Origin of the sequence: Micromonospora sp. WMMD1219, assembly GCF_049315215.1 — a bacterium.
GTDB classification, from domain to species: domain Bacteria; phylum Actinomycetota; class Actinomycetes; order Mycobacteriales; family Micromonosporaceae; genus Micromonospora; species Micromonospora tulbaghiae.
The window spans coordinates 3,234,510-3,289,914 of record NZ_CP186057.1 but is presented as its reverse complement, the minus strand read 5'-3'; the positions used below and the strand labels follow the sequence as shown (position 1 = coordinate 3,289,914).

Below are 55,405 nucleotides of genomic sequence, written 5' to 3'. Positions count from 1 at the left end.
GCGAGCACCTCGCCCAGGTCCTCCGGCGCCTCACCGGAGTAGGCGGCGGCCACGTCGGCGCAGAGGGCCCGCCGCTCGTCCGCGTCGGCCAGCAGCGGGCGCAGGTCGACGTACCCGCCCTGGATGCCGTCCTCGACGTCGTGCACCGAGTACGCCACGTCGTCGGCCCAGTCCATCACCTGGGCCTCCAGGCAGCGCCGGGCGCCGGGCGGGGCGCCCTCGCGCAGCCAGTCGAAGACCGGGCGGTCGTCTGCGTACACGCCGAACTTGCGCTCGCCCGGGCGACGCGGCCACGGGTACTTGCTGACCGCGTCCAGCGCGGCCCGGGTCAGGTTCAGCCCGGCCGAGCGCCCGTCCGGGGTGAACACCTTCGCCTCCAGCCGGGTGAGCACCCGCAGCGTCTGCGCGTTGCCCTCGAATCCGCCGCAGGCGGCGGCCAGCTCGTCCAGGGCGTACTCGCCGTTGTGCCCGAACGGCGGGTGACCCAGGTCGTGCGCCAGCCCGGCGGTGTCCACCACGTCCGGGTCGCAGCCCAGCCGGGCGCCCATCTCGCGGGCGATCTGCGCGACCTCCAGCGAGTGGGTCAGCCGGGTACGCAGGAAGTCGTTCGTCCCGGCGGTGTGCACCTGCGTCTTCGCGGCGAGCCGGCGGAACGCCGCCGAGTGCAGCACGCGGGCGCGGTCCCGCTCGAACGGCGACCGGCCGTACCCGGTGTCCTTGGGCGCCTCGTCGACCAGCCGCGCCGCGTCGCTCATTTCTCCCGGATACGCAGATGGTCGCGACTGCGGGGCTCGCAAGACCGGCTCACTCCTCGCGCTCCCGGACCGCCAAGGTCGCGACTGCGGGGCTCGCAAGACCGGCTCACTCCTCGCGCTCCCGGACCGCCAAGGTCGCGACTGCGGGGCTCGCAAGACCGGCTCACTCCTCGCGCTCCCGGACCGCCAAGGTCGCGACTGCGGGGCTCGCAAGACCGGCTCACTCCTCGCGCTCCCGGAGCACGCAGAACTCGTTGCCCTCCGGATCGGCGAGCACCGTCCACTCCACGTCTCCCTGGCCGATGTCGACGTGCCGGGCGCCCATGTCGACCAGGCGCTCCACCTCGGCCTCCATGTCGGCCGGGCGCAGGTCGATGTGCAGCCGGTTCTTCCCCTCCTTCGGCCCGGCGACCGGGACGAAGACGAGACCGGGCAGCGTGTCGGGAGTCCGGCGGATCTCCACCTCGTCCGGCTTGTCGGTGATCACCTGATAGCCGAGTGCCTCCGCCCACCAACTGGCGAGCCGGGACGGATCCCGGGCGTCGACTACCAGGTTCTCCCAGACGGCGGTCATGTGGACACCCCTCCTGATCGACACGCGGCGGAAGCTCAGGTTACGCCGAGGAGACCGGAAAGGCGCGCCGGGCGGTACGCGGGGCCGCCGGCGGGCACCGGCGACCCCGCGTCCTCCTCAGCGGGAGTCCGAACCCGTGGTGGTGATGGCCGCGCGGCCCGCCTCCAGCCGGGCCACCGGCACCCGGAACGGCGAGCAGGAGACGTAGTCCAGCCCGACGGAGTGGAAGAAGTGCACCGAGTCCGGGTCACCGCCGTGCTCGCCGCAGACGCCGAGCTTCAGCCCCGGACGGGCCGCCCGGCCCTCCTCGGCGGCGATGCGGACCAGCCGGCCGACGCCGTCGGTGTCGATCGACTCGAACGGCGAGATGCCGAAGATGCCCAGCTCCAGGTAACGCCAGAAGAACGCGCCCTCCACGTCGTCGCGGGAGAAGCCCCAGCCCATCTGGGTCAGGTCGTTGGTGCCGAAGGAGAAGAACTCGGCCGCCTCGGCGATCTGCCCGGCGGTCAGCGCCGCCCGGGGCACCTCGATCATCGTGCCGATCAGCACCTCGACGCCGCTGTCCCCGACCACCTCGGCGATGATCCGCTCGGCCTCGGCGCGTACCGTCTCCAGCTCCTGCACGGCCCCGACCAGCGGCACCATGATCTCCGGGCAGGCCGTGCCGCCGTCGCGGACGACCGCGACGGCGGCCTCCGCGATCGCGCGGACCTGCATGGCGAACAGGCCCGGGATGACCAGGCCGAGCCGGACGCCGCGCAGGCCCAGCATCGGGTTCTCCTCGTGCATCCGCCGCACGGCGGCGAGCAGCGCCTCCTCCTTGGCGACGTCCTCGCCGCGCTCCTGGGCGACCGCGACGTTCACCGCGAGCTGCTCCAGCGGGGGCAGGAACTCGTGCAGCGGCGGGTCGATCAGCCGCACGGTGACCGGCAGGCCGTCCATCTCGCGGAAGATCTCGATGAAGTCGGCCCGCTGCAACGGCAGCAGCGCGGCGAGCGCGTCCTCCCGCTCCCGTTCCCCGGAGGCCAGGATGAGCCGCTCGACCAGCTCGCGCCGGTCGCCGAGGAACATGTGCTCGGTGCGGCACAGGCCGATGCCCTCGGCACCGAAGCGCCGCGCCCGGGCCGCGTCCGCGCCGGTGTCGGCGTTCGTGCGGACCCGCAGCCGCCGCGCGGCGTCGGCGTGCGTCATGATCCGGTGTACGGAGCGGACCAGCGCGTCGTCGGTGTTCTCCGGGTCGAGTTCGCCCTCGAAGTACTGCACCACCTCGGACGGCATGACCGGCACCTCGCCGAGGTAGACCTTGCCGGTGGTGCCGTCGATCGAGACCACGTCGCCCTCGTTCACCACGTGGTCGCCCACTGTGAACTTCTTCGCCGGTACGTTCACTTCCAGCTCGTCGGCGCCGGAGACGCAGGTCTTGCCCATGCCGCGGGCCACCACCGCGGCGTGGCTGGTCTTGCCGCCCCGGGAGGTCAGGATGCCCTTGGCGGCGATCATGCCGTTGAGGTCGTCCGGGTTGGTCTCCCGGCGGACCAGGATCACCGACTCCCCCTCGGCGGCCAGCTCGACCGCGCGCGCCGAGGTGAAGACCACCTTGCCGGACGCCGCGCCCGGGGAGGCGCCGATGCCCTTGGCGACCGGCTCGAACTCGTGGTCGAGCTGGAAGCGCGGGAACATGAGCTGGGCGAGCTGCGCGCCGTTGACCCGGTGCAGCGCCTCGTCCAGGTCGATCAGGCCCTCGTCGACGAGCTGCCCGGCGATGACGAACGCGGCGGCGGCGGTGCGCTTGCCGACCCGGGTCTGGAGCATCCAGAGCTTGCCGCGCTCGATGGTGAACTCGATGTCGCAGAGGTCCTTGTAGTGCTCCTCCAGCCGGGCCATGATGCCGAGCAGCTGGTCGTAGGACGTCTTGTCGAGCTGCTCCAGCTCCTGCAACGGCACCGTGTTGCGGATGCCGGCCACCACGTCCTCGCCCTGGGCGTTGGCGAGGTAGTCGCCGTAGATGCCCTGCGCCCCGCTGCCCGGGTCGCGGGTGAACGCGACGCCGGTGCCGGAGTCGGGGCCGAGGTTGCCGAAGACCATCGTCACCACGTTGACGGCGGTGCCCAGGTCGGCCGGGATGCGCTCCTGCCGGCGGTAGAGGATCGCCCGCTCCGCGTTCCACGAGTCGAAGACCGCGCGGATGGCGAGGTCGAGTTGCTCGCGCGGCTCCTGCGGGAACTCGCGGCCGGTGTGCTTGGCGAAGATCTGCTTGTACGCGTCGACCAGCCCGCGCAGGTCGTCGGCGTCCAGATCGAGGTCGTTGTGCGTGCCCTTGGCGCGCTTGATCTCGTCCAGCGCGTGCTCGAACTCCTCGCCCGGCACCTCGCAGACGGTCTTGCCGAACATCTGGATCAGCCGCCGGTAGGAGTCCCAGGCGAACCTGTCGTTCCCACCCGCTTGGTTGCTCAGGCCGACCACGCTTCGGTCGTTGAGTCCCACGTTGAGGACGGTCTCCATCATGCCCGGCATGGAGAACTTGGCGCCGGAGCGTACCGAGACCAGCAGCGGGTCGTCCGGGTCGCCGAGGCGCCGGCCCATCTCGCGCTCCAGCGACTCCAGGTGCGCCTCGATCTGCGCGGCCAGGCCGTCCGGCTCGCGCCCGGTCGTCAGGTACGCCTTGCAGGCCTCTGTGGTGATCGTGAAGCCGGGCGGAACCGGCAGGCCGAGATTCGTCATCTCGGCCAGGTTGGCCCCCTTGCCGCCGAGCAGATCCTTGAGATCCTTGTTGCCCTCGGCGAAGTCGTAGACGTACTTCTGCTCGACCGGATCGTGCGCTGCCACCAGAGCCTCCCACGCGCGCCATTGACACTTAACGAAGGTTCAGTTCGGACATACCCCGGTAGTGACCACCGGTAATCCCGGCTCGTCAGCGTCGGTGGGGCGAAGGCTAGGCGAGTTTCGAGAAACCTGGGAGCGTTCGGTGACTTTCGGCACAACGGTCACCACAATCCGCGTTCGTACGGGTTTTTGGGAACGCTTCCACGAGCACGATCACGCAATTCCGAGTCCTCTCGTACTCTTGACGTCACTGCATCTCGCGGAACCTGACCTTTGCCATATCCCGCGCGAATACACCCTCGGAGTCGTCGCCGTGCAGACCAACCCCGCCGCCCCGGAGACCGGGCCGGAGCCGACCGACACCCGCCCCACCAGCCCGTCCTCCGGCGCAGTTCCGCCGTCCACGGCTTCGGCGCCGTCCGCGGCTTCGTTGCCGACCCCTGGTGAAGGGCTGCCCGGTGTGCCGGCGCCCGCGGCCGAGCTGGCCCGGGTCGCCGCGGGCCGGGCCGCCGGGGCGCTCGCCGGACCGGCGGCGGTCCGGCTGGGCGACGTGGTGCCGGCACCCGGGCAGGTGCTCCCGGACCCGGCCGGCGACTTCACGCTGAGCGCGGACGCGGTGCTGCGGGTCAGCCCCGCCGCGCGGGACGTCGCCGAACAGCTCGCCGGCTGGCTGCGCCCGGCCACCGGCTTCCCGCTCCCGGTCGCCGACACCACCGAGGGCGGCCCGCTGACGCTCACGCTGTCCCCGGCGGACACCGCCGTGCCGAGCGGCGCGGTCGCGTCCGGGCCGGCGTCCACGGGCCGGGAGGCGGCTGATGTGGCGGGCGGCGAGCCGTCCGGCGCGACGGCCCGCACCGCCGGGCCGGACGACGCCGGGCTCGGGGACGAGGGCTACCGCCTCGACGTGACCGTCGGCGGCGTCCGGATCACCGCCGGCACCCCGGCCGGGCTGTTCCACGGCGCGCAGACGCTGCGGCAGCTGCTACCCGCGCCGATCGAGAGCCCGGCCCCTGTCGCCGTGCGCTGGGCGGTGCCCGGCGGCACGATCGTCGACCGGCCGCGCTTCCCCTACCGGGGCGCCATGCTCGACGTCGCCCGCCACTTCTTCCCGGTCGAGGACGTGCTGCGGGTGGTCGACCACCTGGCCCGCTACAAGCTCAACCACCTGCACCTGCACCTCACCGACGACCAGGGCTGGCGGATCGCCGTCGACTCCTGGCCCCGGCTCACCGAGGTCGGCGGCGCGACCGCTGTCGGGGACGGCCCGGGCGGCTGGTACACCCGGGACGACTACCGCCGCATCGTCGCGTACGCCGCCCGACGCCACGTCACAGTGGTGCCCGAGATCGACCTGCCGGGCCACACCAACGCGGCGCTGGTCGCGTACCCCGAACTGGCGCCCGGCAAGGTCGCGCCGCCGCCGTACACCGGCACCGAGGTCGGGTTCAGCTTCGTCGACCCCGCCGACGAACGGACGTACGCCTTCGTCGCGGACGTGGTCGGCGAGGTGGCCGCGCTGACGCCCGGGCCGTGGCTGCACCTCGGCGGCGACGAGGCGTTCAAGGTGCCCGCCGACAGCTACCGCGCGTTCGTGGCGCGGGCGCAGCGGCTGGTCGCCGCCACCGGCAAGACAGTCGTCGGCTGGCACCAGCTCGCCCCGGCCGAACACGTCGACGGGCGCGTCCTGCAGTGGTGGGGCACGAACGGTGACGACCCGGAGACCGCCGACGCGGTACGCCGGGGCGCCCGGCTGATCCTGTCCCCCGGCAACCACGCGTACCTGGACATGAAGTACGCCCCGGATACCCCGATCGGACACGACTGGGCCGGTCTGATCGACGTGCGCCGCGCGTACGAGTGGGATCCGGCCAGGCACGTGCGGGGCGTGCCGGCCGAGGCGGTGCTGGGTGTGGAGGCGCCGCTGTGGACCGAGTCGGTCACGACGATCGCCGAGGTCGAGTTCATGCTCTTCCCGCGCCTGCCCGCGGTCGCCGAACTCGGCTGGTCACCCCGCGAGACGCACGACTGGTCCCGGTTCCGCAGCCGGCTGGCCGCCCAGGGCCCGCGCTGGACCACAGCCGGCATCACCTTCCACCCCTCCCCCGAACTCCCCTGGCCCCCCACCACCCCAGGCATCCCCACCCAACCCACCCCCCACACCACCCCCACCACCCCCTGACCCCGCACCAGCCCTCGCCCTCGCTGGGTCGATCATGAAGTTGACGGCGACAAACCGGACACGAACTGCCGCCAACCTCATGATCGACGCAGCGATCCAGGGCGGGTGCGCGGACGGCGCGTGACGGCGCGTGCCGCACGCCCGATTCGCGAGATCTTGGTACGAAACGGCCCTCGGAGGGGCGCGGACGTACCAAGATCTCGAAGCCCGACCCGGGCCAGCCCTCGTAACTCGGGCGCCGAGTGGGGATCCGGGGACCCACTCCTCCTCTCATCGCAGCGGTGATCAAGGAGTTTGTGCCGGCCGCGAGGCCCCAGACGGACACAAACTCCTTGATCAACGAAGTGGTGAGGTCTGGCCCGAGGGCCGGGCGGACCCGGAGCGGCCCGGGGTCTGGTGTCGGGGCAGCCCCGATGGGGTCGGTGTCCGGGTTCGGGGTGGTCGGGGTCACCGGTGGGATGGAATCGGGGGTGGGTGCGGGGCGTTGTACATGGCAGACCGCGCCGCACCCGCCGACCGCCCGCCCGACGGGCCGGGAATCAGGCCGGGACGCCGGAGCAGGCCAACCCCCTGGCCGCCCGGACGAGCCACCGGCCCGAGGCACGTACCGGGCCACCTGATCTTTCTTCGCGGCATCCCCCATCGCCGCGTACCCCCGACAGAGAGGCAACTGATCATGGCTACCACTCTGCTGCGCAAGACCGCTCTGACCGTCGCCGGTATCGCCGCCACCGCTGGTGGCATCGCCGGCCCCGCCATCGCCGCCCAGGCCACCCCGGCCGAGCGCGCCGCCCAGGTCGTCACCAACGACCGCAAGCACGGCGAGCGTGAGCTGGGCGTGCGCTACGAGGCGCAGCCGAACTTCTACTTCTGTGGCCCGGCCGCGGCCCGTAACGCGCTGAGCGTGCAGGGCAAGAACATCGACGTGCACGCCATGGCCGAGGAGATGGGCACCACCGAGGACGGCACCAACTCCATCAACGACATCACCCCGGTGCTGAACAAGGAGACCGGCAAGGACGTCTACAAGTCGACCGAGATCCCGGTGGACAAGGCCGGTGAGAAGGTGGAGAAGCTGCGCGCCGACGTGGTGCGCACGGTGGACGACGGCCGGGCCGTGGTGGCGAACATCGCCGGCACCGCGACCGACACCGACGGCAACACCCACTCGTTCGAGGGTGGCCACTACATCAGCGTGGTCGGCTACCGCGACGGCGGCAAGGTCGTGACGATCGCCGACTCGGCGAACCCGGACCAGGCCTCGTACCGGATGGACGTGGACGCCCTGGCGCACTGGATCGCCAGCCGCGGCTACAGCTCCTGACACATCGGCACAGCGAAGGGCCCGACCCCGAACGGGGTCGGGCCCTTCGGCGTCTCTCAGCCGCCGGAGTCGTCCAGCTCCGCGCCGTCCGGCGGGGTGTCGTCGTCGCGGCTGGCCAGCCAGCCGTCGGGCAGGAAGACCTTGCCCGGGGAGTTGGTGCGGCCACGTGGCTGGCCGAGGTTCTCCACCGGGAACGGTACGGCCGGGTCGAGCTTGCCGAGCAGGTCGTCGAGCTGGGCCAGGCTCTCGATCATGGCGAGCGAGCGGCGCAGCTCGCTGCCGATCGGGAAGCCCTTCAGGTACCAGGCGACGTGCTTGCGGAAGTCGGTGCAGCCGTCCCGCTCACCCCGGGCCGGGTTGCGCGCGCCGGCCACGAACTGCTCCACCAGCAGCTCGGCGTGCCGGCGCATGGTCATCGCGACCTCGCCGAGGCTGGGCAGCCGCCGCGCGGGGCTCCCGTTGAACGCGGCCTCCAGGTCGGCGAACAGCCACGGCCGGCCCAGGCAGCCGCGCCCGATCACCACGCCGTCGACGCCGGTGTGCGCGACCATCCGCAGCGCGTCGTCGGCCTCCCAGATGTCGCCGTTGCCGAGCACCGGCACGTCGAGCGCCGCCTTGAGCGTGGCGATCGCGTCCCAGTCGGCGGTGCCGGAGTAGCGCTGCGCGGCCGTACGCCCGTGCAGGGCGACCGCCGCGACGCCCGCGTCCTGTGCCGCCAGCCCCGCCTCGACGTACGTCAGGTGGTCGTCGTCGATGCCCTTGCGCATCTTGACCGTGACCGGCACCCCGGCGGGTGACGCGGCATCCACGGCGGCCTTGACCAGCCGGGCGAACAGCCGGCGGCGCCACGGCAGGGCCGAGCCGCCGCCCTTGCGGGTCACCTTGGGCACCGGGCAGCCGAAGTTGAGGTCGATGTGGTCGGCCAGGTCGCGCTCGACCACGATCCGTACGGCGGCGGCGGTGATCTCCGGGTCGGTGCCGTAGAGCTGGAGGCTGCGGGGCTGCTCCTCGGCGCCGAAGGCGATCATGCGCAGCGTCTTCGGGTTCCGCTCGACGAGCGCCCGGGTGGTGATCATCTCGCAGACGTAGATGCCGCCGCCCTGCTCGCGGCAGAGCCGGCGGAAGCCGACGTTGGTGATCCCGGCCATCGGCGCGAGCACCACCGGCGGCCACACCCGGTGCGGGCCGATGGTCAACGCGGGCAGGGTCGGGGCAGTCACCTGACCAGTGTAGGGAGGCGTTCTCGGGTATCGACGCCTACCGGGCGTCCACCCGCTGCGGCGCGGGCTTCGGCGCGGTCCCGGGCTCTCCCGCCGGCATGATCAGCAGCAGCGCGAGGACGCCCAGCCCGCCCGCGACGGCGCCGACGAACTGCACGACGCCGTAGCCGACCCCGGCGGCGAGCAACGTGAGGAAGACCGCCACGGAGATGGCCCCGGCCACGTGGGTGGTCGACTCGAACACCGCCGAGGCCGTTCCCTGGTCGCCCGGCGGCGCGTCACCGACACAGACCCGGGTCAGCCCGACGTAGATCGGACCGGCGCTGAGCCCCCAGGCGACCAGGATCGTCGTCACGAGGATCAGTGGGCCGCCCGCGCTGACCGCCACCAGCGCGAGCGTGACCGCGCACAGGGCCAGCGCCACCGCGACGACCCGCCGCGCGCCGAACCGGCGGATCAGCGCGCCCGCCGGAGCGGCGCTGACCAGCGCGCCGAGCAGCACCGGGGCCAGCACCAGCCCGGCGCCCGCCGGGGACAGGCCGTGGACCTCCTGGAGGTAGAGACTGCCCACGACCACCACCACCGCGTACGCGGCCGAGTGGGCGGCGAAGGCGAGGCAACCGGCGACCAGCGGGCGCGACCGGAGCAGGGCCGGCCGGACCAGCGGATCGGCCACCCGCCGCTCGACGCGCACCAGCAGGAACAGCAGCACTCCGGAGGCGGCGACCGCGCCGAGCGCGACCGGGTCCGGACCCGACTCGGCGATCCGGTTCGCGCCGAAGATCAGCGCGAGCAGCATGCCGGTGGCGAGGACCGCCCCGGCGAGGTCCAGCCGCTGCCGGCCGCCCGGTTCAGGCCGGCTCACCGGCAGCAGCACCCGGGCCGCCACCATCGCCACCAGTCCGACCGGCACGGTGGCCAGGAAGACCCAGCGCCAGCCCAGGTGCGAGGTGATCAGGCCGCCGACGATCGCCCCGGCCAGACCGGCCGTGTTCGCGGCGGCGGCGACCACCGCGAACACCCGGCTGCGCCACGGCTCGTCCGGGAAGAACGTGGCCGCCGACGCCAGTGTCGCCGGGATGGCGAGGGCCGCGCCGACGCCCTGGAGCACCCGGCCGAGCAGCAGCGGGAGCAGCGCGGTCGCCAGCCCGGCCAGGGCCGAGCCGAGAGTGGCCAGCGCGAGGCTGACGACGATCAGCCGGCGTCGCCCCCACAGGTCGCAGAGCCGGCCCCCGAGCAGCAGCAGGCCACCGATGCTCAGCGAGTACAGCGTCACGACCCACTGGAGGCGGTCCGGGCCGAGGCGGAACTCGGCACCGATGCGCGGCAGCGCCGTGGCCACCGCCAGGCTGTCGAACAGCACCAGGAACATGGCGCTGGCCAGGACCAGCGCGGTCGGCCATCGATGCGCCACCACCGCGGGCGCCGGGGTGGCGGACGGTCCGGTGGTCGCCTGCCGCATCTCGCCCCCCTCCGCTGCCGGTGAGGGATCTGCTACCCGGCGCTCCCGCCGGCTAACGACAACGGGCTCGCGGGATTCAGACACGTCGACCTGTCGTCCGGTCCGGGAGACGCGAAGAAGGGCGCCGTCGGCGACGGCGCCCTTCTTCGTTAGACGTCAGCAGCCGGGCAGGCGCTCGATCAGGTAGCGCTCGACCTGGTCCAGGGAGACGCGCTCCTGGGCCATGGTGTCCCGGTTCCGGACCGTGACCGCGTTGTCGTCGAGCGTGTCGAAGTCGACCGTGACGCAGAACGGCGTGCCGATCTCGTCCTGCCGGCGGTAGCGGCGGCCGATCGCCTGCGAGTCGTCGAACTCGACCACCCAGCGCTTGCGCAGGTCGGCGGCGAGCTGCTTGGCCTTCGGCGACAGCGCCTCGTTGCGCGACAGCGGCAGCACCGCGACCTTGACCGGGGCCAGCCGCGGGTCGAAGCGCATGACGGTGCGCTTGTCCACGCCGCCCTTGGTGTTCGGCGCCTCGTCCTCGTCGTACGCCTCGAGCAGGAACGCCAGCACCGCGCGGGTGAGGCCGGCGGCCGGCTCGATCACGTACGGGATCCAGCGCTCGCCCTTGCCCTGGTCGAAGTACGACAGGTCGACGCCGGAGTGCTTGCTGTGCGTGGACAGGTCGAAGTCGGTGCGGTTGGCGATGCCCTCCAGCTCGGCGAAGTCGGTGCCGCCGAACTGGAACCGGTACTCGATGTCGACGGTGCGCTTCGAGTAGTGGGAGAGCTTCTCCTTGGGGTGCTCGTAGAAGCGCAGGTTCTCCTCGGACAGGCCCAGGTCGAGGTACCAGTTCCAGCGCTCGGAGAGCCAGTACTCGTGCCACTGCTCGTCCGTGCCCGGCTCGACGAAGAACTCCATCTCCATCTGCTCGAACTCACGGGTCCGGAAGATGAAGTTGCCCGGGGTGATCTCGTTGCGGAACGACTTGCCGGTCTGCGCGATGCCGAACGGCGGCTTCTTGCGGGCGACCGTCTCCACGTTCTTGTAGTTGACGAAGATGCCCTGGGCGGTCTCCGGGCGCAGGTAGTGCATGCCCTCGTCGCTCTCCACCGGGCCCAGGTAGGTCTTCATCAGGCCGTTGAACATCTTCGGCTCGGTGAAGGTGCCCTTGTTGCCGCAGTTGGGGCAGTTCAGCTCCGTCAGCGAGGTCAGCGGCTTGCCGTGCTTGGCCTCGTACGCCTCTTCCAGGTGGTCGGCCCGGAACCGCTTGTGGCAGGACTGGCACTCGGTCAGCGGGTCGACGAACTCGGCGATGTGGCCGCTGGCCTCCCAGACCTTGCGGGCCAGGATGACCGCCGAGTCGAGGCCGACGACGTCGTCGCGCTGCTGCACCATGGTCCGCCACCACTGCCGGCGGACGTTCTCCTTCAGCTCGACGCCGAGCGGACCGTAGTCCCACGCCGACCGGGTGCCCCCGTAGATCTCGCTTGAGGGAAAGACGAAACCCCGGCGCTTGGCGAGGCTGGTGACGGCGTCGATACGGTCGGCTGGCATGTTTCCTCCTACGCCGGCTGGCGGTCGGCGCGGTTGAGATGGATGGAACCGGGCTGTTCGGGACAACGGTACGACCGTGTCCGTCCCGAGCCCAGCAGAATACCGGGGGCCGGTCAGCTCACCCCGCAGACCTCCACGCCGCCCGTCTGCTGGTCCGCCGCCAGCGTCACGGTCTGCGCCTCCCGCCGGCCGCCGGCCAGCGTGACGTCCACCGGCACGGTGAGCGTGGTGAGGTCGACCTCGCCCACCCGGTAGCCGGAGATCTGCGGCTCGGTGGCCACCCGCCGCTCGAACTCCCGCCGGGGCTCGCGTCGGCGGATGTCGTCGCAGAGCGTGTCGTACGCCTTGGACCACTCCCGCGCCACGAGCGCCTGGTAGTAGTCGTTCGTGACCGCCCGGCCCTGCTCGCCGATCGCCTGGGCGTTGCTCACCGCCAGACCCACCACCGCCGTGCCGCCCCCGCCGCAGCAGATCAGCACGGCGAGCGCGCCCGCGCCGAGGCCGAGCCACAGCCGGGTCCGCCCGCCCTCGGTGGGCGGGGCGGCGAACGGCGGCGCGGCGCCGGGCCCCTGCGGCGGCGCGGGCACCCCGGGGTCCGCCGGCTGCGCGGGCGGAACGGATGGCGGGGGTGGCGCGGCCGGTCCGGGAGCGGTCATACGCGCCAGGGTAGTGCCCCGGCACTCAGCGATACGGACGTGCGGCACGATCGCTGGCGACGACGACGATCTCCCCCTCGGGGGCGGCGCCGGCGAGCGTCTCGTACGCGGACGGCTCGTCCACCGATCGGGCGAGCAGCGGCACGGCGGTGACCTTGACGTCGAATCCGCCGAGCGCCCGCCGGTACGCGCCGACCGACTCCCACTCGGTGACCAGGAGCCAGTGGTCCGGATCGTCGAGCGCCCGCAGCAGTTCACCGCGCAGGTAGCCGGGGCGGGCGGCGAGCGCGGTCAGCGCGGCGTGCGCCGCACGGGTGAACTCGTCCACCGTTTCGGCTTCCACCACGAACCGGTTGGTGACCAGCACGGCGTTCCTCCTCGTAGAGTTTGTGGCATGCAGCGTACGCAGAGTCCCGTGCTGTCCCGGTTGGCACGGCTCAACCCGACGGCGGTGTTCCTGGCCGCGCTGGCCCTGGTGCTTGTCGGCCTGTTCGCGCCCGGCCCGGCGGGCGGCGTCCTGCTGCTCGTGCTGGCCGGCGGGCTGGTCTGGCTGATGTCGGTCACCTGGCCGGTGCAGGCCCCGGCGACCCGGATGCTCCGGCTGGTGATGTTGACCTTGTTGATCGCGGTGGCGCTGGCGAAGCTCATGGTCGGCTGACCTGACGAAGCCGAGCTGACCTGCGCTGACATGCAATCATGCGTTTTTGACAATAGTTTTCGTTGTCGCGGACAGTTGAGCCCATGACCGTTCGTGCACCGCGCCGCATCCTGACCGCCGCAGCCACCGCCCTGCTCGCCACCGCCGGCCTGACCGCCTGCGCGGACGGCACAGGCGGCGCGAGCGAGCCAGGCAGGGTCGACGTGGTGGCCGCGTTCTACCCGCTCCAGTTCCTGGCCGAGCGGATCGGCGGCGACACGGTCGCGGTCAGCAACCTCACCAAGCCGGGCGCCGAGCCGCACGACCTGGAACTCAACCCGCGGCAGGTCGGCCAGGTCGTCGACGCCGACGTGGTCGTCTACCTCAGCGGCTTCCAGCCGGCGGTGGACGAGGCGGTGGAGCAGAACGGCGGTGACCGCGCGTTCGACGTGGCGGGCGTGACGCCGCTGCTGGACGCCGCCGCCGGTGGCCACGACCACGACCACGAGGGCGAGGCCGGGCACGCCGAGGAGGGCGGCGGCAAGGACCCGCACGTCTGGCTCGACCCGACCCGGCTGGCCACCATCGGCGACAAGCTCGCCGAGCGGCTCGGCAAGGCCGACCCGGACCACGCCGCCGACTACACCGCCCGCGCCGGCGCGCTGCGCTCCGAGCTGACGAAGCTCGACACCGAGTACGCCGACGGCCTGCGCACCTGCCAGCGCCGGGAGATCGTGACCAGCCACACCGCGTTCGGCTACCTGACCGAGCGCTACCGGCTGGAGCAGATCGGCATCAGCGGGCTCACCCCGGAGTCCGAGCCGTCCCCGAAGCGCCTCGCCGAGGTCGCCGAGGAGGCCCGGGAGCACCAGGCCGGCACGATCTTCTTCGAGACGCTGGTCAGCCCGAAGGTCGCCGAGACGATCGCGCGTGAGGTCGGGGCGAAGACGGCGGTCCTGGACCCGCTGGAGGGCCCGCCCGCCGACGGCGACTACCTCTCCGCGATGCGCACCAACCTGCAGACCCTGCGAACCGCTCTGGACTGTTCATGACCCCACCCGTGATCGAGATCGCGCACGCCACGGTCGGCTACGACGGCCGCCCGGTGCTGCGTGACGTCTCGTTGACAGTGACCGCCTCAGAGGTGGTCGCCGTGCTCGGCGCCAACGGCTCCGGCAAGTCGACGCTCGTGCGCGCCGCGCTCGGCCTGGTGCCGGTCGGCGCCGGGTCGGTCGCCCTGTTCGGCACGCCGCAGCGCCGCTTCCGGCAGTGGCACCGCATCGGGTACGTGCCGCAGCGGCTCGGCGCGGGCAGCGGAGTGCCCGCCACCGTGCGCGAGGTGGTGGCGTCCGGGCGGCTGGCCCGCCGGGGCGTGCTGCGGCCCGCGGGGCGGGCGGACCGGGAGGCGGTGGCGGCGGCGCTGGACGCGGTCGGGCTCGCCGACCGGGCCGGTGACCCGGTGTCCACGCTCTCCGGCGGCCAGCAGCAGCGCACCCTGATCGCCCGCGCGCTCGCCGGCGGGCCGGAGCTGCTGGTGCTCGACGAGCCGACCGCCGGGGTGGACGCTGCGAGCCAGGAGGCGTTCGCCGGGGCGCTGCGCACGTTCCGCGACGGCGGGGGCACCGTGCTGCTCGTCGCGCACGAGCTGGGCCCGCTGCGCCCGCTGATCAGCCGGGCCGTGGTGGTGCACCAGGGCGGGATCGCCCACGACGGCGCGGTGCCCGAACCGGCCGGCCACCACGCCGACCCGGACCACGAGCACGTGCACCCGCACTGCGACGAGGAGCCCGCCCGGCTCTGGACAGGCATCTGAGATGGATCTCTTCCAGTACGACTTCATGCTCCGCGCCCTGGTCGGCGCGCTGATCATCGGGCTGGCCGCCCCGGCGCTCGGCATCTACCTGGTGCAGCGCCGGCTGGCGCTGATCGGCGACGGGCTCGGGCACGTGGCGCTCACCGGCGTCGGCGCGGGACTGCTGCTCAACCGCTCCCCCGTGCTGGTGGCGGTGATCGCCGCGACGCTCGGCGCGGTGGTGATCGAGCTGGTCCGCGCGTACGGGCGCACCTCCGGTGACCTGGCGCTGGCGTTGCTGTTCTACGGCGGCATCGCCGGTGGCGTGATGCTGGTCGGGCTCTCCGACGCCAGCAGCGGGTCGCTCAACGCGTACCTGTTCGGGTCGCTGACCACCACCTCCCGGACCGACCTGATCACCATCGGGGTGCTCGGCGTGGTGCTGCTGGTGACCATGCTGGTGCTGCGCCCGGCGCTGTTCGCGGTGTGCCACGACGAGGAGTACGCCAGGGTGTCCGGCCTGCCGGTACGGGCGCTGAACCTGCTCATCGCGGTCGGCACCGCGGTCACCGTGACCATCGCCATGCGGGCGGTCGGGGTGCTGCTGATCAGCGCGCTGATGGTGGTGCCGGTTGCCACCGCGCAGCAGGTGACGAGGGGCTTCCGGTCGACCATGGCGGCGGCCATGGCGCTGGGCCTGTTCGCCGCCGGCGCCGGGGTGTGGGTGGCGGCCACCGCCGACACCGCACCCGGCGCGTCGGTGGTGCTCGTGGCGATCGGCTCGTTCCTGCTGGTCGCGCTGGCGGCAGCCGGTGTGCGGGCGCTGCGGCGGCGGGTACGGGCCGACCGGGTCGCGCCGCCGTCCGAGCCGGCCGAGCACGAGGTGCTGCTGCGGTGAGGCCCTACCCGCCGCCGCAGCTGGGATTGGTTACCGTTACAGGGTGACCGGCACGAACGGGTACGACGCCTTCGAGGGTGCGGGTGACCTGCTGCGCGCGCTCTCGGCCCCGATCCGGCTCGCGATCGTGAGCGAGCTGGCCGAGGGCGAACGCTGCGTGCACGAGCTGGTCGAGAAGCTCGGCGCGCCGCAGCCGCTGGTCTCCCAGCACCTGCGGGTGCTGCGGGGCGCCGGCGTGGTGCGCGGGTCGCGGCGCGGCCGGGAGATCGCGTACGCCCTGGTCGACGACCACGTCGCGCACATCGTGGCGGACGCCGTCAGTCACGCCGGCGAAGGGTCGCACTGAGCGGGAAATCGGCCAGGTGCCGACGTGCCCGCGCCGTGGGACGCTGTCCGGCGTGAAGATCTACGCCGACCGTTTTCCCACCGCCGTCCGCCAGTTCCTCACCGACCTGCTCGTGGTCGTCTGGGTGTACGCCGCGATCCGCTTCGCGCTGTGGCTGCACGACCTGGTCGAGAAGCTCGCCGTACCCGGGCAGAAGCTGGAGGGGGCCGGTGGTGGACTCGCCGACAACCTGGCCGACGCCGGCGGCAAGGTCGGCCGGGTGCCGATCGTCGGCGACGAGCTGACCGCGCCGTTCACCCGCGCCGCCGAGGCCGCCCGCTCGGTCGCCGAGGCGGGCCGCGACCAGCAGGAGCTGGTCGGGCAGCTCGCGCTCGCGCTGACCGTCGCGGTGCTGGTGTTCCCGCTCGGCCTGGTGCTGTTCGGCTGGCTGCCGCTGCGCCTGCGCTGGATGCGCCGGGCGGGCGCGGCGAAGGCCCTGGCCGGCGCACCGGCCGGGCGGGACCTGCTGGCGCTGCGCGCGCTGGCCGGTCAGCCGCTGTCGAAGCTGACCCGGATCGCGCCCGACGTCGCCGAGGCGTGGCGGCGCGGCGACGACGCGACAGTCGACGCGCTCGCCGCGCTGGAGCTGCGCGAACTGGGGCTGCGCGGCGGCCGGTAAGGTGTGCCGGTGCTGTACTTCCTGATCGTCGTCGCCGTGCTGCTGCTGGCGTACGCGGGCGTGCTGGTGAGTTTCGTCCGCAAGGGCCGCAAGATCCCGCCGTCGGCGTACCTGGTGCTGGCCGGGCTCAACGGCCTGATCCTGGCCGGCATCCTGGCCTGGGCGATCGCGCGCTGACCGCCGCGGCGGCCGTCCGGGCGGGACGGCCGCCGGGGCGCTCCGGTCAGCCGGCGGGCGGGATGCGACGACGGACGTCCTGCTCGGTGGACGGCCCCGGTTCCCAGCGGGCCACCCACGGCAGGTCGGCGGGCGGGGTGACGACGCCGTCCTCCACCGAGGCGTACCGGCCGGCGACGATCCGCTTGGCGGCGGCCACGTCGACCGAGTCGGTGTTCGACCACAGGCCGGTGAACAGCTCGTCGACACGCAGCCGCGCCTGCCGGCAGAACAGGTCGGCCAGCTCGACGTTCTCCGGGTGCGCGTCCCGCTCGGCGTAGGCCCGGACGCAGACCGCGCTCATCGCGAACAGCTCCGCGCCGATGTCCACCACCCGGCCGAGGAACGCCTGCTTGCGTTCCATCTTCCCCTGCCACCGGGACATCGCGTAGAACGTCGACCGGGCCAGCTTGCGGGAGGTCCGCTCGACGTGGCGCAGGTGCCCGGCCAGCGGTCCGAACTCCTGGTACGCCCCGGGCGTCTGCCCCTTGCCGACGGCGAGCGTGGGCAGCCATTTCGCGTAGAAGGCGCCGGCCCGCGCGCCCGCCCTGGCCTTGCGGCCCAGCCCGGCGTCGGGGTCGATGATGTCGCCCGCCACGGACAGGTGCGCGTCGACCGCCTCGCGGGCGATCAGCAGGTGCATGATCTCGGTGGAGCCCTCGAAGATCCGGTTGATCCGCAGGTCGCGCAGGAGCTGCTCGACGGCGGCCGGCCGTTCCCCCCGGGCGGCCAGCGAGTCGGCCGTCTCGTAGCCGCGGCCACCGCGGATCTGGATCAGCTCGTCGGCGATCCGCCAGGCCATCTCGCTGGCGTAGAGCTTGACCAGTGCCGCCTCGATCCGGATGTCGTTGCGGTCGTCGTCGGCGAGCATGCAGGACAGGTCGAGCATCGACTCCATTCCGTACGTGGTGGCGGCGATGAAGGACAGCTTCTTCGCCACCGCCTCGTGCTCGCCCACCGGGCGGCCCCACTGGACCCGGTCCGCCGCCCATTCCCGGGCCACGTTCAGCGCCCACTTGCCGGCGCCGACGCACATGGCCGGCAGCGAGAGCCGGCCGGTGTTCAACGTGGTCAGCGCGATCTTCAGGCCCTTGCCCTCGCCGCCGATCACGTTCTCCTTCGGCACGAACACGTCGTGGAACCGGGTGAGGCTGTTCTCCAGGCCGCGCAGCCCGACGAAGGAGTTGCGCCGCTCCACGGTGATGCCGTCGCTGTCGCCCTCCACCACGAACGCGGTGATGCCGCCGCGCCGCCCTTCACCGGCCGGCACCCGGGCCATCACCACCAGCAGCGTGGCGAGCGTGCCGTTGGTGGCCCAGAGCTTCACCCCGTTGAGCCGGTAGCCGGTGCCGTCCGCCGTCGGCTCGGCGGTGGTGGCGAGCCGGGCCGGGTCGGAGCCGACGTCCGGCTCGGTGAGCAGGAACGCGGAGACCTCACCGGCGGCTAGCCGGGGCAGGAACCGTTCCTTCTGCTCGGGCGTGCCGAACATCTTCAGCGGCTGCGGCACGCCGATCGACTGGTGCGCGGAGAGCAGCGCGCTGACCGCCGGGTTCACCGAGCCGACGAGCATCAACGCCCGGCAGTAGTGCAGGTTGCTCAGCCCGAGCCCGCCGTACTTCCGGTCGATCTTCATGCCGAACGTGCCGAGCCCGGCCAGGCCGTGGAACACCTCGTCGGGGATGCGCGCGTCCCGCTCGATCGCCTCGCCGTCCACGTCGGACGCCAGGTACGCGCGCAGCGCGCCGAGGAACTCGTCCGCGCGGGCCACCTCGGCCGGGTCGGGGCGGGGCCACGGGTCGATCAGGTCGAGCCGGAACCGGCCGAGGAACAACTCCTTGCCGAAGCTGGGCCGGTCCCAGGCCGACTCGCGGGCCGCCTCGGCGACCTGGCGGGCCTCCTTCTCGGAGACCTGGCCCGCCTCGGTGGGCAGGGGTCCCGCGCCGTCGGGTGACTCGGGCCGGCTGTTCTGTGTCGTGGTCACGGCTGCCTCCTCGCGGTCCGGCTGCGTCGACGCGTGCGACGAAAACGACGCTACCCCCGGGTGTTACCCAGGGGTAGCGCCGCGTGCACGCCCGATTTGGCGAACCGTCAGTCGGTGAGCGACTGAGGGTTGTCGTCCTCGTCGTCGATGTCGTCCTCACCCCAGTTGCGCCGGCTGAACGGCAGGATCGCCCAGAAGATCAGGAACCACAGGCCGGTGAGCGCGCTGAGCAGGAACGCGATCGGCCGGTCCAGCACGAAGTCGGTGACCAGCAGGACCGAGCTGACCATCGCGATCAGCATGAAGAACAGGCCGCCGGTGGCCATCCGGTGGGCGAACCGGACCAGTTCGGGCTTGCGGCCCTGCCGGAACAACGCCCGGTGGAACGCGACCGGAGAGATGATCATCGCGGCGGACGCGGCGGCGGTCAGCAGCGCCAGGATGTAGACGTCGCGCTGGAACTCCGTGGTCCGGCCGAACCCGTTGCTGAACGGCAGCGTCAGCAGGAAGGCGAAGAGGATCTGCACGCCGGTCTGCGCGACCCGCAGCTCCTGCAACAGATCGGCGAAGTTGCGCTGCCAGCGCTGCTTCTCGGATTCCTTGGACACTCGCGGACCTCCCCGGGAGACGGCACGGCCGGCGGGTGAACGCCCACCGGCAGGACCGCCTGTGCCCCGTACGGCTGATCACGAAACCGGTTCAGGATCCCCGGCGGATGCGGCCCGCGTACCGTGCCTCCAGCTCGGCGTTGTGCTCGTCGCCGCCGGTGATGTTCGCGGACAGGTAGACCGGCGGGCGCTGCCCCACCGCGACCAGCCGGGCCACCACCTCGGCGACGATCTGCTGGGCGAGCAGCGCCGCCGTGATCGAGGAGACCGCGCCGACCGCGCCGCCGCCGGGCAGCGGCAGCGTGGCGTCGCCGTACGGGGCGCCGTTGTCCAGCACCACGTCGGCGAAGTCGGCGAGCTTGCGGCCGGACGGGTGCCGCGACGTCATCCGGGCCGAGTGCTGCGCCGAGGTGATCGCCACCAGGCCGTGCCCGCGTTCCTTCACGACGGACGCGAACTCGACCATCGCCCCGTTCACGCCCGAGTTCGAGGCCAGCACGAACACGTCCTGCGGCCGGATCGGCGCCAGCTCGTAGAGGCGGTGCGCCACCGCCGGGTCGCGTTCCAGCTTCGGACCGAGCACGTCGGCCGGGTCGCCGCCGACCAGCACCAGGTCACGCAGCGCGATCCGGTTGGTGGGCACCAGCCCGCCGGCCCGCCCGGCGATCTCCATGGCCAGCGCCTCGGAGTGCCCGGTGCCGAACGCGTGCACCACGCCGTCGGCCTGCAGCGCCGCCGCGATCAGGTCGGCCGCGTCGGCCACGTTCTGTCGCTGCTCGGCCGCGACCCGGCCGATCGTCTCGGTCACCACCGCCAGGTACGCGTCGGCGCTCACCGTCATGCTTCCTCCGTTCCTGCGCACCGGGCGAGGATCGCCTCGGCCAGCGGGCCGGGCGCCTCGTCCGGGATCCAGTGACTGACCCCGGGCAGCACCACGAACCGGTAGTCACCCGTGACGTGCCCGGCGCACGCCTGCGCGGCCGACCGGCCGATCGCCACGTCCTTGTCGCTCCAGACGAACGTGGTGGGCACCCCGACCGGGGCGACCGCCTTCATGTCCGTCCCGGTCATCGCGCGGTACCAGTTCAGCGCCGCCGTCAACGCCCCCGGCTCGCGCATCGGCTCGGCGTACCGGGCCACCTCGCCGGCGCCGCCCACCCCGCTCAGCAGCTTGCGCAGCGTGGCGCCGTTCCACGCCAGCAGCACCTTCTCCGCCGTACCGGGCTTGCGGAACAACGCGATGTAGGCGGACTTGACCTTTTGCCGGGGGTCGGTGGCGAGCGCGTGGCCCATGGCGGCCGGGTGCGGCACCGACACCGCGGTCAACGTCCGGACCCGCTCCGGGTGCGCCGCCGCCAGGCCCCACGCCACGATCGCGCCCCAGTCGTGGCCCACCACGTGCGCGCGGGTCACCCCGAGCGCGTCCAGCACCGCCGCCGCGTCGGCCACCAGCTCCGGAATCCGGTACGCCCCGACGTCCGCCGGACGCGCGCCGGGCGAGTAGCCGCGCTGGTCGAGCGCGTACGTGCGCAGCCCGGCGGCGTGCAGGGCGGGCGTGACCGCGTCCCACTCGCCGGAGTGCTGCGGGAAGCCGTGCAGCAGCAGGACGGGATCACCGCCCTCGGGGCCGCCGGCGCGTACCTCGAACGTCAGTCCCCGCGCATCCACCAGCATGATCGCCACCATACCGACACTCGCCCTGCTGGGCTGGGGGCCGTCGTCGGTGCTAGCGTCTGCGACGAGACAACTTCACATCCGACAGGGGAGCGCACAGCGCTGAGAGTGCGGGCCGGTGCCCGCAGACCCTCGAACCTGATCTGGGTAATGCCAGCGCAGGGAGTTCGGTCGACCTCCAGCCGCGTCGCCGTCCGGTGACCACCGGGCGCGGCGTGCGTCTTCTCCTGGTTCACCTCGACGAACTGGGAGCCAACCATGAACCGTACCGACAGCAACCGCTGGCGTACCGTCGACATCGTCGTCGCCTCGGTCATCGCCGTAGCCTTCGGCGTCGTGTTCCAGCTCTGGAACATCCTCTGGAAGGGCAGCGACGGGCCGTTCGCCTTCTTCGCCCCGCTGCAGTCGGTGATGTACGGCGTCTGGCTCATCCCGGCCGTGCTGAGCACGCTGATCGTCCGCAAGCCGGGTGCGGCGCTGCTCACCGAGACCGTCGCCTCGACCGTCTCGGTGCTGCTCGGCTCCCCGTACGGCGCGATGGCGATCCTCCAGGGCGCGGTGCAGGGCCTGGGCGTCGAGGCGGTCTTCGCGGCCACCAGGTACCGCCTCTACCGGCCGCTCACGGCGGCGCTCGCCGGCGCGTGCGGCGGCCTCTTCGCCACGCTGTTCGACGCCCTGTACTGGTACCCGGGCACGAGCTGGACGACCTTCCGGCTGCCCTACATCGCCTTCGGTGTGCTCAGTTGCCTGCTGGTGGCCGGCCTGGGCGCGGTGGCCCTCACCCGCGCGCTGGCGAACACCGGCGTACTGGACCGTTTCCCCGCCGGCCGCGACCGAGCCTTGATCTGAGGCCTCACCCCCCCCGCCCGGTGATCAAGGAGTTTGCGTCCGCCGGGCACGGTTCTCCGGACGCGAACTCCTTGATCACGCAGGCTGGGCCGGGAGAGGGGGTGGGTGGGCGGTGAGCGCTGTGGTGCTGCGGGGGTTCGGGTGGCGGCACGGGGGGCGCCGGCGCTGGGCTCTGCGTGGAGTGGATCTGCGGGTGGAGAGCGGGGAGCGGGTGCTGCTGCTCGGGCCCTCCGGGGCCGGCAAGAGCACGCTGCTGGCCGCGCTCGCCGGGCTGCTGCCGGAGGACTCCGGCGAGCAGGAGGGCACCGTCGAGATCGACGGGCTGGACCCGCGCAAGGCCCGCGAGCGCGTCGGCATCGTCTTCCAGGATCCGGAGACCCAGCTCGTGATGGCCCGCTCCGGCGACGACGTGGCGTTCGGGCTGGAGAACCGTGGCGTACCCGCCGGGGAGATCTGGCCCCGCGTCGACGAGGCGCTGCACCGGGTCGGCTTCCCGTACGACCGGGACCGCCCGACCGCCGCGCTCAGCGGCGGCGAGCAGCAGCGGCTGGCGCTGGCCGGCACGCTCGCACTGCGGCCGGGGTTGCTCCTGCTCGACGAACCCACCGCCAACCTCGACCCGGCCGGTGCCACCCTGATCCGCCGCGCCGTCACGAACGCGCTCGACCCGGACACCACGATGATCCTGGTCGAGCACCGGGTCACCGAGGCGCTGCCGCTGGTCGACCGCGTCGTGGTGCTGGAACCCGGCGGCGGGGTACGCGCCGACGGGCCACCCGAGACGGTCTTCGCCGCGCACGGCGACGCGCTGGCCGCCGCCGGGGTCTGGGTACCGGGCCGCACCGTGCCGGACCGGCACGCCACCACGCCGCCCGGCGACGTGCTGCTCACTGCCGACCGGCTCGGCCTCCCACCCCGGCTCGACCCCACCGACCTTCGGGTACACGCCGGCGAGGCGCTCGCCGTCCTCGGACCCAACGGGGCCGGCAAGTCCACACTCGCGCTGCTCCTGGGCGGTCTGCTGCGCCCCGGAACGGGCACCGTCACCGCGTCCGCCGAACTGACCGGGCGGGACGCGCGTACTCCCCCGCACCGCTGGCGGGCACCCGCGCTGGTACGCCGGATCGGGTCGGTGTTCCAGGATCCGGAGCACCAGTTCGTCACCGCCACGGTGCGCGACGAGCTGGCGCTCGGCCCCCGCCGCACCGGTCAGCCCGAGACGGCGGTGACCGCCACCGTGGACGGGTTGCTGCACCGGCTGCGGCTGGACAAGCTGGCCGGCGCCAACCCGTACACCCTCTCGGGTGGGGAGGCGCGGCGGCTGAGCGTGGCGACGGCCCTGGCCACCGCGCCCCGCCTGCTGATCTGCGACGAGCCCACGTTCGGCCAGGACCGGCGGACCTGGCTGGAGCTGGTCGACCTGCTCGCCGAACTGCGCGACGCCGGGCACGGCGTGGTCGCCGTGACCCACGACGAGGACTTCGTGGCCGCGCTGGCCGACCGGACGCTCACCCTGCGCCGGTCACCGCCGGACGCGGAGCACGTCCCCGGCGCGCGGCCCCCGGCCGGTGCCGAGCGCTCGGGCGACGACGGTCCGGCTGCCGGGCGTGCGCCGTGATCGGCCTCGAACCGGTCGCCGCACCCGGCGCTCCGCTGGCCCGGCGCAACCCGGTGGCGAAGCTGGCCGCCGCGCTGGTGTTCACCCTGATCCTGGTGGCGACGCTCGACCCGGTGGCCCCGGCCGTCGCCATCGCCGTCGAACTCGCGGTGCTGCCGCTGTTCGGTGTCCGCTACCGGGTGCTGGCCCGCCGGGCGTGGCCCCTGCTCGCCGGTGCCGTCGGCATCCTGGTCACGCTGGTGCTCTTCGCGGCCGACCGCTCCGGTCCGGTACTGGTCGAGGCCGGGCCGGTCCTGGTCACCCAGGGCGTGTTGATGACCGCGCTCGGGCTGGTGCTGCGCATGTTCGCGGTGGCGCTGCCCGGCATCGTCGTGTTCGCCACCACCGACCCGACCGACCTGGCCGACGCGCTGATCCAGAACGCGAAGGCGCCCGCCCGGTTCGCCATCGGGGCGCTCGCCGCGTTCCGGATGGTGCCGCTGCTGGAACAGGAGTGGCGGATGATCAGCATGGCCCGCCGGGCCCGCGGCGTGGACGCCGGCCACAACCCGGTGGCGAAGCTGCGGCTGTTCGCGTCCACCGCGTTCACGCTGCTCGTGGGCGCGATCCGGCGGGGTACGCGGCTGGCCGTGGCGATGGACGCCCGGGGCTTCGACGCGGGTACGCCGCGCTCGGTCGCCCGCCGTCAGCGCTTCGTCCTCGCCGACACGCTGTTGATCGTCGGGGCGGCGCTGATCGCCGGCGCGGCGCTGACGCTCAGCGTGCTGCTCGGCACCTTCCGCCCCCTGATCGGCTGACCCCTCCCACCCACCCCGCCGATCAGGACATCGACGATCTCCTTTCGTGACAGTGGTCGATATTGTTAGCCTGACCCGGTGCTTGATCACCTGGACGTCGCGCTGCGTTGCCTGATCGGCGTGGTCTTCCTGGCCGCGACAGCCGGCAAGGTCCGCAGCCGCGCGTCCTGGCAGGAGTTCGTCGCCTCGCTCGCCGCCATGCGGGTGGTGCCGGCGCGGCTCGTCCCCGCCGCCGCCGGTGTGGTCGGCCTGGCCGAAGCCGCCGTCCCGGTCCTGCTGCTGGTGCCGCCGACCCGTCGACTCGGCCACGTGCTCGCGGCCCTGCTCCTGGTCGCCTTCAGCATCGGGATCGCCGTCACGCTGGGCCGCCGGCAACGGGTGGCCTGCCGCTGCTTCGGCGCGACAGGCGCACCGCTCGGCCGGCGACACCTGCTCCGCAACGGCCTGCTGACCACCGCCGCGCTGGTGGGAGTGGCAGCCGCGGGCGCCACCGGCGACGTGCCCCTCGCGGGCGTCGCCGTGGCCGCTGTGGCCGGTGCGGTGGGCGGGCTGCTCTTCGTGTGGTTCGACGACATCACCGACCTCTTCGTCGCCCAGCCCGCGCGGCCCGGTCCCCGGATCCCCGCCGGTCGGCGCGGCGTGCCCGACGGCGACCACAGAAGTGCCGGTGGACCAGTGACCCCGAGGTAGTCGAGCACCCCGACAAGCACGAAGGAGCAACCCCATGGCGTATCTCGCCGCTGCCGTCATCGTCGTCGGCATCATCGGCCTGCTGAATCTGATCCTCACCTTCGGGGTGATCAGGCGGCTCCGCGAGCACACCGTACGGCTCACCGCTGTCGAGGCCGGGCACGGCCACAGCGACCAGATCATGCTCGGGGCCGGGAGTACCGTCGCGCCGTTCCAGGCGGTCACCGAGGACGGCGTGACCGTCACGCGGGACGGGCTGACCGGGCGCACCCTCGTCGCGTTCTTCTCCCCGGACTGCACCCCCTGCCGGGAGCGCATGCCGCAGTTCATCCGGTACGCCGCCGAGCACCCCGGCGGCCGGGACCACGTCGTCGGGGTCGTGGTGAGCGACCGGGACGCCGCCGGCGAGTACGTCGCCGCGCTGACCCCGGTGGCACGGGTGGTCGTCGAGTCCGACGGAGGGCCGCTCTGCACCGCCTTCGGGGTGCAGGGCTTCCCGGCGATCGGCCTGATCGACGAATCCGGCGTCGTCACCGCCAGCGGCTCCCTGATCGAAGACCTCTCGGCCCCCGTGGCCGGATGAGTCCGCCGGGCGACGCCGGCACCCCCGGCCCGTCGGCCCGACCGCCCGGGGAGCCGCCGGGCGGAGCGCCTCGCGAGACCGACCGCCGACGGTGGCCGCTGGTGGCCGCTGCCGCCCTGGGTGCCCGCCTGGTCCGACGCGGGGCGCTCCTGACCACGACCGCCTACGGCCTGGTCACGCTGGCGAGCGGGGTACTGCCGATCGTCACCGCCTGGCTGCTCAAGGTCGTCCTGGACGCGGTCGGCAGCGGCGCGCCCTGGGGCACGGTGCTCGGCGCCGGGGCTGGGCTGGCCGTCGCCGGGCTCGGCACCGCCCTGCTGCCGCAGCTCGGCGCGTATCTGACCGGCGAGATCGGACGGAACGTCGCCCTCGTCGCCGACGACGAGCTCTACCGTTCGGTGGGACGCCAGGTCGGGTTGGCGCGGCTGGAGGACCCGGTCTTCCTGGACCGGCTGCGGTTGGCCCAGGACGCCGCGGCCATGCCGGTCCAACTGGTGGAGGCGGCCTTCGGCCTGGTGCGCGGGGTGCTGCTGGTCGGCGGCTTCGTCGGATCGCTCGCCCTGCTCAGTCCGGCCCTCACCGGCCTGGTCCTGCTGGCCGCCGTACCCGTGTTCCTGGCCGAGTTGGCCCTCGCCCGACGGCGTGCCCGGGTGCAGTGGCAGGTCGGCCCGTGGGAACGTACCGAGATCGTCTACCGGGATCTGCTCCAGGACGTGCAGGCGGCGAAGGAGATCCGGCTGTTCGGGCTGGAGGACTTCCTGCGCGGACGGATGCTGCGGGAGCGACGCCGGGCCAACCAGGCGCTGCGCCGGGTCGACCGGCGGGAGTTGCTCGTCCAGGGCGGGCTGGGGATGCTCGCGGCGGTGGTCGGCGGGGCCGGGCTGCTCTGGGCGGTCCGGGCGGCGTACGCGGGCGAGCTGACCGTCGGCGACGTCTCGATCGTGATCGCCGCGCTCGCGGGCGTGCAGACCGGGCTCAACGCGCTGGTGCGTGCCGTCGCCGGCGGGCACGAGCAACTGCTGCTCTTCGACCACTTCGCGGTGATCGCCGGCGGTCCGGTGGATCTGCCGCTCGCCGTCGATCCGGCGCCGGCGCGGCCACTGCGCCGGGGCATCGAGCTGCGGGACGTCTGGTTCCGCTACGGCGACGAGTTGCCCTGGGTGCTGCGCGGCGTCGACCTGCACCTGCCGGCGGGTCAGGCGGTGGGACTGGTCGGACTCAACGGTGCGGGCAAGAGCACGATCGTCAAGCTGCTCTGCCGCTTCTACGACCCGAGCCGGGGGGCGATCCTCTGGGACGGCGTCGACCTGCGCGACCTCGACGTGGCAGAGCTCCGCCGCCGGATCGGTGCGGTCTTCCAGGACTACATGGCCTATGACCTGAGCGCGGCGGAGAACATCGGGGTCGGCAACCTTCCGGTGTCCGACGACCGGGACCGGCTGGTCCGGGCGGCCCGGAAGGCCGGGGTGCATCCGGTGATCGAGGCGTTGCCGCACAGCTACGACACGCTGCTCACCCGGATCTTCTTCGGTGAGTCGGACCAGGGTGATCTGCAGACCGGGGTGCGCCTCTCCGGCGGGCAGTGGCAGCGGATCGCCCTGGCCCGCGCCTACCTGCGGGAGGAACACGACCTGATGATCCTCGACGAGCCCAGCTCCGGCCTGGACCCCGACGCCGAGTACGAGGTGCACACCGCGTTGCGTGCCCACCGGGCCGGCCGTACCAGTGTCCTTGTCTCGCACCGGCTCGGTTCGATCCGCGACGCCGACCGGATCGTGGTGCTCGCCGAAGGGCGGGTGGCCGAGCAGGGGACGCACACCGAGCTGCTGGCGGCCGGTGGCGCGTACGCCGAGCTGTTCCGTCGTCAGGCCGACGGCTACCAGCTCGATCCGGTACCGGAGGAGGCACTGTGACCCGGCCGATCGCCGTGGCCGCCGCGCTCGTCGCAACCGTGGCGGCGCCGTTCGCGGCGGTGTGGTGGCTGCGTGAGCGGTACGTGCTGGTCACCGTCCAGGGTGAGAGCATGCTCCCCACGTACCGCCCCGGGGACCGGGTGCTGGTGCGGCGGGTGCCGCCCTCGGCTCTGCGAACCGGCCAGATCGTGGTCGCCGGATGGCCCGGCGAGCGGCGGGTGCCGATGCGGCGGTCCCGCGGTGGCGGGCCGGTCCTGGACGAGGGTTGGCTGATCAAGAGAATCGCGGCCCTGCCCGGCGATCCGGTGCCACCGGACCTGCCCGGGCCGGGCGGGTCGCCGGTCGTCCCGCCGGCCGGGGCCGCCGGAAGGGTGCCGGGCGAGGGCGTTGCGCCGGCGACCGTGCCGCCGGGACTGCTGGTGCTGATCGGCGACAACCGGGCGGCAAGTCACGATTCGCGGCAGGTCGGCTACTTCGCTCACTCGGATGTGCTCGGCGTGGTGAAACGCAGGGTCGCTTCAACGGGTCATCGACCGTCATAAACATGTATGATCATCGAAGTCTCGCCTGCCGGCGGGACGGACATCGATAAGGAGGAGCCCGATGATCCGACTGATCGAATCACTGGGCGACCGGGTGCTCAGCCTGGTCGTCCCGAAGACCACGGCCGCCGCCGCGGCGACCGCCTGCACGCCGGGCTGGGGTGCCTACTGCGACTGCAGGTCCGGGAAGCCCTACTACCTGTACTGCCGCTGCGTGAACGGCATCCGGCGCTGCGACTGCACCGCCCGGAACGGGATCGGCACCTGCTGATCCTGCCTCACCCCCGTGAGCCCGCCCCGCCGTCACCGGCAGGGCGGGCTCACTCCTTACCGCCCTCTCGCCCGCCAACCCCGTTGATCATGAAGTTGACGGCACCGGCCGCCCGTTTCGTCCCCGCCAACCTCATGATCGTCAGGCGGGTGGGGGGATCTGGTGGCGGGCGACCGGCTGGGAACGGGGCTGTCGGTCAGCTTCGGCGGAAGGCGTAGAACCGGGTCTGGCCGGCGCGCTGGCTACGGCCGCCGAGCCGGGCCTGCCGCCCGGCCGGCGGGCCCGATCTGGGCGGCGTCGCGGATGCGCCGGGCAGGACCGGCGTCTCCGGGAGCGACACCGGCCCCGCGGCCACGGTGTGCACCCCCGCGCCGACGGCGGGCGACACCACCGGCGCGGTCGCGGCAGGCGGCGCCGTGTCCAGGGACACGGCGGGCGCCACCGGCTCCGCCGGGAGCACCATCGCGGGCGGCTCCACGGTGAGCGCGTCGAGCGTCGGCGCGGTCACCTGCGGCGAGGACTGCTTGCGGGACTTCTTCGGATTGCGCTTCGCGGGCATTCGCGGGCCTCCTGTCGTGCGGGCGCGCCGACCGGGACGCGCCGAGCGAGGGCTCCGGTGCGTTCCGATCACGACAGACACCGCGACCGACGGTGGCGGGGAAGGGATGCGGACGCCCGGAGCAGGACGGGTCCACGGCACTGACGGCGGTGGACCGGGCTCGGAGGTGGGGCGTCACTTACGCATGCCGTAACGCTAACCCGCCGCCGGGTGCCCCGCATCCGAATTAACGCGCGAGACGCACGGCCACCCGCCGGTCACGCCCTGTCGACGTCCCCGCCCGCTCCCCCGACGACCGCGATACGGTCGCAGAACGGCAGCACGGACGAGAGGTGGCGGTACGCATGGCAGAGCAGGCGACGGCGCAGATCGGGGTCACCGGTCTGGCGGTGATGGGCCGCAACCTGGCCCGGAACCTGGCCCGCAACGGCTTCGCCGTGGCGGTGCACAACCGGTCGCCGGAACGCACCCGCAGCCTCGTGGCCGAGCACGGCGACGAGGGCACGTTCGTGCCGTCGGAGTCGCTCGCGGACTTCGTCGGCTCGCTGGAGCGGCCCCGCGCGGTCATCGTGATGGTGAAGGCCGGCGCGCCCACCGACGCGGTGATCGACGAGCTGGTCCCGCTGCTGGAGGAGGGGGACATCGTCGTCGACTGCGGCAACGCGCACTTCGCCGACACCCGCCGCCGGGAGGAGGCGCTGCGCGAGCACGGGCTGCACTTCGTCGGCACCGGCGTGTCCGGCGGCGAGGAGGGCGCGCTGCTCGGGCCGAGCATCATGCCGGGCGGGTCGGCCGAGTCGTACCGCAAGCTGGGGCCGATCTTCGAGAAGATCGCCGCGCAGGTGGAGGGTGAGCCCTGCTGCCGGCACATCGGGCCGGACGGCGCGGGCCACTTCGTGAAGATGGTGCACAACGGCATCGAGTACGCCGACATGCAGCTCATCGCCGAGGCGTACGACCTGTTGCGGGCCGGTCTGTCGGCGAGCCCGGCGGAGATCGCGCAGATCTTCCGGGAGTGGAACGGCGGCGAGCTGGGGTCGTTCCTCATCGAGATCACCGCCGACGTGCTCGGCCACACCGACGCGGCGACCGGCCAGGCGTTCGTGGACGTGGTGCTCGACCAGGCCGAGCAGAAGGGCACCGGCCGCTGGACCGTGCAGAGCGCGCTCGACCTCGGCATCCCGATCACCGGCATCGCCGAGGCCACGTTCGCCCGGTCGCTGTCCGGCCACGCCGGCCAGCGGGAGGCCGCCCGCCGCGTGTTCGGCGACGCGGGCGAGAAGTGGCAGGTGGACGACCGGGAGACGTTCGTCGAGGACGTGCGCCGCGCGCTGCTGGCCAGCAAGATCGTCGCGTACGCGCAGGGTTTCGACCACATCCGGGCCGGCAGCCGGGAGTACGACTGGGACATCGACCTGGGCGGTACGGCCACCATCTGGCGGGGCGGCTGCATCATCCGGGCCGGTTTCCTGGACCGGATCCGGGAGGCGTACGACGCGGAGCCGGACCTGTCGACGCTGCTCGTCGCGCCCTGGTTCGCCGAGCGGATCAGCGACGGCGTACCGGCCTGGCGACGGGTGGTGGCCGACGCGGCCCGGGCGGGCGTGCCGGCACCGGCCTTCGGGTCGTCGCTGGCCTACTTCGACGCGCTGCGGGCGCAGCGGCTGCCGGCCGCGCTGATCCAGGGGTTGCGGGACAACTTCGGCGCGCACACGTACGACCGGGTGGACCGGGACGGCTCGTTCCACACGCTCTGGGCGGGCGACCGTTCCGAAGTGGAGGCGTGAACCCCGCGCTCACCAGGCCCGCTGACCGTCCGGCTCGGGCGCCCATCCGGCGGCCGGCTCGCCTGCCGCCAGCTCGCCGATCTCACCGGAGCGGACCGCCGGGGTGTGCCCCAGCTCGGCGCACCACCGCTGCGCCACGTCGGCGCACAGTGCGGCCACAGCGTCCCGGCGGGCCGGCTCCACCAGGTCGGCGGCGGCCAGGGCAGCAGTCATCTCGTACCGGAGATCGCGCATCCTCCACCCCCGTGGTGGGCGCGAGGCGCGCCCTGCGCCGATCGTAGAGCGGAACGCCCCGCGCCCGGCGGGAAAGCCGGATGCGGGGCGTCACGCTCGGGCCGGATACCGGCCGCGGCCACCAGGGCCGAACATCGCGGTCAGAAGAACCGGCGACGCTTGGCCTTCTGCGGCCGGACCAGGTCGGCACCCTTGGTCAGCAGACGGCTCACCCCGGACGGGCCGCGACGGGCCTCCAGGGTGTGGCTGAGCCGGCGCGCGCCGGCCGCCGCCAGCGGCACGGCGACCGCCATGACCGCCCACTGCGCGATCCGCTTCTGAATCATGTGGTTCACCTCCGCGTTTGTCGTCTACCGGTATCCGTACCCAGCGCGGCGCGTCGGTAAGCGTGACCTCAGGCTCCCGGTGCCACCGGGTTGGGCAGGGCCCCGCCGAAGCGGCGGTCGCGCTGGGCGTACAGCTCGCAGGCGTACCAGAGGTGGCGGCGGTCGAAGTCGGGCCAGAGCGTGTCCAGGTAGACCAGCTCGGCGTACGCGGTCTGCCAGAGCAGGAAGTTGGAGATGCGCTGCTCGCCGGAGGGGCGCAGGAACAGGTCGACCTCGGGCACCTCGGGGTGGTAGAGGTACCGCGCCACCGTCTTCTCGTTCACCTTGGCCGGGTCCAGCCTGCCGGCCGCCACGTCGCGGGCGATCCCGGCGGCGGCGTCGGCGATCTCCGCCTGGCCGCCGTAGTTGACGCAGAACTGCAGCGTCAGCGTCGAGTTGCCGCGCGACATCTCCTCGGCGGTCTGCAGCTCGGAGATGACGCTCTTCCACAGCCGGCCCGCGCGGCCCGACCAGACCACGCGTACGCCCAGGTCGACGAGCTGGTCGCGGCGGCGGCGGATGACGTCGCGGTTGAAGCCCATCAGGAAGCGGACCTCGTCCGGCGAGCGCCGCCAGTTCTCGGTGGAGAACGCGTACGCCGACAGGTAGGGGATGCCCATCTCGATCGCGCCCTCGACGGCGTCGAACAGGCTGTGCTCGCCCTGCTCGTGGCCCTTGGTGCGGGGCAGGCCGCGCTCCTTGGCCCAGCGGCCGTTGCCGTCCATCACGATGGCGACGTGCCGGGGCACCGCGGCGGGCGGCAGCGCCGGCGGTCGGGCGCCGGAGGGGTGCGGGGTCGGCGGCACCGGCTCGCGGCGGGTCGCCCTCGTCGATCGGATCACTCGGTCATCTCCCTGTTCACACCGGCGACGGGCCCGGCGCCGGAGCGCGGCGGGACCACATCCGGTCCCGCGCCGCCGGGCGGCGGGACCGCGCCGGACGCCGGGGCACCCCGGTCGACCAGCGGCAGCGAGCGTAGCGCGCGCTCCAGATGCCACTGGAGGTGCGCCGCGACCAGCCCGCTGCACTCCCGGCGTACGCCGGTCTCGGCCGCGTCGGCGTACCCCCAGTCGCCGGAGGTCAGCGCGGACATCAGCTCCAGCGTGGCCGGCGCGGGGTGGGCGGCGCCGGGCGGCCGGCAGTCCGGGCAGACCGCGCCGCCGGCCGGTACGGAGAACGCGCGGTGCCGGCCCGGCTCGCCGCAGACCGCGCAGGCCGCGAGCGCCGGCGCCCAGCCGGCGAAGGCCATGCCGCGCAGCAGGTACGCGTCGAGCACCAGCGTGGTGGCGTGCTCGCCGCGGGCCAGCGACTTCATCGCGCCGAGGGTGAGCTGGAACAGCCGCAGCGACGGCTCGCGCTCGACCGGGGTGAGCCGCTCGGCGGTCTCGGCGATCGCGCTGGCCGCCGTGTAGCGGGGGTAGTCGCCGAGGAACCGCTTGCCGTACAGCTCGATCGCCTCGACCTGGCTGACGGTGTGCAGCGAGCTGCCCTGGTTGCCCTTGGGGTCACCGGCGAGCTGGAGGTCGACGTGCCCGAACGGCTCCAGCCGCGCGCCGAACCGGCTCGTGGTGCGCCGCACGCCTCGGGCCACCGCGCGCAACCGGCCGTGCCGGCGGGTGAACAGCGTGATGATGCGGTCGGACTCGCCCAGCTTCTGCACACGCAGCACCACCGCGTCGTCGCGGTAAAGCTGTCGGCGGTACCCGGCCATCAGGCCATTCTCCCTCCGGGTGCGATCTCAGGGTCGGCTCGGGGTGCACGGTCGGGCGATCCCCGATGTGCCGGGTGCTCGGCCGGACCTAATGTGCTGGCCATGGCTTCGCTCCGCACCGCTCCCCGGCCGCGCACGGGTCTCCGGCCGCGCAACGTCTTCCGGCCCCGCACGGGTTTCCAGGCACGCACGGGATTCCAGGCACGCGGCGTGGTGGCCGCCACCGCGGCCACCGCCCTCATCGTGCTCGCCGGGTGTGACACCCTCTCGTTCCGCCGCCTCGACTTCGACCAGACCGAGCGGACGAAGATCACCAAGATCACCGTGGACGACGACGGCGCCGGCGACGTCGTGGTCCGGGCCAACGGCCCCACGGACCAGGTACGCGTCAAGCGCGTGGTCCGCTACCAGGGCGACGAGCCGAACAGCCGGTACGAGATCAAGGGCGACGAACTGGTCCTGCCCACCGACTGCGGGCACCGGTGCAGCATCTCCTGGGAGGTGACCGCGCCGCCTGGCGTGGTGGTGCGCGGCGGCACCGGCTCGGGCAACGTCGACCTCAGCGACGTCGGCGCGGTGGAGTTCACGCTCAGCTCCGGCGACCTGACCGTCCGGGGCGCCACCGGCGAGGTCCGCGCGTCCACCACGTCGGGCAACATCCGGGTCGTCCAGGCGGCCGGCCCGGTGCGCCTGCGGGCCCGCTCCGGCGACATCGAGGCCCGCCGGCTCGCCTCCGCGATCGACGCGGAGACCACCTCCGGCAACATCGTCGTCGAGCTGGACCAGCCCGCACCGGCCCGGGTGCACGCCACGAGCGGAGACGTCGACCTGGCCGTACCGGCGGGCCGCTACCGGGTGCGCGCCACCGCGACGTCCGGCGACACCGACGTACGCGTCACCGACGACCCGACCGCCTCGGTCCAGCTCGAAGCGTCCGCCACCAGCGGCAACGTCACGGTCAGCACCCGCTGAGCCGCCGGCGTCCGGCCGGGTGACGGGCATCCACGCACCCCGCCCTCACCTCGGCGATCATGAGGTTGGCGGCGACGAATCCGGGCACGAACTGCCGTCAACCTCATGATCAACGGGGGTGGGCGGGCGGGCGGTCGCGGACGTCGTGAGGACCGGGGGTGGCTCAGCCGGGCCCGTCCCGCCGGGACGCTGGGCGCACGGGGGCCTCGGCCGGGCGGCGCGGCGCCGGCACCCGGGCGCCGACGCTGACCAGCGCGTCCTCCGCCCCGGCGGGGGCCGGGCTGGCCGGGGCGGCCGCCGCCCGGTCGGCCACGGTCCGCCGCGGCTTGCCGGGGATCAGTTCCGGGGTACGCCGGGCGGCCACGTCCTCGACCCAGCCGACCATCAGCGTCACCACACCGACGAGCGCGAAGACCAGCCCCACCCGCAGCCACAGGCCCACCGGGTCACGTGGTGACCAGCCGACCAGGCCGACCAGCGGGGTGAGGAGCACCACGAACGGCATGTGCCAGAGGTAGATCGTCAGCGCGCGCCGGTTCACCACCGTGACCGCCCGGCCGAGCGCCGGTACGCGGTCGACCCAGGTCACGCCGGCCGGCGCCCGGCCGATCGCCACCAGGATGAACGCGGCCGACCAGAGCGCGTTGCCGAGCGGGATGTCGTTGATGTCGTACCCGCGCGGGCCCGGGTGGGTGACGATCCAGGCGAGCCCGGCGGCGCCGACCACAGCGGCAACCGGCAGCAGCACCCGGTTGCGCATCCGGCGCAGCATCCCGTCGTGGTGGGCGAAGCCGAGCAGCCAGGCGCCGAAGTAGAGGCCGAACTCACGCAGCACCGTCGGCGGGTTCGCCAGGACACCGGCCTCGATCGCGACCAGCAGCAGGTACGGGGCGGCGAGCGTGGGCAGCGGCGCCCGGCGGAACAGCCACAGCACGAGCGGTGAGGCGAGGACGAACCACAGGTAGTCCCGCAGGTACCAGATCGGGCTGAGCGCCAGCCCGCCCCAGTAGTTGGCCGGCGGGTCGCTGATCGGGAAGAGCCAGAGCAGCACCTTCGGGCCGAACGCCAGCCCGGTGAGCAGCATGGCCGGTACGAAGACCGCGGCGACCACCCACAGCGACGGCAGGAGGCGGCGCAGCCGGCGCCCGACCGCGCGTACCCCGCTGCGGTCGAGCGACGCCGCCATCAACGACCCGGCCAGGGCGAACATCACCGACATCGCCGGGAACACCAGCGTGAGCGTGGCGTAGCCGGTGACGTGATAGGTGACGACGCGCAGGATGGCCAGGAAGCGGAGCAGGTCCAGATAGCGGTTTCGCATCAGCTCACGGCGGGGTCCGGGGGCAGAGACAATGGTCCCTACCCTGCTCCCGGACGCTGTGAAACAGCCACGAACACCTATGGAAAGTGAGATGTCCCATAGGTCTGGCTGATCCTGATCACCTCGCCGCCGGCCGCCCCGGCCCTGGCGTCAGAAGCCGAGCTTGCGCAACTGCTTCGGGTCGCGCTGCCAGTCCTTCGCCACCCGTACGTGCAGGTCGAGGTAGACCCGGGTGCCGAGCAACTCCTCGATCTGCCGCCGGGCGGTGGTGCCCACGTGCTTGAGGCGGCTGCCCCGGTGGCCGATGACGATGGCCTTCTGGCTCGGGCGCTCCACGTACACGTCGGCGTAGATCTTGGTGAGGTTGCCCTCCGGGATCATCTCCTCGACGACCACCGCGATGGAGTGCGGCAGCTCGTCGCGTACGCCCTCCAGCGCCGCCTCGCGGACCAGCTCCGCCACGAGGACCTGCTCCGGGTCGTCGGTGAGCATGTCGTCCGGGTAGAGCTGCGGTGAGGGCGGCAGGTAGCCGGTCATCACGTCGACGAGCGTGTCGACCTGGTGCCCGGAGACCGCGCTGACCGGCACCACCGCGGCGAACTCGCCCAGCTCGCTCACCGCGAGCAGCTGCTCGGCCAGCCGCTTCTTGTCGACCAGGTCGGTCTTGGTGACCACCGCCAGCACCGTGGCCTTCAGGCTGGCCAGCTCGCCGGTGATGAAGCGGTCGCCCCGCCCGACCGGCTCGTTCGCCGGGACGCACAGGCCGATCACGTCGACCTCGCTCCAGGTCTCCCGGACCAGGTCGTTGAGGCGCTCGCCGAGCAGCGTCCGGGGGCGGTGCAGGCCCGGGGTGTCGACCAGCACGAGCTGCGAGTCCGGCCGGTGCAGCACCGCCCGGATGATGTGCCGGGTGGTCTGCGGCTTGTTCGAGGTGATCGCGATCTTGGTGCCGACGATCGCGTTGGTGAGCGTCGACTTGCCGGCGTTCGGCCGCCCGACGAAACAGGCGAAACCGGCCCGGTAGGGGCGCGCCTCGGGCGTGGTCACTCGACCACCGTGCCGAGGACGGTGCCGTCCGGCGCGGCCACGTGCACCGGCGCGTCGGCGGACAGGTCACGCACCGCGGCGTGCCCGGCCCCGTCCAGCGTCGACGCCTCGGTCACCACCACGGCGGCCTCCAGCCGGCTCGCGCCCGCCGCCACCGCCGAGGCCACCGCGAGCTGGAGCGCGGTCAGGGTCAGCGACGGCAGCGCCACGCTCGCCGCCGCGTACGTCCGGCCGTCCTGGTCGCGGACCGCGGCGCCCTCCACGGCCGCCACCCGGCTCCGCGCGCCCCGGGCCAGGACGACGAGCTTGGCGTCCTCCGCGCTCAGCTCCGCCGGGTCGGCGGGGGTGGGCAGGGCAGCCGGTACGGCGGGTGACTCAGGCATCGGCGGGTTGCCTCTCCTCGGAACGGTTGTTGTCGCCACGCGAATCGGGCGGCTCGCTTCGGTTGGTGCCCTCCGGCGCGTCACCCCGGTCGACCCGGCTCACCAGAACCGTGTCGATCCGGTTGCGCCGGCCGGTGGTGCCCTCGGCCACCAGCCGCAGCCCGGCCACCTCGGCCTCGGCGCCCGGGATGGGCACCCGGCCGAGCGCCTGGGCGAGCAGGCCTCCGACCGTCTCCACCTCGTCGGTGGGCAGCTCGGTGTCGAACAGCTCGCCCAGATTCTCCACCGGCAGCCGCGCGGTCACCCGCACGGCCCCGTCCGGCAGGTGCTCGATCGGCGGGCGCTCGACATCGTACTCGTCGGTGATCTCCCCGACGATCTCCTCCAGGATGTCCTCGATGGTGACCAGGCCGCCGGTGCCGCCGTACTCGTCGACCACGATGACCAGGTGGTTGCGGGCCGCCTGCATCTCGGAGAGCAGGTCGTCCACCGGCTTGGACTCCGGCACGAACGTGGCCGGGCGCATCAGCTCGGCCACCGGCATCTGCCGGGCGCCCTGGTCGCCCTGCACCCGCCGGATCAGGTCCTTGAGGTAGAGCACACCGAGCACGTCGTCGACGTTCTCCCCTATCACCGGGATGCGGGAGAAACCGGAGCGCAGGAACAACGCCAGCGCCTGCGCGAGCGTCTTGCGTTCCTCGATCCACACCATCTCGGTACGCGGCACCATCACCTCACGGGCGATGGTGTCGCCGAGTGCGAAGACCGAGTGGATCATCTGGCGCTCGCCGTGCTCCACCACCCCGCGCTGCTCGGCCAGGTCGACCAGCTCCCGCAGCTCCACCTGGGTCGCGAACGGCCCCTCGCGGAAGCCCTTGCCGGGGGTGACCGCGTTGCCGATCAGGATCAGCAGCGACGCCAGCGGGTTGAGCGCGCGGCCCAGCCAGCGCACCAGCGGCGCGACCGCGCGGCCGACCGCGTACGCGTGCTGGCGGCCGATCGTGCGCGGGCCGACACCGACGACGACGAAGCTCACCACGGTCATCGCGCCGGCGGTCACCAGCGCCGCCCGCCAGCCCGCGCCGAACGTGTCGACAGCCACCAGCGCGACGAGCGTGGTGGCGGTCAGCTCGGCCAGCAGGCGCAGCAGGAGCAGCAGGTTCAGGTGGCGGACCACGTCACCGGCGACCGCCTGGAGGGCACGCCCGCCGCGGGCCCCGTCCCGGGTCAGCTCGGCCGCGCGGGCCGGGGAGACGGCGGCCAGCGCCGCCTCGGTCATCGCGATCAGGCCGGCGAGCACCACCAGCCCGGCGGCGAAGAACAGGAGTTGAAGATCGGGCAGACCGGCGGGGGCACGGACCGCCGCCAAGGCGTCCATCACCGCGACCGGGTCGACCGCCAGCTGGCCAGCAGCCGGGCCTGGAGGCCGAACATCTCCCGCTCCTCCTCGGGCTCGGCGTGGTCGTAGCCCAGCAGGTGCAGCACGCCGTGCACGGTGAGCAGGTGCAGCTCGTCGGCGGCCGAGTGCCCCGCCGCGGCGGCCTGCTTGGCCGCCACCTCCGGGCAGAGCACGATGTCGCCGAGCAGGGCCGGCTCACCGCCGGCCGGGCTGCTCTCGCCCGGGCCGTGGTCGACGCTGCCCTCGTCCATGGGGAAGGCGAGCACGTCGGTCGGGCCGTCGCCACCCATCCACCTGTGGTTCAGCTCCGACATGTATTCGATGTCGACGAGCAGCACGGACAGCTCGGCGAGGGGGTTGACCCCCATCTCGTCGAGGGCGTGCCGCGCGACGGCGAGCACGGCGTCGGTGTCGACGTCGACACCCGACTCGTTGGCGATCTCGATGGACAACTGTCTTCCTCTGATGATGTGACGGCTTGGGCCGGCAGGTCAGCGGCGCCGGCCGGCCCGGCCGCCCTGGGCGGTCCGCCCCGGTACGGCGTGCACGCTCTGCGCCTGCTGGTTCTCCCGCTCGGCGTCCCAGCGGGCGTACGCGTCGACGATCTCGCCCACCAGCTTGTGGCGCACCACGTCGGAGCTGGAGAGCTGGGCGAAGTGCACGTCCTCGACGTTGTTCAGGATCTCCCGGACCACCCGCAGGCCGCTGGTCGTCCCGCCGGGAAGGTCCACCTGGGTGACGTCACCGGTGACAACGATCTTGGAGCCGAAGCCGAGCCGGGTGAGGAACATCTTCATCTGCTCGGGCGTGGTGTTCTGCGCCTCGTCCAGGATGATGAACGCGTCGTTGAGCGTGTTGTGAGTCACCAGGAAGTCGTCGGTGACGTAGAGCGAGTCCTCCGCCGCGACCTGGATGCACATCGTCTCCCGCACCCCGGCCGGGATGATCGAGTCGATGAACCGCATCGGCCGGCCACCGCCGTGCTCGTCGTAGAGCCGGCGCTTACGCGACAGGCGGAACGGCGCGACACCGGCGGGCAGCCGGATCTCCACGATGTAGGCGTCGGACCGGTACGGAACCGGCCGACCCTTCGCCAGACCGGGCTTGCGTCCCTCGGCCGGACGAACCCGCGCCGTGGCCACCCCTCCGAGCGACTCGACCAGGTGGACCACGTCGTCGCACAACCGGGGGGAAGTGGTCGAGTACTGCACGCGGCACGTGCGCCCGGCCTGGGTGACCGGCCCGCCGTCGGTGTCCAGCAGCCCTTGCAGGACCGCCAGCCGGACGCCGATGCTGTTGTTCTTGTAGACCTCGGGGACGAACTTCGTGCCCGAGGTGGCACCGTCCAGCCCCAGTTCGCGGACGGCCACCGTCACCGGGTTCGCCACGATCACGCCGCCGCGGTGCCCGTTGACGTGCCGGAGGACGTAGTCGTAGTCACCCTTGCGGACCAGTTGGATGTCGACGAGCGCCTCCTCCAGCGCGGTCGCCAGCTCCGGGTCGGCGGTGCAGAAGGCCGGCGTGGTGCGGCACGAGATCGCGCCGTCGCCGAGCAGCAGCCCGAGCGCGTACGGGTCGAGCGGAACCGCCCGCGGCTCCATCTGCACCGGCGCGACGAGCGGGAGTTCGTAGCGACGGGTGTGGCCCCGCCGCTCGTTGCCGATCATCTCCTGCGTCTCGATCGTGCGCCGACGCCCACGCCGCTTGTCGTCCGGCGTGGCGACGGTCCACAGGTGCTCACCACAGCAGAGCGTGGACGCGCCGTCCTGCGTGGTGACCCGGTAGGTCTGCTTCGGCCCCTGCGGGTAGATGCCGATCACCGGTGTGGGCGTCCCGTTCGAGCCGATGACCAGGTCACCGACCTGGAGCGAGCCGAACGGCCGGAAGCCCTCCGGCGTCAGCACCCGGGCGTCGTACGGCTGGGCCCGCCCGCGCATGTACGCCAGCGGCGCGACCTCGATCGTGCCGGCGGCCATCAGCTTCGGGATGGTCTCCGGGTCGAGCATGTCGTGCAGCGCGTCGTAGAGCGGGCGCAGGTAGGGGTCGATCTTCTCGTTCAGGGTGCCGGGCAGGAAGCCCAGCCGCTCCCCTGCCTCGACCGCCGGCCGGGTCAGGATGATCCGGTTCACCTGCTTGGCCTGCAGCGCCTGCACGGCCTTCGCCATGGCCAGGTAGGTCTTGCCGGTACCGGCCGGGCCGATGCCGAAGACGATGGTGTGGGCGTCGATCGCGTCGACGTACTTCTTCTGCCCCAGCGTCTTGGGACGGATGGTGCGGCCGCGCCGGGAGAGGATGTTGAGCGTCAGGACCTCGGCGGGCCGCTCGGCGCCGCCCTGCTCGAGCATGCCGACGGTACGCCGTACCGCGTCTGTGGTCAGGGTCTCGCCTTTCTCGATCAGTTCGAGCAGCTCACTGAAGAGGCGCTCGGCGAGGGCGTTGTCGGCGGGGGCGCCGGTGATGGTGATCTCGTTGCCGCGGACGTGGACGTCGCTGTCGATCGAGCGCTCGACGAGCCGCAGGATCTCGTCGCCCGCGCCGAGCAGGTTCACCATGATCTTCTGGTCTCCGACCGTGATCCTGGTCTGCACACGCGGCGTGCCGGGAGGTGGGGTGCCGGTCATAGGTCGGGCCCGTCGGGCCCTGCGCCACCTGCTCTCCGCTTCTCGGGCGCCGGGCCCTGGTGGCGCGGCGAACGGTTACCTCCCATCGTATCGGGTCGGCACCGTACGCACCGCGCCCATTTCCGGTGCTCGCCGGTCAGTCGCCGACGCGGAAGTCGTACCCGTCGAAGGTCTCCTGGGTGCGGGTGAACCGGTAGGTCGCCCAGTGCATCCGGACCACCACGCCGCGCTCGTCACGGGTCAGCCGCAGCAGCTCCCCCACCTCGCGGCCGGAGACCGTGCGGAACACGTCCGGCCGGTCCGGCAGCGACGCGAACACGGCGGGCGGCTTCCCGGCCGGGTCGTCCGCGCCACGCGCCCGCAGCGTCCCGTCGTGCCAGGAGAAGACGTACTCGAAGCCCTCGCCCCACCAGCGGCCCAGCACACCGCGCAGGTGGTCCGGGGCGGGCGGGCCGGGACGCCACGGCTCGATCTCCACCGGGTCGTGCTCGGCGGCGGCGGCCAGCAGCCGGTGGGACAGGTCGAACACCTCCACGCCGGTGCCGGACGACCCGAGCACGGCGGCGCCCATCGCCCCGGCGGTGCCCTGCCCGCCGCGCCGCCCGTAGACGGCGGCGAGGAATCCGGGCATCGCGCCGTCGTGGCCCACGTGGGTCACCCGCTCCGGCTGCGGAACCAGGATCAGCCCCAGCCCGAAGCCGGCCGCCCAGACCGACTCGTCGGTGGGGGTGAGCGGCCAGCGCATCTCCTCGACTGTCGTCGCGGCGAGCACCGCGCCGTCCGGGTCCACCGCCGCCGGGTCGGCCAGGAACGCGGCCCAGCGGGCCATGTCCGTCGCGGTGCTCCAGAGCTGCGCGGCGGGGGCCACCGCGCCGAAGTCGGCGGGTGGTTCCGGGTGGGCCTCGTCGGAGTACGCGTCGACCAGGAACCCGGTCGCGGCGCGCTCGGTCGGGTGCGGGCCGGTGGCGGTCAGCCCGAGTGGGCCGAGCACCCGGTCGGCCAGCACCTCAGCCCAGGTGCCGCCGCGCAGCCGGGCGACCGCCTCGCCGAGCAGCGCCAGGCCGAGGTTGGAGTAGTGGAAGCGCCGGCCGGTGGGCAGCACCCGCTCGACCCGGGCCAGGTCGGCCAGCATCTCGTCGACGGCCGGGGCGCGCAGGCTGTCCCACACGTCGCCGTGCGGCTCGCGTTGCAGGCCGGCGGTGTGCGACAGCAGCCGGCGTACGGTCGCCTCGCCGTGCGCGGGCAGGTCGAGGTGCCGCCCGATCGGGTCGTCCAGGTCGAGCAGGCCGTCGTCGCGGCACTGCATGACGAGCGCCGCGGTGAAGGTCTTGGTGACCGAGCCGATCCGGAACACCGTCTCCGGCCCCAGCGGGGTGTCGTTGCCGGTGTCGCCCACCGTGCAGGTCCAGAGCGGCCGGTCGGCCCGGTGCAGGGCGGCCGACACCGCCGGGATCCGCCCGGTGGCCTGCGCCTGGCGCACCATCCGGCCGAGCCGGTCGGAGACGTCGGTCATCGGCAGAGCATCGGGCCGAGCGGCGCGCCGCCGAGCAGGTGGGCGTGCACGTGGAAGACCTCCTGGCCGCCGTACGGGCCGGTGTTGAACATCAGCCGGAACCCGTCCACGGTCAGGCCCTCCTCCTCGGCGACCACGGCGGCGGTCTGGAGCACCTCGCCGGCCAGCTCGGGCGCGCCCTGGGCCAGCGTGGCCACGTCCGCGTAGTGCTCCTTCGGGATCACCAGCACGTGGGTGGGCGCCTTCGGGTCGATGTCCCGGAAGGCCAGGGTGGTGGCGGTCTCGCGGACGATGGTGGCCGGAATCTCCCCGGCGACGATCCGGCAGAAGAGGCAGTCCATCGCAGCAGTGTAAGGAGGGGCCCCTGCTTAACGCCTCCGGTATGGGAAGGGGCCCTTTTTAACAGTCTGGCCCGGTGCGGCAGGATGGCCGCCATGTCGGGACGGGCGGTGCTGGTGACGGGGGCCTCGCGGGGCATCGGGCGGGCGGTGGCGCGGGCGTTCGCCGCAGGTGGAGACCGGGTGGCGATCCACCACCGGGACTCGGCCGGGCTGGCCGAGCGGCTGCGCGCCGAGTTGCCGGGTGACGGGCACGTGGTGGTCCGCGCCGACCTGGCCGACGCCGACGCGGTACGGACCATGGTGGACGAGGCGGCCCAGCGACTCGGCGGCCTCGACGTACTCGTGAACAACGCCGGGGTGTTCGGGCCGGCCGATCCCCCGCACCCGGTCTTCGAGAGCAGCTACGAGCAGTGGCGGGCGCGCTGGCGTGAGGTGCTCGACACCAACCTGGTCGGCGCCGCGAACGCCGCCTGGTGCGCCGCGCAGCACATGCGCGAACGCGGCGGCCGGATCGTGAACGTGTCGTCCCGGGGCGCGTTCCGGGGTGAGCCGGCGAATCCGGCGTACGGGGCCAGCAAGGCCGGGATGAACGCGATGGCCCAGTCGCTGGCGGTGGCGCTGGCGCCGTACGGCATCGGGGTGGCCTGCGTGGCGCCCGGCTTCGTGGAGACCGACATGACCAACGAGCACCTGAAGAGCGAGCGGGGCGAGGCGGTACGCGCCCAGTCCCCGTTCCAGCGTGTGGCCCGGCCGGCGGAGATCGCCGCGGCGGTGCACTGGCTGGCCAGCCCCGAGGCCGAGTGGGCGTCCGGCACCATCATCGACCTCAACGGCGCCTCCTACCTCCGCTCCTGACCCCCGCCCCTGACCTCCGGCGATCTTGCACTTTCGGCCCTGACAAAGCCCTGCAAAAGGGGCACACCGAGGGCCCAAGCTGCAAGATCGACGCGACGGTAAGGGCGGGGGCGCGGCCGCGAGAACAGGGCGCGCGGGTTACCAGTGGGTCAGGCGGGTGGCCAGGACCGTCAGGGCTGCCACGCCTGCCGTGGACGTGCGCAGGACGGACGGGCCCAGGCGGACCGTGCGGGCGCCCGCCTCGGCGAACGCGGCCAGCTCGTGGTCGGCGATGCCGCCCTCCGGGCCGACCACCAGGACGATCTCGCCGGCCGCCGGCAGGTCGACGGTGGTCAGCCGGTCCTGCGCGCCCTCGTGCAGCACGTACGCGCCGGCCGCCCCGGCGATCCGGCGGGCCACCGAGACGGTGGACTCGTCCGGCGCGCCGGCCACCACCGGCAGCCACGGGCGGCGGGCCTGCTTGGCCGCCTCCCGGGCGGTGGCGACCCACTTCTGCCGGGCCCGTTCGCCCCGCTCACCGCGCCACTGCGCCACCGAGCGGGACGCCGCCCAGGGCACGATCTCGTCCACCCCGACCTCGGTCATCGCCTGCACGGCGAGTTCACCCCGGTCGCCCTTGGCGATGCCCTGCACCACGACCAGCCGGGGCACCGGAGCGTCCGCGTACCCCCGGCTGGTGAGCCGCAGGTCGAGCGTGCCGCGGCCGACGGCGGTGACCACCGCGGCGGCGGTGCCGCCCCGGCCGTCGGCGAGCACCAGTTCCTCGCCGACGCGCAGCCGCTGCACGGTGGCCGCGTGGTGGCCCTCCGGGCCGTCCAGCGTCAGCGTGTCACCGGTGGGCAGCGCGTCGACCAGGAACAGCGGCGCGGACACCTCAGGCGTGCCCGTTGAAGGCGTCGCGCATCCGGGAGAAGAAGCCGCCCTGCTTGGTCAGCTCGGCGACCTCCTCGCCGCGCGTCTTGGCGAAGTCGCGCAGCATCCGCTCCTGGTCGGCGTCGAGCTTGGTCGGGGTACGCACGTCCAGGTGCACGTAGAGGTCACCCCGGCCGGTGCCGCGCAGGTGCGGTACGCCCCGGGCGCGCAGCCGCAGCGTGCTGCCGGGCTGGGTGCCGGGCTTGACGTCGACCGTCTCCTCGCTGTCCAGCGTCTTGATGGTCAGCCGGGTGCCGAGCGCGGCGGCGGTCATCGGCACCGTCACCCGGCAGTGCAGGTCGTCGCCCTTGCGGGAGTAGACGTCGTGCGGCCGCTCGTGGATCTCGACGTAGAGGTCGCCGGCGGTGCCGCCGCCCGGGCCGACCTCGCCCTGCTGGGCCAGGCGGATCCGCATGCCGTCCTCGACCCCGGCCGGGATCTTGACGGTCAGCGAACGGCGGGTACGCACCCGGCCGTCGCCGGCGCAGGTCGGGCAGGGGTGCGGGATGGTGGTGCCGTAGCCCTGGCAGACGGTGCAGGGCCGGGCCGAGACCACCTGGCCGAGGAAGGTCCGCTGCACCGACTGCACCTCGCCGCGGCCGCCGCACGCCTCGCAGGTGGCCAGGTGGGTGCCGGCGGCGGTGCCGGCGCCGGAGCAGGTGGTGCAGAGCACCGCGGTGTCGACGGTGATCGGCGCCTCGACGCCGAACGCGGTCTCGTTGAGGTCCAGTTCCAGGCGCAGGATCGCGTCCGCGCCGGGGCGGGTACGCGGACGCGGGCCCCGGCTGCCGCCCGCGGCGCCGCCGAAGAACGCGTCCATGATGTCCTGGAAGCCGACGAACGGACCGGCGCCGCCCGGGCCGCCGGGACCGCCCGCGCCACCGCCGCCCGGGGCGAGCGGGTCGCCGCCCAGGTCGACGATCTGCCGCTTCCGGTCGTCCGAGAGGACCTCGTACGCGGCGTTGATGTCCTTGAACTTCTCCTGAGCCTCCGGGTCCGGATTGACGTCCGGGTGGAACTGCCGCGCCAGCTTGCGGTAGGCGCGCTTGATCTCGTCGTCGGAGGCGTCCCGGCTCACGCCGAGAATGCCGTAGTAGTCCCTGGCCACTGCGTTAGGTGTCCTCATGTTCGTCTCGCGTCGCTCCGGTCGTCGGCCGGAACCGGCCGTCGGCCCTGACTGGTCAGTTCTGGGCCAGCAGTTCGCCCACGTAGCGTGCCACGGCCCTCACCATGGCGATATTGCCGGGGTAGTCCATCCGGGTCGGCCCGAGCACGCCGAGTCCGCCGACGATCGTGCTGCCCGGTCCGTAGCCGGTGCTGACCACCGAGGCGGCCCGCAGGTTGTCGTATTCGTTCTCGTCGCCGATGAGCACCCGGGTGGTGCTCGGCTCGGTCTCGCCGATCAGCTTGAGCAGCACGACCTCTTCTTCGAGCGCCTCCAGGATGGGCCGCAGCGAACCCTGGAAGTCGAGCAGGCCACCCCGGGTGAGGTTGGCCTGGCCGGCCAGCGCGAGGCGCTCCTCGTGCCGTTCCACGAGCGTCTCCAGCAGCACGGTGGAGAGCGTGGTCATGGCCGGGCGCAGATGCGGCGCCGACTCGTCGACGAGCGCCTGCACCAGCGGCGGCGTCTCGGCGAGCTGGCTGCCGACGAGCTTCTCGTTCACCAGCCGGCGCAGGTCGGTCACGTCGTCGGCGGGCACCGGGGCGGGCAGCTCCACCAGCCGCTGCTCGACCCGGCCGGTGTCGGCGATCATGACGACCATCAGCCGGGTGGTGGAGATCGGCACCAGCTCCAGGTGGCGCACCTTGGAGCGGGCCAGGCTCGGGTACTGCACCACGGCGACCTGCCGGGTGAGCTGGGCGAGCAGCCGGACCGTACGGTGCACCACGTCGTCCAGGTCGACGGCGCCGACCAGGAAGCGTTCGATCGCCCGGCGCTCGGCCGGGCTGAGCGGCTTGACCCGGGAGAGCCGGTCGACGAAGAGGCGGTAGCCGCGGTCGGTGGGCACCCGGCCGGCGCTGGTGTGCGGCTGCCGGATGTAGCCCTCCTCCTCCAGCACCGCCATGTCGTTGCGCACCGTGGCCGGCGAGACGCCGAGCTGGTGCCGCTCGACCAGGGCCTTGCTGCCGACCGGCTCCTGCGTGGCGACGTAGTCCTCGACGATGGCGCGCAGCACGGCGAGTTTGCGGTCGTCGAGACCCATTCCCCACCTCCTGACGCACCTCGGTCCGGCCGGCGCGCGGCATCCGCCGGGCGGCTGGCACTCGACTGTAGCGAGTGCCAGTCTACGTCGGCACCCCCACCGATGCGATGATCGCCTGACGGACCTGCGGTGCGGCCCGCCACACAGCACCGCCCACCAGGGCCGAAAAGCTGGTCATCGTCGGTCTGTGTCGCTCTGGTGCGGGTTGCCCGGTGCACCTACCGTGGCGACCATGACAGAACCTCCTCGCCCTCCCGGGGCAGGGGACTCCGGCCCCCAGCCCGACCCGTCGGCGCCCTACGGCTCGCCGGCCGGTGAACCGCCCACCGCTCCACTGTCCGGCGCGCCGGGCGCGGGCGGCTATCCCCCGCCCGGTGACTATCCGCCCCCGGGTGGCTACCCGCCTCCGGGCGGCCAACCTCCGCCGGGCGGCTACCCGCCCCCCGGTGGTTACCCCCCGCCGGGCGGCACGCCGGGCTACGGCGGCGGCTACCCCGCCGGTGGCGGGTACGGCCCCGCCGCGTACGCCAACAACGACGACAAGACCTGGGCGCTGGTGTCGCACTTCGGTGGCGCCGTGGGCGTCATCGTCGGCGGTGGCCTGCTCGGCTGGGTCGCTCCGCTCATCGCGCTGATGAGCCGGGGCCAGCAGTCGCCGACGGTCCGCGCGCACGCCGTCGCGGCGCTGAACTTCCAGATCACCTGGGCCATCGCCGGCGTGCTCGCCTGGGTGATCACGATCATCACCTGCGGGATCCTGTTCTTCGTCCCGATGCTGGTCTGGCTGGTGCCGCTGATCTTCGGGATCATCGGCGGGGTCAAGGCGAACGACGGCGTGCTCTACCGCTACCCGATGAGCTACAGCTTCACCAAGTGACGCCGCCGGCCGGCCGAGGGGGCGGCCGGCCGGCCCCGGTCACGGCAGCAGGTCGCGTACCACCGCGTCGGCCAGCAGCCGGCCGCGCAGCGTCAGCACCACCAGCCCCCGCGCGTACGCCCCGGCGTCGAGCAGCCCGGCGTCCCGGGCCCGCTCGGCGCCCGCCCGGCCGGCGGCGTCCAGCACGTCCAGCGGCAGGCCGGAGGCGAGCCGCACCCGCAGCATCACGTCCTCCATGTGCTGCTCGTCAGCGGTGAGCCGTTCCCGGGCCAGCGCGGGCGAGACGCCCTCGGCCAGCCGCGCCGCGTACGCGCTCGGGTGCTTGACGTTCCACCAGCGCACGCCGCCGACGTGGCTGTGCGCTCCCGGGCCCAGGCCCCACCAGTCGGCGCCGGCCCAGTAGAGCAGGTTGTGCCGGCACCGGGCCGCCGCCGAGCGGGCCCAGTTCGACACCTCGTACCAGGAGAATCCGGCCTCGCCGAGCGCGGCCTCCGCGGCCAGGTAGCGGTCCGCCGCCACGTCGTCGGAGGGGTACGGCAGCTCGCCGCGGCGCATCCGCGCGGCCAGCCGGGTGCCGTCCTCCACGATCAGGGCGTACGCGCTGACGTGGTCCACGCCCGCGTCGACCACCTGGGCCAGCGAGGCGGCGAAGTCCTCGGCCGTCTCGCCCGGCGTGCCGTAGATCAGGTCCAGGTTCACGTGCTCGAACCCGGCGTCGCGCGCCTCCAGCGCGGCGGCGGTGGCCCGGCCCGCGCTGTGCCGCCGGTCGAGCACCGCGAGCACACCCGGCGCGGCGGACTGCATGCCCAGCGAGATCCGGGTGTACCCGGCGGCCCGCAGCGTCTTGAGCGACTCCGGGCTCACCGACTCGGGGTTGGCCTCGGTGGTCACCTCGGCGTCGGCGGCCAGCCCCCAGACGCGGTCGATGCCGTCGAGGATCCGGGCCAGGTCGTCGGCGGGCAGCAGGGTGGGCGTGCCGCCGCCGACGAAGACGGTGTCGACCCGGGGCGGCGGCGAGTCGCCCAGCACCCGGGCGGCCAGCTCCAGCTCGGCCAGCACGGAGTCGGCGTACGTCTCCCGGCTCGCCCCGCCGCCCAGCTCGGACGCCGTGTACGTGTTGAAGTCGCAGTAACCGCACCGGCTGGCGCAGAACGGCACGTGGACGTACACGCCGAAGCCGCGCGCGCCGACGGCGCGAGTGGCGGTGGCGGGCAGCGATCCGTCGCGCGGGACGGGTTCGCCTTCTGGAAGGACGCCGGGCATGGCCACTAGTGTGCCCGGCATGACCTCTCCGGACGCTCTCGTGCGAGTCGCCACGGCCCGTGGGGTGACCACCCTCACCCTGCACAGCCCGCACAATCGCAACGCGCTCTCCACGCCCCTGATGACCGAGCTGCTGGCCGGGCTGGCCGGCGCGGTCGCCGACGACGCGGTACGCGCGATCGTGCTCGACCACACCGGCCCGGTCTTCTGCTCCGGCGCCGACCTGAAGGAGACAGCCGCCGCGTACGCCAGCGGGACGGTGCCCGCCGGGATGCTCGGCGACGTGCTCGTCGCGGTGCGGGAGTGCCCGAAGCCGGTGGTGGCGAAGGTGGCCGGGCCGGCCCGGGCCGGCGGGCTGGGCCTGATCGCCGCCGCCGACCTGGCGGTCTGCGCGCAGGAGGCGACGTTCGCGTTCACCGAGGTGCGGATCGGGGTGATCCCGGCGGTGATCTCGGCGACCGTGCTGCCCCGGCTGGGTCAGCGGGCCGCCGCCGAGCTGTACCTGACCGGCGACACGTTCGACGGCCGCCGGGCCGCCGAGATCGGCCTGGTCACCGCCGCGGTGCCGGCCGACGAGCTGGACGCCGCCGTCGAGCGCTACTGCGCCTCGCTGGTCAAGGGTGCCCCCGGCGCGCTGGCCGGGGCGAAGGAGCTGCTGCGCCGGCCCGCCGGGCCGGACCTGCGGGCCGACATCGCCGAGTTGGCCGCGCTGTCGACCGGGTACTTCCTCTCCGACGAGGGGCGCGAGGGCGTGATGGCGTTCCGGGAGAAGCGTCCCGCCGCCTGGGTACCCGCCGAAGACTGAGGTTGGCGGCGGGCCCCGCGTGAGCCACCTGCGGCCGACGTGGGGCCCGCCGGTCGGCCGAGAGCCGCCGTGGCGGGTGGGACGTACGCTTGTCGGACTGTCGGGACAGGGGGTGCGGGTGCGGACGCGAGCGGCGATCGTGGCATCTGGGGTGGCGGTGTGCGTGCTGGCACTGCTCGCGGTCTACGTCGTCACCAAGCAGTTCGGCGAGCACCTGCGGCTGCCACTGGCCAGCCGGACCTGCACCGTGAAGGCGGACGGCGAGGTGGTGCTCGGCGCCGACCAGATGGCGAACGCGGCCACCATCGCGGCCATCGGGATGCAGCGCCGGATGCCCGAGCGGGCGGTGGTGGTGGCGCTGGCGACCGCGCACCAGGAGTCGCACCTGCGCAACATCGCCCACGGCGACCGCGACTCGCTCGGCCTGTTCCAGCAGCGCCCGAGCCAGGGCTGGGGCACCCCGGAGGAGATCCAGGACCCGCGGTACGCGGCGAACAAGTTCTACGCCGCGCTGAAGAAGGTCAAGGGCTGGGAGCGGATGCGGATCACCGACGCCGCCCAGCGGGTGCAGCGGTCGGCGTTCCCCGAGGCGTACCAGAAGTGGGCGGACGAGTCGGAGGTCCTCACCCGCGCGTTGCTCGGCCACGCGACCGGCGCGGTGGCCTGCACCGTCGGCTCGCCGCCGACGATGCGCGGCCCGGCCGCCGCCAGCGCCGTGCTGGAGAGCCTGTCGCTGGACTGGGGGCTGCCCCGGCTGGCCACGGCGACCGACCTGACCGCGCTCACCGTGCCGGCCGGCGACGACCGCAACGGCTGGCGGTACGCGCACTGGCTCGTCTCGCACGCCGACGACCACGGCGTGAAGAAGGTCCGCTTCGGCAACCTGGAGTGGACCGCCGAGCAGGGCTCCTGGGCCCGGGTGAAGGGCGATCCGACCACCGAGGTGCGCGCCGAGGTGTTCGCCGCGGCCTGACCGGCGCCGCCGGGTCAGCCCTTGACCGCTCCCGCCACCAGGCCGGAGACCATCCGGCGCTGCACCAGCAGGAAGAAGACGATCACCGGCAGGGTGAACAGCGTGGACGCGGCCATGACCGAGCCCCAGGCGGTGTCGTCCCGGCCGAAGAAGAACGTCATCGCGACCGGCAGCGTGTACTTCTGCTGGTCGTTGATGAACGTCAGCGCGAAGATCAGCTCGTTCCACGCGGTGATGAACGAGAAGATGCTGGTGGCGACCAGGCCGGGAGCGACGAGCGGAAACAGCACCTTGCGGAACGTCTGGGCCCGGCTGGCGCCGTCGATGGCGGCGGCCTCCTCCAGTTCCTTGGGCACCGCGGCGACGAAGCCGCGCAGCATCCAGACCGCGAACGGCAGCGAGAAACCGAGGTACGTGAGGATCAGGCTGGGCAGCGTGTTGTAGAGGCCGAGCCGCTGGATCATCAGGAACAGCGGGATGACCAGCGCCTCCAGCGGGATCATCTGCACCACCAGCAGCATGATCAGGAACGTGGTGCGCAGCTTGAACCGGAACCGGGCCACGGCGGTCGCGGCGAGCAGCGCGACCAGCCCGCTCAGCAGCACCGTCGCCAGCGCGACGAGCGCGCTGTTGAGGAAGAAGTCGGCGAACGTGACGCCCGGGATCAGGTTGCCGGTGAGGATCTCCCGGTAGTGCTCCAGCGTCGGCTCCGCCGGCACCGGCCGGGGGGTGGACGAGAAGATCTCCCGGTTGGGCTTCAGCGAGGTCGCCACCATCCAGTAGACCGGGAACGCGGCGAAGAGCGCGACCAGCAGGCCCGCGCCGTTGAGGGCGATCTTCTTCATCATTCGTCCTCCTGCCGCAGCACCATGCGGACGTACAGGGCGGTCACCACGAGCAGGATCACGGTGAGGATGACGGCGATGGCGGAGCCGAGGCCGTACTTGGGCGGCGGCGAGAACGCCTCCGCGTACGAGTAGATCGACAGCATGAACGTGGACCGGTCCTGGGTGCCGCCGGCCAGCACGAACTGCTGGGTGAAGACCTTGAAGTCCCAGATCGTGGAGAGCACCACGAGGATGCCGAAGACCGGCCGCAGCACGGGGAACGTGACCGACCAGAACACCTTCCACGGCCCGGCGCCGTCGACGCGGGCCGCCTCCTGCAACTCCGTCGGCACGCTCTTGAGCCCGGCCAGGACGCTCACCGCGATGAACGGGAACGAGTGCCAGACCACCACGAGCGTCAGGATGGCGAAGAACAGCAGCGGGTCGTTGAACCAGCCGTACCCGGTCCAGTCGCTGCGCCCGAACAGCGCCGTGGACAGCCCGTCCGGGAGCTTGTTGAACAGCCAGGTGACCAGGCCGCTGGTGTCGTCGAAGATCCACTTCCAGACGATCGTGCCGGTCAGCGCCGGGGTGGCCCAGGCGAGCATCACGCAGCTCGCCACGAACGTGGCCATCTTCTTGCCCAGGCGGTTGAGCAGCAGCCCGACCAGCGTGCCGAGGATCATCGTGAGCGCCACGTTGGCGAGCGTGAACAGCACGGTGTTGCGCAGCACCTCACGGAAGAACGGGTCGCCGAGGATCTGCGCGTAGTTGGCCAGGCCGACCCACGGCCACTCGCGGTCGCCGCGTAGCTGCCGGACGCTGTCCAGCTTGTGGAAGGACATCCACACGACCTGGCCGAGCGGCCAGAGCAGCAACACGGCGATGATCGCCAGGCAGGGCAGCAGGAGCAGGTACGGAAGGTGGTCCACCCGGCGACGGCGCCGCCGCGCGGGGGTCTCCCGCGCGGCGGCCTCGCCGGTGGCCTCGGTCAGCGTGGTCACTTGGCGTTGAGGATGCTTTCCATCTCGGTGGCCGCGTCGGCGGTGGCCTTCTCGACCGTCTTCTGGCCCTTGATGACCGAGCTGTTCATCGCCTGGGTCACCGTCTTGGTGCGGCTGACCTCGACCCACTTCGGGGTGAGCGGGGTCAGCTTGGTGTTCTGGATGGCGGTGGCGAACGCGGCCATCACCTTGTCGTTCGCGTAGTCGCCGCTGCTCACCAGGTCCTGGTAGACCGGGAAGAAGCCGAGGCTGCTGGCGAACTCCTTGTCCTTCTGCTTGCTCAGCAGCACGGTCATGTAGTCCCAGGCCAGCGCCTGCCGCTCGCTGTCCTTCCAGATGGCGATGTCGGAGCCGCCGGCGAACGCCGGGGCGGGCTTGCCGTCCGGGCCGGGGATCGGGAACGTGCCCCACACCTTCTCGATGTCGGGGTTGTCCTTCTTCATCGCGCCGCCCTGCCAGCTACCGGCGAACGCCATGGCGGCCTTGCCGGTGGCGAACTGGGTACGGGCGTCGACCTCGTTCCACCCGGCCGCGGCCGGCGGGGCGACCTTGTGCACGGTCACCAGGTCGGTCCAGAACTTGACCGCCTTCTGCGCCTCGGGGGTGTTGTAGCCGGACTTCCAGCTGTCGCCCTCCTTGGTGGCGATCTCCCCGCCGGCACCCCAGAGGAAGGAGTAGAACGGCAGCTCGGAGTTGCCGGGCAGGGCGATGCCGTAGGTGCCCGGCTTCTTGGCCTGCACGGCCTTCGCGGCGGCGACCATCTCGTCCCAGGTCGTCGGCGGCTTCACGCCCGCCTCGGCGAACCAGTCGGTGCGGTAGTAGACGGCGCGCACGCCGGCGTACCACGGCACGCCGTACTGCTTGCCGTCGAGCTGGGCGTTCTTGACCAGGTCGGGCAGGATGTCCTTGCCCTCGGACCAGCCGTTGAACTTGTCCGAGACGTCGGCCAGGGCCTCCTGCGCGGCCCAGCCCTGGGTCTCGGTGTTGCCCAGCTCGGTGACGTCCGGGCCCTCGCCACCGGCGAGCGCGGCCTGGAACTTCTTCGGCGCCTCGAGCCAGGGGATGTACTGCACCACGACGTCGGTCTCGGGGTGCTTCTTCTTGAACTCCGCCTCGACGCTGTCGAGGAACTTGGTCTGGGCGTCGCCGCCCTCACCCATCATCCACACAGTGAGCTTGCTGTTGTCGGCGGCCTTGTCGTCGTCGCCGGAGCCACCGCACGCGGTCAGCACCAACGCGGCCGACGCCACGATGGCGGTGACCGGAGCCAGCCGCTTCCACCTGTTCACGCCATATCTCCCTCAGGGCCGTTTGGCACTAACCTTCTCCGCCGCACCTTAGTAGGAAAATTTCCTTTACAACAGGGGGTGTTCGTGACGGAGGGCACAGGCGACCGTATCGCAGCCGGAGGCCCGGCCGACATCGATGCCGTCCGGGCAGTTCAGGGCCCACGTACGCCGACGGGCGCCCGGCCGGTGAGGCCGGGCGCCCGTCGAGGCGCGTGGTGCGGGGTCAGTAGCGCGAGACGCCGCGGCGACGGCCGACACCGGCCACCAGGGCCACGCCGATCGCGGCGAACAGCACCTGCAGCATCAGCTCGCGCCAGTCGATGCCGGCGGTCTCGGCGAAGCCGGAGGCCCGGGCCACGATCGTGCCCAGAAGCGCGGCGCCGACGCCGATCAGCATGTGCAGCCACATCGGCATGTTCTGCCGGCCCGGCACGACCAGCCGGCCCAGCGCGCCGACGATCAGACCAACGACCAGCGCCGTGATGATGCCCCAAACGGTGAGCTCCATGGTCGCCCTCCTCCTTAAGATCGGGTCACACTTTTTCGTGTGGTTACTGTCGTGATCGCTAAGTTCCCGACCGCCCGGAAATCCAAACCGACTCCGATGACGAATTGTTCAGACGTACCCTGACCTGCTGCTTCTCGCCGAAACCCGGCGCGGCGGGCGGGCCCGGCGCACCGACGGGGTTCAATGCGCCGAATACGCCGACGGGCGCCCGGCCGGGTCGGCCGGGCGCCCGTCGAGGCGCGTGGTGCGTGAATCAGTAACGCGAGACGGCGCGGCGGCGGCCGACGCCGGCCACCAGGGCCACGGCGATGGCGGCGAGCACGACCTGCACGGCCAGCTCGGCCCAGTCGATGCCGGCGGTCTGCGTGGCGATGCCGAGCGCGCGGGCCAGGACGGTGCCCAGCAGCGCCGCGCCGACGCCGATCACCATGTGCAGCCACATCGGCATGTTCTGCCGGCCCGGCACGACCAGCCGGCCCAGCGCGCCGACGATCAGACCCACGACGAGCGCGGTGATGATGCCCCAGACGGTGAACTCCACGGTCGGTCCTCCTAAAAGCGATTTCGCACGTTCTGTGTGCGTTTGCTGTCGTGCCCGCTAAGTGCCCGACGCATCGAAAACCGAAACCGGCGGCATCGACCGCCGCTCCCCCGACCGGGACGAACCCGCAGGTGGGAGCGCTGCCAGAGGCTGAAAATTTCCTGGGTACGCGAACCGGCCGGCGCCCTGGGGACAGGACGCCGGCCGGTTAGTGGAGCCTGACCGTTACTTCTTGCCGGCGGGCTTGCCGTCGCCGGAGTCGGACGACAGCGCCGCGATGAACGCCTCCTGGGGGACCTCCACCCGGCCCACCATCTTCATCCGCTTCTTGCCCTCCTTCTGCTTCTCCAGCAGCTTGCGCTTCCGGCTGATGTCACCGCCGTAGCACTTGGCGAGCACGTCCTTGCGGATCGCGCGGATGGTCTCCCGGGCGATCACCCGGCTGCCGATGGCCGCCTGGATCGGCACCTCGAACTGCTGGCGCGGGATCAG

Annotated in this window: 57 protein-coding genes, 3 pseudogenes and 1 riboswitch (2 of these 61 only partly in view); of the genes and pseudogenes, 23 read left to right on the top strand and 37 right to left on the bottom strand. The window is 72.8% G+C overall.

The window, feature by feature from the left end; translation table 11 throughout:
* From ACN27C_RS15930 to ppdK, 3 genes are all read right to left on the bottom strand, one after another.
* A protein-coding gene (locus ACN27C_RS15930; RefSeq protein ID WP_358172296.1) for a deoxyguanosinetriphosphate triphosphohydrolase crosses the window boundary here: on the bottom strand, positions 1-755 show its 5' portion. The gene continues 472 nt to the left of window position 1, outside the view; only the first 755 of its 1,227 coding nucleotides appear in the window; the start codon lies at positions 753-755; the stop codon falls past the left edge of the window.
* Positions 756-975: 220 nt separating this feature from the next.
* Positions 976-1,329: a VOC family protein gene (locus tag ACN27C_RS15925; protein WP_120568537.1), complete on the bottom strand. Its 354-nt coding sequence runs from the start codon at positions 1,327-1,329 to the stop codon at positions 976-978.
* Between the two features lie 117 nt (positions 1,330-1,446).
* Positions 1,447-4,155 (bottom strand): pyruvate, phosphate dikinase, encoded by a 2,709-nt coding sequence (gene ppdK / locus ACN27C_RS15920; protein ID WP_422751492.1) that lies wholly within the window; start codon positions 4,153-4,155, stop codon positions 1,447-1,449.
* A gap of 310 nt (positions 4,156-4,465) precedes the next feature.
* Between ppdK and ACN27C_RS15915 the strand changes: the two genes are divergently transcribed.
* Together ACN27C_RS15915 and ACN27C_RS15910 are read left to right on the top strand one after the other, a co-directional pair.
* Entirely contained in the window at positions 4,466-6,331 is a 1,866-nt protein-coding gene (locus ACN27C_RS15915) for a beta-N-acetylhexosaminidase (protein ID WP_422751491.1), read from the top strand.
* A 676-nt stretch (positions 6,332-7,007) separates the two neighbouring features.
* Entirely contained in the window at positions 7,008-7,655 is a 648-nt protein-coding gene (locus ACN27C_RS15910) for a C39 family peptidase (protein ID WP_091421647.1), read from the top strand.
* A gap of 56 nt (positions 7,656-7,711) precedes the next feature.
* Here ACN27C_RS15910 and dusB read toward each other — a convergent pair whose 3' ends face one another.
* The 5 genes from dusB to ACN27C_RS15885 all read right to left on the bottom strand — a co-directional run bounded on the left by dusB (position 7,712) and on the right by ACN27C_RS15885 (position 12,896).
* Complete coding sequence (gene dusB, locus ACN27C_RS15905) at positions 7,712-8,875, bottom strand: tRNA dihydrouridine synthase DusB (protein WP_121685356.1); 1,164 nt, start codon at positions 8,873-8,875, stop codon at positions 7,712-7,714.
* 37 nt (positions 8,876-8,912) lie between these two features.
* Complete coding sequence (locus ACN27C_RS15900) at positions 8,913-10,337, bottom strand: MFS transporter (RefSeq protein ID WP_252454470.1); 1,425 nt, start codon at positions 10,335-10,337, stop codon at positions 8,913-8,915.
* 156 nt (positions 10,338-10,493) lie between these two features.
* Complete coding sequence (locus tag ACN27C_RS15895; protein WP_120568531.1) at positions 10,494-11,873, bottom strand: glycine--tRNA ligase; 1,380 nt, start codon at positions 11,871-11,873, stop codon at positions 10,494-10,496.
* Positions 11,874-11,986: 113 nt separating this feature from the next.
* Positions 11,987-12,460 (bottom strand): hypothetical protein, encoded by a 474-nt coding sequence (locus ACN27C_RS15890; RefSeq protein WP_120568530.1) that lies wholly within the window; start codon positions 12,458-12,460, stop codon positions 11,987-11,989.
* Positions 12,461-12,554: 94 nt separating this feature from the next.
* Positions 12,555-12,896, bottom strand: a complete 342-nt coding sequence (locus tag ACN27C_RS15885; protein ID WP_120568529.1) for an antibiotic biosynthesis monooxygenase family protein — start codon at positions 12,894-12,896, stop codon at positions 12,555-12,557.
* A gap of 27 nt (positions 12,897-12,923) precedes the next feature.
* On the opposite strand from ACN27C_RS15885, the gene ACN27C_RS15880 reads away from it, so the two are divergent.
* The 7 genes from ACN27C_RS15880 to ACN27C_RS15850 all read left to right on the top strand — a co-directional run bounded on the left by ACN27C_RS15880 (position 12,924) and on the right by ACN27C_RS15850 (position 17,037).
* Positions 12,924-13,187 carry a DUF6703 family protein gene (locus ACN27C_RS15880; protein WP_120568528.1) on the top strand — a complete coding sequence of 88 codons (264 nt, stop codon included), beginning with the start codon at positions 12,924-12,926 and terminating at the stop codon, positions 13,185-13,187.
* 83 nt (positions 13,188-13,270) lie between these two features.
* On the top strand, positions 13,271-14,218 hold the full coding sequence (locus tag ACN27C_RS15875; RefSeq protein WP_121685353.1) for a metal ABC transporter substrate-binding protein: 948 nt from the start codon (positions 13,271-13,273) through the stop codon (positions 14,216-14,218).
* Positions 14,215-14,979, top strand: coding sequence for a metal ABC transporter ATP-binding protein (locus tag ACN27C_RS15870; RefSeq protein WP_252454474.1), 765 nt, complete (start codon positions 14,215-14,217; stop codon positions 14,977-14,979). The genes ACN27C_RS15875 and ACN27C_RS15870 overlap by 4 nt, the downstream gene beginning before the upstream one ends.
* Position 14,980: 1 nt before the next feature.
* Complete coding sequence (locus tag ACN27C_RS15865) at positions 14,981-15,856, top strand: metal ABC transporter permease (RefSeq protein ID WP_387033593.1); 876 nt, start codon at positions 14,981-14,983, stop codon at positions 15,854-15,856.
* Positions 15,857-15,899: 43 nt separating this feature from the next.
* The gene (locus ACN27C_RS15860) at positions 15,900-16,202 is read left to right on the top strand and encodes an ArsR/SmtB family transcription factor (protein ID WP_013287947.1); all 303 of its coding nucleotides are present in this window, start codon (positions 15,900-15,902) and stop codon (positions 16,200-16,202) included.
* Between the two features lie 52 nt (positions 16,203-16,254).
* Positions 16,255-16,860: a hypothetical protein gene (locus ACN27C_RS15855; RefSeq protein WP_120568524.1), complete on the top strand. Its 606-nt coding sequence runs from the start codon at positions 16,255-16,257 to the stop codon at positions 16,858-16,860.
* A 9-nt stretch (positions 16,861-16,869) separates the two neighbouring features.
* Entirely contained in the window at positions 16,870-17,037 is a 168-nt protein-coding gene (locus ACN27C_RS15850; RefSeq protein WP_162959003.1) for a hypothetical protein, read from the top strand.
* Between the two features lie 46 nt (positions 17,038-17,083).
* On the opposite strand, the gene ACN27C_RS15845 is transcribed toward ACN27C_RS15850, so the two are convergent.
* From ACN27C_RS15845 to ACN27C_RS15830, 4 genes are all read right to left on the bottom strand, one after another.
* Positions 17,084-19,057, bottom strand: a complete 1,974-nt coding sequence (locus ACN27C_RS15845) for an acyl-CoA dehydrogenase family protein (protein WP_357825464.1) — start codon at positions 19,055-19,057, stop codon at positions 17,084-17,086.
* A gap of 107 nt (positions 19,058-19,164) precedes the next feature.
* Positions 19,165-19,665: a DUF6328 family protein gene (locus ACN27C_RS15840; RefSeq protein ID WP_091421688.1), complete on the bottom strand. Its 501-nt coding sequence runs from the start codon at positions 19,663-19,665 to the stop codon at positions 19,165-19,167.
* 91 nt (positions 19,666-19,756) lie between these two features.
* Positions 19,757-20,506, bottom strand: a complete 750-nt coding sequence (locus tag ACN27C_RS15835) for a sugar isomerase domain-containing protein (RefSeq protein WP_422751490.1) — start codon at positions 20,504-20,506, stop codon at positions 19,757-19,759.
* Positions 20,503-21,339 (bottom strand): alpha/beta fold hydrolase, encoded by an 837-nt coding sequence (locus ACN27C_RS15830; RefSeq protein ID WP_422751489.1) that lies wholly within the window; start codon positions 21,337-21,339, stop codon positions 20,503-20,505. Before ACN27C_RS15830 ends, ACN27C_RS15835 begins: the two co-directional genes overlap by 4 nt.
* 76 nt (positions 21,340-21,415) lie before the next feature.
* Positions 21,416-21,522: riboswitch (TPP riboswitch) on the top strand.
* A 75-nt stretch (positions 21,523-21,597) separates the two neighbouring features.
* Here ACN27C_RS15830 and ACN27C_RS15825 point away from each other — a divergent pair.
* The 8 genes from ACN27C_RS15825 (at position 21,598) to ACN27C_RS15790 (ending at position 28,602) form a co-directional block, all read left to right on the top strand.
* On the top strand, positions 21,598-22,188 hold the full coding sequence (locus ACN27C_RS15825) for an ECF transporter S component (protein WP_422751488.1): 591 nt from the start codon (positions 21,598-21,600) through the stop codon (positions 22,186-22,188).
* A 112-nt stretch (positions 22,189-22,300) separates the two neighbouring features.
* On the top strand, positions 22,301-23,806 hold the full coding sequence (locus ACN27C_RS15820) for an ABC transporter ATP-binding protein (protein WP_422751487.1): 1,506 nt from the start codon (positions 22,301-22,303) through the stop codon (positions 23,804-23,806).
* On the top strand, positions 23,803-24,603 hold the full coding sequence (locus tag ACN27C_RS15815; protein ID WP_422751486.1) for an energy-coupling factor transporter transmembrane component T family protein: 801 nt from the start codon (positions 23,803-23,805) through the stop codon (positions 24,601-24,603). The genes ACN27C_RS15820 and ACN27C_RS15815 overlap by 4 nt, the downstream gene beginning before the upstream one ends.
* Positions 24,604-24,681: 78 nt before the next feature.
* Complete coding sequence (locus tag ACN27C_RS15810; protein ID WP_422751485.1) at positions 24,682-25,293, top strand: MauE/DoxX family redox-associated membrane protein; 612 nt, start codon at positions 24,682-24,684, stop codon at positions 25,291-25,293.
* A gap of 34 nt (positions 25,294-25,327) precedes the next feature.
* Positions 25,328-25,876, top strand: a complete 549-nt coding sequence (locus tag ACN27C_RS15805) for a TlpA disulfide reductase family protein (RefSeq protein WP_422751484.1) — start codon at positions 25,328-25,330, stop codon at positions 25,874-25,876.
* A gap of 101 nt (positions 25,877-25,977) precedes the next feature.
* Positions 25,978-27,789, top strand: coding sequence for an ABC transporter ATP-binding protein (locus ACN27C_RS15800; RefSeq protein WP_422751483.1), 1,812 nt, complete (start codon positions 25,978-25,980; stop codon positions 27,787-27,789).
* Positions 27,786-28,331 carry a S26 family signal peptidase gene (locus ACN27C_RS15795; RefSeq protein ID WP_422751482.1) on the top strand — a complete coding sequence of 182 codons (546 nt, stop codon included), beginning with the start codon at positions 27,786-27,788 and terminating at the stop codon, positions 28,329-28,331. The genes ACN27C_RS15800 and ACN27C_RS15795 overlap by 4 nt, the downstream gene beginning before the upstream one ends.
* A 61-nt stretch (positions 28,332-28,392) precedes the next feature.
* Entirely contained in the window at positions 28,393-28,602 is a 210-nt protein-coding gene (locus ACN27C_RS15790) for a hypothetical protein (protein ID WP_120568514.1), read from the top strand.
* 196 nt (positions 28,603-28,798) lie between these two features.
* Here ACN27C_RS15790 and ACN27C_RS15785 read toward each other — a convergent pair whose 3' ends face one another.
* On the bottom strand, positions 28,799-29,161 hold the full coding sequence (locus ACN27C_RS15785; RefSeq protein ID WP_422751481.1) for a hypothetical protein: 363 nt from the start codon (positions 29,159-29,161) through the stop codon (positions 28,799-28,801).
* 344 nt (positions 29,162-29,505) lie between these two features.
* Here ACN27C_RS15785 and gndA point away from each other — a divergent pair, with 344 nt between their 5' ends.
* Complete coding sequence (gene gndA / locus ACN27C_RS15780; protein ID WP_422751480.1) at positions 29,506-30,948, top strand: NADP-dependent phosphogluconate dehydrogenase; 1,443 nt, start codon at positions 29,506-29,508, stop codon at positions 30,946-30,948.
* Between the two features lie 9 nt (positions 30,949-30,957).
* Here gndA and ACN27C_RS15775 read toward each other — a convergent pair whose 3' ends face one another.
* The 4 genes from ACN27C_RS15775 to recO form a co-directional block, all read right to left on the bottom strand.
* On the bottom strand, positions 30,958-31,182 hold the full coding sequence (locus ACN27C_RS15775; RefSeq protein ID WP_091421712.1) for a thioredoxin reductase: 225 nt from the start codon (positions 31,180-31,182) through the stop codon (positions 30,958-30,960).
* Between the two features lie 140 nt (positions 31,183-31,322).
* A complete protein-coding gene (locus tag ACN27C_RS15770) occupies positions 31,323-31,508 on the bottom strand; it encodes a hypothetical protein (RefSeq protein WP_073831832.1) in 186 nt (61 codons plus the stop codon).
* Positions 31,509-31,576: 68 nt separating this feature from the next.
* On the bottom strand, positions 31,577-32,353 hold the full coding sequence (locus ACN27C_RS15765; RefSeq protein WP_030274649.1) for an isoprenyl transferase: 777 nt from the start codon (positions 32,351-32,353) through the stop codon (positions 31,577-31,579).
* A gap of 32 nt (positions 32,354-32,385) precedes the next feature.
* Positions 32,386-33,258 carry a DNA repair protein RecO gene (recO, locus tag ACN27C_RS15760; protein WP_018787340.1) on the bottom strand — a complete coding sequence of 291 codons (873 nt, stop codon included), beginning with the start codon at positions 33,256-33,258 and terminating at the stop codon, positions 32,386-32,388.
* Positions 33,259-33,360: 102 nt separating this feature from the next.
* Here recO and ACN27C_RS15755 point away from each other — a divergent pair, with 102 nt between their 5' ends.
* Complete coding sequence (locus ACN27C_RS15755; protein ID WP_422751479.1) at positions 33,361-34,230, top strand: DUF4097 family beta strand repeat-containing protein; 870 nt, start codon at positions 33,361-33,363, stop codon at positions 34,228-34,230.
* Between the two features lie 163 nt (positions 34,231-34,393).
* On the opposite strand, the gene ACN27C_RS15750 is transcribed toward ACN27C_RS15755, so the two are convergent.
* The 10 genes and pseudogenes from ACN27C_RS15750 to ACN27C_RS15705 form a co-directional block, all read right to left on the bottom strand.
* The gene (locus ACN27C_RS15750; protein WP_422751478.1) at positions 34,394-35,551 is read right to left on the bottom strand and encodes an acyltransferase family protein; all 1,158 of its coding nucleotides are present in this window, start codon (positions 35,549-35,551) and stop codon (positions 34,394-34,396) included.
* A gap of 150 nt (positions 35,552-35,701) precedes the next feature.
* Positions 35,702-36,598 carry a GTPase Era gene (era, locus tag ACN27C_RS15745; protein WP_357795448.1) on the bottom strand — a complete coding sequence of 299 codons (897 nt, stop codon included), beginning with the start codon at positions 36,596-36,598 and terminating at the stop codon, positions 35,702-35,704.
* Entirely contained in the window at positions 36,595-36,981 is a 387-nt protein-coding gene (locus ACN27C_RS15740; protein ID WP_120568509.1) for a cytidine deaminase, read from the bottom strand. The genes era and ACN27C_RS15740 overlap by 4 nt, the downstream gene beginning before the upstream one ends.
* Positions 36,974-38,383, bottom strand: coding sequence for a hemolysin family protein (locus ACN27C_RS15735; protein WP_199733337.1), 1,410 nt, complete (start codon positions 38,381-38,383; stop codon positions 36,974-36,976). Before ACN27C_RS15735 ends, ACN27C_RS15740 begins: the two co-directional genes overlap by 8 nt.
* Positions 38,359-38,832 (bottom strand): rRNA maturation RNase YbeY, encoded by a 474-nt coding sequence (gene ybeY, locus ACN27C_RS15730; protein WP_091421737.1) that lies wholly within the window; start codon positions 38,830-38,832, stop codon positions 38,359-38,361. The genes ACN27C_RS15735 and ybeY overlap by 25 nt, the downstream gene beginning before the upstream one ends.
* A 39-nt stretch (positions 38,833-38,871) precedes the next feature.
* Positions 38,872-39,234, bottom strand: a pseudogene (locus tag ACN27C_RS15725) (PhoH family protein); the annotation flags it as partial.
* Between the two features lie 312 nt (positions 39,235-39,546).
* Positions 39,547-39,981 (bottom strand): annotated as a pseudogene (locus ACN27C_RS15720) (phosphate starvation-inducible protein PhoH); the annotation flags it as partial.
* Positions 39,982-40,305: 324 nt separating this feature from the next.
* Positions 40,306-41,001: pseudogene (locus tag ACN27C_RS15715) on the bottom strand (PhoH family protein); the annotation flags it as partial.
* 136 nt (positions 41,002-41,137) lie between these two features.
* Positions 41,138-42,514, bottom strand: coding sequence for a serine hydrolase domain-containing protein (locus tag ACN27C_RS15710; RefSeq protein ID WP_422751477.1), 1,377 nt, complete (start codon positions 42,512-42,514; stop codon positions 41,138-41,140).
* The gene (locus ACN27C_RS15705) at positions 42,511-42,855 is read right to left on the bottom strand and encodes a histidine triad nucleotide-binding protein (RefSeq protein WP_013475524.1); all 345 of its coding nucleotides are present in this window, start codon (positions 42,853-42,855) and stop codon (positions 42,511-42,513) included. Before ACN27C_RS15705 ends, ACN27C_RS15710 begins: the two co-directional genes overlap by 4 nt.
* 93 nt (positions 42,856-42,948) lie before the next feature.
* Here ACN27C_RS15705 and ACN27C_RS15700 point away from each other — a divergent pair, with 93 nt between their 5' ends.
* Entirely contained in the window at positions 42,949-43,710 is a 762-nt protein-coding gene (locus tag ACN27C_RS15700) for an SDR family NAD(P)-dependent oxidoreductase (protein ID WP_422751476.1), read from the top strand.
* A gap of 138 nt (positions 43,711-43,848) precedes the next feature.
* On the opposite strand, the gene ACN27C_RS15695 is transcribed toward ACN27C_RS15700, so the two are convergent.
* The 3 genes from ACN27C_RS15695 to hrcA all read right to left on the bottom strand — a co-directional run bounded on the left by ACN27C_RS15695 (position 43,849) and on the right by hrcA (position 46,826).
* The gene (locus tag ACN27C_RS15695; RefSeq protein WP_121683479.1) at positions 43,849-44,583 is read right to left on the bottom strand and encodes a 16S rRNA (uracil(1498)-N(3))-methyltransferase; all 735 of its coding nucleotides are present in this window, start codon (positions 44,581-44,583) and stop codon (positions 43,849-43,851) included.
* A 1-nt stretch (position 44,584) separates the two neighbouring features.
* On the bottom strand, positions 44,585-45,730 hold the full coding sequence (gene dnaJ / locus ACN27C_RS15690; RefSeq protein WP_176710436.1) for a molecular chaperone DnaJ: 1,146 nt from the start codon (positions 45,728-45,730) through the stop codon (positions 44,585-44,587).
* A gap of 73 nt (positions 45,731-45,803) precedes the next feature.
* A complete protein-coding gene (gene hrcA / locus ACN27C_RS15685) occupies positions 45,804-46,826 on the bottom strand; it encodes a heat-inducible transcriptional repressor HrcA (protein WP_091572036.1) in 1,023 nt (340 codons plus the stop codon).
* A 232-nt stretch (positions 46,827-47,058) separates the two neighbouring features.
* Between hrcA and ACN27C_RS15680 the strand changes: the two genes are divergently transcribed.
* Positions 47,059-47,703, top strand: coding sequence for a DUF4870 domain-containing protein (locus tag ACN27C_RS15680; RefSeq protein WP_422751475.1), 645 nt, complete (start codon positions 47,059-47,061; stop codon positions 47,701-47,703).
* 39 nt (positions 47,704-47,742) lie between these two features.
* Here the strand turns inward: ACN27C_RS15680 and hemW are convergent, their stop codons facing one another.
* Positions 47,743-48,966 (bottom strand): radical SAM family heme chaperone HemW, encoded by a 1,224-nt coding sequence (hemW, locus tag ACN27C_RS15675; protein WP_205775989.1) that lies wholly within the window; start codon positions 48,964-48,966, stop codon positions 47,743-47,745.
* A 19-nt stretch (positions 48,967-48,985) separates the two neighbouring features.
* Here hemW and ACN27C_RS15670 point away from each other — a divergent pair, with 19 nt between their 5' ends.
* Both ACN27C_RS15670 and ACN27C_RS15665 read left to right on the top strand, forming a co-directional pair.
* A complete protein-coding gene (locus ACN27C_RS15670; protein WP_422751474.1) occupies positions 48,986-49,771 on the top strand; it encodes an enoyl-CoA hydratase-related protein in 786 nt (261 codons plus the stop codon).
* A 112-nt stretch (positions 49,772-49,883) separates the two neighbouring features.
* On the top strand, positions 49,884-50,744 hold the full coding sequence (locus tag ACN27C_RS15665; protein ID WP_422751473.1) for a hypothetical protein: 861 nt from the start codon (positions 49,884-49,886) through the stop codon (positions 50,742-50,744).
* 14 nt (positions 50,745-50,758) lie between these two features.
* Here ACN27C_RS15665 and ACN27C_RS15660 read toward each other — a convergent pair whose 3' ends face one another.
* The 6 genes from ACN27C_RS15660 to lepA all read right to left on the bottom strand — a co-directional run.
* A complete protein-coding gene (locus ACN27C_RS15660) occupies positions 50,759-51,592 on the bottom strand; it encodes a carbohydrate ABC transporter permease (RefSeq protein ID WP_013287980.1) in 834 nt (277 codons plus the stop codon).
* Positions 51,589-52,575 (bottom strand): carbohydrate ABC transporter permease, encoded by a 987-nt coding sequence (locus tag ACN27C_RS15655; RefSeq protein ID WP_422751472.1) that lies wholly within the window; start codon positions 52,573-52,575, stop codon positions 51,589-51,591. Before ACN27C_RS15655 ends, ACN27C_RS15660 begins: the two co-directional genes overlap by 4 nt.
* Complete coding sequence (locus ACN27C_RS15650) at positions 52,572-53,864, bottom strand: sugar ABC transporter substrate-binding protein (RefSeq protein ID WP_357896967.1); 1,293 nt, start codon at positions 53,862-53,864, stop codon at positions 52,572-52,574. The genes ACN27C_RS15655 and ACN27C_RS15650 overlap by 4 nt, the downstream gene beginning before the upstream one ends.
* A 223-nt stretch (positions 53,865-54,087) precedes the next feature.
* Positions 54,088-54,372: a GlsB/YeaQ/YmgE family stress response membrane protein gene (locus ACN27C_RS15645; RefSeq protein ID WP_030503112.1), complete on the bottom strand. Its 285-nt coding sequence runs from the start codon at positions 54,370-54,372 to the stop codon at positions 54,088-54,090.
* A gap of 253 nt (positions 54,373-54,625) precedes the next feature.
* Positions 54,626-54,913: a GlsB/YeaQ/YmgE family stress response membrane protein gene (locus ACN27C_RS15640; protein WP_120568501.1), complete on the bottom strand. Its 288-nt coding sequence runs from the start codon at positions 54,911-54,913 to the stop codon at positions 54,626-54,628.
* A 225-nt stretch (positions 54,914-55,138) separates the two neighbouring features.
* Positions 55,139-55,405: the 3' portion of a translation elongation factor 4 gene (gene lepA, locus ACN27C_RS15635; protein ID WP_120568500.1), read on the bottom strand. The gene runs 1,611 nt beyond the window's last position; the window shows 267 of its 1,878 coding nt (coding positions 1,612-1,878); its start codon lies off the right edge, out of view; the stop codon is at positions 55,139-55,141.

What these genes read in the sequence shown, in the direction of transcription:
- ACN27C_RS15740 (WP_120568509.1), bottom strand. Translation starts at nt 36,981, where the DNA reads ATGCCTGAGTCACCCGCCGTACCGGCTGCCCTGCCCACCCCCGCCGAC.
- hrcA (WP_091572036.1), bottom strand. Translation starts at nt 46,826, where the DNA reads ATGGGTCTCGACGACCGCAAACTCGCCGTGCTGCGCGCCATCGTCGAG.
- ACN27C_RS15925 (WP_120568537.1), bottom strand. Translation starts at nt 1,329, where the DNA reads ATGACCGCCGTCTGGGAGAACCTGGTAGTCGACGCCCGGGATCCGTCC.
- ACN27C_RS15870 (WP_252454474.1), top strand. Translation starts at nt 14,215, where the DNA reads ATGACCCCACCCGTGATCGAGATCGCGCACGCCACGGTCGGCTACGAC.
- ACN27C_RS15875 (WP_121685353.1), top strand. Translation starts at nt 13,271, where the DNA reads ATGACCGTTCGTGCACCGCGCCGCATCCTGACCGCCGCAGCCACCGCC.
- ACN27C_RS15700 (WP_422751476.1), top strand. Translation starts at nt 42,949, where the DNA reads ATGTCGGGACGGGCGGTGCTGGTGACGGGGGCCTCGCGGGGCATCGGG.
- ACN27C_RS15790 (WP_120568514.1), top strand. Translation starts at nt 28,393, where the DNA reads ATGATCCGACTGATCGAATCACTGGGCGACCGGGTGCTCAGCCTGGTC.
- ACN27C_RS15895 (WP_120568531.1), bottom strand. Translation starts at nt 11,873, where the DNA reads ATGCCAGCCGACCGTATCGACGCCGTCACCAGCCTCGCCAAGCGCCGG.
- ACN27C_RS15880 (WP_120568528.1), top strand. Translation starts at nt 12,924, where the DNA reads ATGCAGCGTACGCAGAGTCCCGTGCTGTCCCGGTTGGCACGGCTCAAC.
- recO (WP_018787340.1), bottom strand. Translation starts at nt 33,258, where the DNA reads ATGGCCGGGTACCGCCGACAGCTTTACCGCGACGACGCGGTGGTGCTG.
- ACN27C_RS15750 (WP_422751478.1), bottom strand. Translation starts at nt 35,551, where the DNA reads ATGCGAAACCGCTATCTGGACCTGCTCCGCTTCCTGGCCATCCTGCGC.
- ACN27C_RS15805 (WP_422751484.1), top strand. Translation starts at nt 25,328, where the DNA reads ATGGCGTATCTCGCCGCTGCCGTCATCGTCGTCGGCATCATCGGCCTG.
- ACN27C_RS15770 (WP_073831832.1), bottom strand. Translation starts at nt 31,508, where the DNA reads ATGATTCAGAAGCGGATCGCGCAGTGGGCGGTCATGGCGGTCGCCGTG.
- ACN27C_RS15835 (WP_422751490.1), bottom strand. Translation starts at nt 20,506, where the DNA reads ATGACGGTGAGCGCCGACGCGTACCTGGCGGTGGTGACCGAGACGATC.
- ACN27C_RS15775 (WP_091421712.1), bottom strand. Translation starts at nt 31,182, where the DNA reads ATGCGCGATCTCCGGTACGAGATGACTGCTGCCCTGGCCGCCGCCGAC.
- gndA (WP_422751480.1), top strand. Translation starts at nt 29,506, where the DNA reads ATGGCAGAGCAGGCGACGGCGCAGATCGGGGTCACCGGTCTGGCGGTG.
- ACN27C_RS15670 (WP_422751474.1), top strand. Translation starts at nt 48,986, where the DNA reads ATGACCTCTCCGGACGCTCTCGTGCGAGTCGCCACGGCCCGTGGGGTG.
- ACN27C_RS15900 (WP_252454470.1), bottom strand. Translation starts at nt 10,337, where the DNA reads ATGCGGCAGGCGACCACCGGACCGTCCGCCACCCCGGCGCCCGCGGTG.
- ACN27C_RS15680 (WP_422751475.1), top strand. Translation starts at nt 47,059, where the DNA reads ATGACAGAACCTCCTCGCCCTCCCGGGGCAGGGGACTCCGGCCCCCAG.
- ACN27C_RS15660 (WP_013287980.1), bottom strand. Translation starts at nt 51,592, where the DNA reads ATGATGAAGAAGATCGCCCTCAACGGCGCGGGCCTGCTGGTCGCGCTC.
- ACN27C_RS15705 (WP_013475524.1), bottom strand. Translation starts at nt 42,855, where the DNA reads ATGGACTGCCTCTTCTGCCGGATCGTCGCCGGGGAGATTCCGGCCACC.
- ACN27C_RS15865 (WP_387033593.1), top strand. Translation starts at nt 14,981, where the DNA reads ATGGATCTCTTCCAGTACGACTTCATGCTCCGCGCCCTGGTCGGCGCG.
- ACN27C_RS15710 (WP_422751477.1), bottom strand. Translation starts at nt 42,514, where the DNA reads ATGACCGACGTCTCCGACCGGCTCGGCCGGATGGTGCGCCAGGCGCAG.
- ACN27C_RS15830 (WP_422751489.1), bottom strand. Translation starts at nt 21,339, where the DNA reads ATGCTGGTGGATGCGCGGGGACTGACGTTCGAGGTACGCGCCGGCGGC.
- ACN27C_RS15825 (WP_422751488.1), top strand. Translation starts at nt 21,598, where the DNA reads ATGAACCGTACCGACAGCAACCGCTGGCGTACCGTCGACATCGTCGTC.
- hemW (WP_205775989.1), bottom strand. Translation starts at nt 48,966, where the DNA reads ATGCCCGGCGTCCTTCCAGAAGGCGAACCCGTCCCGCGCGACGGATCG.
- ACN27C_RS15645 (WP_030503112.1), bottom strand. Translation starts at nt 54,372, where the DNA reads ATGGAGCTCACCGTTTGGGGCATCATCACGGCGCTGGTCGTTGGTCTG.
- ACN27C_RS15755 (WP_422751479.1), top strand. Translation starts at nt 33,361, where the DNA reads ATGGCTTCGCTCCGCACCGCTCCCCGGCCGCGCACGGGTCTCCGGCCG.
- ACN27C_RS15785 (WP_422751481.1), bottom strand. Translation starts at nt 29,161, where the DNA reads ATGCCCGCGAAGCGCAATCCGAAGAAGTCCCGCAAGCAGTCCTCGCCG.
- ACN27C_RS15910 (WP_091421647.1), top strand. Translation starts at nt 7,008, where the DNA reads ATGGCTACCACTCTGCTGCGCAAGACCGCTCTGACCGTCGCCGGTATC.